Below are 56,425 nucleotides of genomic sequence, written 5' to 3'. Positions count from 1 at the left end.
CAAGGGCACCGCGACCTTCTCCGACATCGCCAACGGCATCGCCATCGACTACGGCTTCTGGCTGGGTGATGCGTTCGCATCCGGTGGTTCCGCCGGTTACGACCACAAGAAAATGGGCATCACCGCCAAGGGCGCGTGGGTCGGTGTGCAGCGTCATTTCCGTGAGCGCGGCATCAACGTGCAGGAAGACAGCATCACCGTGGTGGGCGTCGGCGATATGGCCGGTGACGTGTTCGGTAACGGCCTGTTGATGTCCGACAAGCTGCAACTGGTCGCAGCCTTCAACCACCTGCACATCTTCATCGATCCAAACCCGAACCCGGCGACCAGCTTCGTCGAGCGTCAGCGCATGTTCGAGCTGCCGCGTTCGGCCTGGACCGACTACGACACCAGCATCATGTCCGAAGGCGGCGGTATCTTCTCGCGCAGCGCGAAGAGCATTGCCATTTCGCCGCAGATGAAAGAACGCTTCGACATCTCGGCCGACAAGCTGACCCCGACCGAACTGCTGAACGCCTTGCTCAAGGCGCCGGTGGACCTGTTGTGGAACGGCGGTATCGGTACGTACGTCAAGGCCAGCACCGAAAGCCACGCCGATGTCGGCGACAAGGCCAACGACGCGCTGCGCGTCAACGGCAACGAACTGCGCTGCAAGGTGGTGGGCGAGGGCGGTAACCTCGGTATGACCCAGCTGGGTCGTGTGGAATTCGGCCTCAATGGCGGCGGTTCCAACACCGACTTCATCGACAACGCCGGTGGTGTGGACTGCTCCGACCACGAAGTGAACATCAAAATCCTGCTCAACGAAGTGGTGCAGGCCGGTGACATGACCGACAAGCAACGCAACCAGTTGCTGGCGAGCATGACCGACGAAGTCGGCAACCTGGTGTTGGGCAACAACTATAAGCAAACCCAGGCCCTGTCCCTGGCTGCACGCAAGGCTTACGAGCGAGCAGCTGAGTACAAACGCTTGATGAGCGACCTGGAAGGCCGTGGCAAGCTGGACCGCGCCATCGAGTACCTGCCGACCGAGGAGCAGCTCGCCGAGCGCGCCGCCAACGGCAAGGGCTTGACCCGTCCGGAACTGTCGGTACTGATCTCGTACAGCAAGATCGACCTCAAGGAAGCATTGCTCAAGTCCCTGGTGCCGGATGACGAGTACCTGACCCGTGACATGGAGACCGCGTTCCCACCGAGCCTGGTCGCCAAGTTCGGCGAGGCCATGCGTCGTCACCGCCTGAAGCGTGAGATCGTCAGCACCCAGATCGCCAACGACCTGGTTAACCACATGGGCATCACCTTCGTTCAACGACTCAAAGAGTCGACCGGCATGAGCCCGGCGAACGTGGCCGGCGCTTATGTGATCGTGCGCGACATCTTCCACCTCCCGCACTGGTTCCGCCAGATCGAAGCCCTGGACCACCAGGTCTCCGCTGACGTGCAATTGCAGTTGATGGATGAGCTGATGCGCCTGGGCCGTCGCGCTACGCGTTGGTTCCTACGCAGCCGTCGCAACGAGCAGGACGCTGGGCGTGACACCGCGCACTTCGGTCCGCACCTGGCCGCACTGGGCCTCAAGCTCGACGAACTGCTGGAAGGACCGACCCGCGAAGGCTGGCAGAAACGCTATCAGGCTTACACTGAAGCGGGCGTGCCGGAGTTGTTGGCGCGTATGGTTGCAGGCACTACTCACCTGTACACCCTGCTGCCAATCATCGAAGCCGCTGACGTAACCGGGCATGACGCCGCCGAAGTGGCCAAGGCCTACTTCGCCGTAGGCAGCGCTCTGGACTTGCCATGGTACCTGCAGCAGATCAGCGATCTGCCGGTGGCCAACAACTGGCAGGCTGCGGCTCGCGAAGCGTTCCGCGACGACGTGGATTGGCAGCAACGGGCGATTACCATTTCTGTCCTGCAAATGGCCGACGCGCCACAAGACATGGAAGCCCGCGTGGCCCTGTGGCTTGAGCAGCACAAGGACATGGCGGATCGTTGGGTGGCCATGATGGTGGAGATTCGTGCTGCGGTCGGTACGGACTACGCCATGTATGCGGTCGCCAACCGTGAGTTGCTGGACTTGGCCTTGAGTGGGCCGTCGGTGCTGCAACCGGCTTGATTTAGCGCCTGAAACAAAAGCCCCTGCATTGTGAGATGCAGGGGCTTTTTGTTGGAATGCCCTTTATCAAACACCCCAAAAACTGTGGGAGGGGGCTTGCCCCCGATAGCAGAGTGTCAGCCAGACTCTTCATGACTGGCCCACCGCTATCGGGGGCAAGCCCCCTCCCACAGTTTGATCTCGTTTTATCTGGAGATTAATGGTGTTTCAGCAACTTGGCTTCCAGGTGATCCAGGTGTTGGGTCATCAGCGCCACGGCGGCACTTGAATCCCGCTGCTCAACGGCATCCACAATCGCCACATGCTCCTGCCACGCGCAATACGTGCAGGCTTTTGCTTCGAATTGGGCAATGATCAACGACGTCAACGGCACCAGGCTGTTGAGGAACTGCGCCAACGGACCATTCCCCGCCATCACCGCCAGTTGCAGGTGAAACTCCCCCGACAAGCGAATCGCCGGCCCACGCTGGTCGTGTTCAATGCACTCGCGTTCGCGAGCAATCAACTCGCGCAGTTGGCGTATCTGCGTCGCCGTGGCCTGCGCACACGCCAGTTGCACCACGGTGATTTCGGTCATGCGCCGTGCTTCGAGGATCTGCCGTGTCTGCTGTGCGTCCGGTGCCGCTACTTGAGCGCGCTGGTTGGGACGCAGGATGATCACTTGCTGATGAGACAGCTTGGCCAATACGCGGCGAATCACACTGCGGCTCACGCCAAAGGTTTCACCCAGGCTTTCTTCTGTAAAGCGGCTGGCCGGGGCGATGCGTTGTTCGAGGATCGCGTCGAACAGCCGTGGGTAGATGTCATCCACCGTTGGCTTTTTACCGGCTACCAGGCGCAGGGCGGGGAGGAAGGGCTCGCGGTGCAGGGCGTGGGCGGTCATGGTCGTCTCCAAAAAGTCAGCTGCCCAGATGGTCGTCCGGGATGTTCAAGCGAATGCCCATGCGCAGGCCTTCCTGAAGGATGTGCTTGCGCATTTCTGCGCTGGCCAGGGCGCTGTTCTTGTTGCGGATGGCGCGCACCACCGCGTCGTTTTCCTGCAGGCGCTCGGCCAAGTGTTCAGGAGAGTTGCGCAGAACCTGGGCGCTTTGCTTGAGGGCGTTGCTGGTCTGTTGCACCACGTTCTGGAAAATCGGGTTGGACGTGAGCGCAAAGAGTTCTTCGTGAAAGCCGATGTAGGCGTTCATGCCTGCTTCGGCGTCACCAGCGTCGAGCGCCTCGCGCATGTCCATTAGGGTCAAGCGCAATTGGCCGACTTCCTTGCTGCTGATGGACTGGGCCACAAGGCCGACGATGAAGGGTTCGAGGGTGTAGCGCAGTTGCAGGAGGTCTTCGAGACTGGCGTCGGCCACGGCGTCGCTGGATTGGGGTTCACTGACGCTGGTTTCGAGCACGACCACGCCTTTGCCGGGCATGGAGCGCACCAGGCCGAGGGTTTCCAGCACGATCACCGCTTCGCGCAGGCTGGGGCGGCTGATGCCCATCTGTTCGGCCAGTTCGCGCTGGCCGGGCAACATTTCGCCCCGGCGCCACTGACCTCGCGCCAGGGCGGCGCGGAGTTTTTCTACGACTGAATTGACGACCGTTGAGGTGCTGATCACGTCGATACTTCCTTAATGTTGCTAATACAGTCATGTGGGAGGGGGCTCGCCCTCGATGGCGGTGGATCAGTTACAGATCTATCAACTGACCGTCCTCATCGGGGGCAAGCCCCCTCCCACATTAGCCAGTGTTGCCCATGAGACAGCGTTAGAATTCCTGGTGGGCCGGCAGCACCGGTTTCTTGGCCTGGAAGGCATACCCTTGCTGGCCGTCCAATACCTTGTTGGCGCGCTGGATATCGATGTCTTTTTCCCAGCGTGCGATGGCCACGGTGGCGACGCAGTTGCCGATCAGGTTAGTCAGTGCGCGGCCGATGCCCATGAACCAATCCACCGCCAATACCAGCACCAGGCCCACTACCGGAATCGCCGGGATTGCTGTCAGCGTTGCCGCCAGAATTACCAGCGCAGAGCCGGGAATCCCGTGGGCGCCTTTGGAGGTGATCAACGACACGAGCAGGATGGTCAGCAAGTCAGTCATCGACAGCGGTGTGCCGGTGGCGTTGGCGATAAACACGATGGCCAGGGTCAGGTAGATCGAGAAACCGTCGAGGTTGAACGAATACCCCGTTGGAATCACCAGGCCCACGGTGGAGCTACCAATGCCCAGGTGTTCGAGTTTGCGCATGACCTGCGGCAGCACGGCATCGGAGGAGGCGGTCCCCATCACGATCAGCAGTTCTTCGCGCAGGTACTTAAGCAGCGGCAGCATGCGCAGGCCCGACAGGCGCATTACCAGGCCCAGGATCAGTCCGACGAAGGCAAAGCAGGTCAGGTAGAACAGGCCAACCAGGCTGCCCAGGTGTTGCAGGGAGTCCAGGCCGTAAGTGCTGGTGGTGAAGGCAATCGCGCCGAACACACCGATTGGCGCCAGGCGCACGATCATGCCCATGATGCGGAAGATCACGTGGCTAAGTTCATTGATCAGCCGTGTGATGCCTGAGGCCGCTTCGCCCACCAGGTTCAGCGCGCTGCCAAACAGCACCGAGAACAGCAGCACTTGCAGCACGTTGTTGTCGGCAAAGGCGCCGATCACCGAGTTGGGGATCAGGTCCATCAGGAACTGGCTGGTGCCCTTGATGTGCTGGCCCTTGTCGGCCAGTTCATTGAGGCCGGCGGAGGAGAGCTGCTCCAGGTGGATATTGGCACCTTGGCCGATACCGGTGCTGAAGGCCATGACCAGGCCGATCACCAGGGCGATGGTGGTGAGGATTTCAAAGTAGATCACCGACTTGAGGCCGATTCGTCCGACTTTCTTCAAGTCGCCGGCGCCGGAAATGCCACTGACCACGACGCAGAACACAATCAGGCCAATCAGCATTTTGATCAGCTTGATAAAGCCGTCACCCAGGGGTTTGAGTTGCGAGGAGAATTCGGGAAGGGCCAGGCCGCAGATGATGCCAAGCATCAGGCCAATTACGACTTGCAGGAAAATCGAACGCGAGCACCATCTGAGCATGGGAGGGATCTCTATTCGGTGCCCTGGTGGTTCCAGGGCTTAATTGTTGTGGTCATACCGGTAAGTCCAGTGCGGGGCCAGTCTACGCCGGGTTTTTTCGAAATCACAAGTCATTATTGGTTGATTGACAAGTCCCGGTCTGACCAGTTGGTCGCTGAGGGCGATGCTTGAGCGGTTGGCGGGCTGGAAAAATTTTCGTCTATCATCCGCCGCTCGGCTTATGAGGTGATGGATGGACACTCTAGGATTGACCACTGACGCAGCGGGCCACATTCATTGCAGCTGGCGTACCTCGGCGCCGGAATATCCGCGTTACCACGACGATGAGTGGGGTGTGCCGGTGGCGGACGATGTCCAGCTGTACGAGAAAATTTGCCTGGAAGGCTTTCAGGCGGGGATGGCGTGGATCACCATTTTGCGCAAGCGCGAGCAGTTTCGTGCGGCGTTCGAGGGCTTCGATTTTCGTCGGGTGGCGCAGTACGGCGAGGCTGATATAGAGCGGCTGATGCAGGATCCGGGGATTGTGCGTAATCGGGCCAAAATCGTGTCCACCATCAACAACGCGCGCAGGGCCTGTGAGCTGGTGGATGAAACCGGATCGCTGGCGCGGTGGTTGTGGGCGTTCGAGCCGGGTGATGAAGAGCGCCCGGCGGTGGTGGACCTGGCTTACTGGACGGGCAACCCCACCTCACCGGCCTCGGTGCGACTGTCCAAGGCCCTTAAAAAACGTGGCTGGACCTTTGTAGGTCCGACCACGATGTATGCGCTGATGCAGGCGATGGGGATGGTCAATGATCACCTTGAGGGCTGTGCGTGCCGGTCAAGAATCGAAGAACTGCGCTGCCTATTCAAACGCCCCTAGTCCCTGACTCAACGCGGTCAAAACTGTGGGAGGGGGCTTGCTCCCGATAGCGGTAGTTCAGCCAAATGGGCGTCGACTACCCATTGCTATCGGGAGCAAGCCCCTCACACACATAGCGACCGCCCATACTTCTGATGGATGTCTTAGCTGATTATTTTGGAAGAGGGGTCAGCACCTCGGCCTTGTCATCCAACACCATCACCACCAGTAACTTCGCTGGCTGGGTCTGGCTGGCGTTGCTGGATTCAAAGTGCCGCGAACCCGCGGGCTCGTAGAACGATTCGCCGACCTTGTAGGTTATCGCTTTCTCATCATTGACCCGCGAAGTGATCGCGCCCTCCAGCACATAGGCCACCGCCGTCCCCGTATGGCTATGGGGAACGGTGGCCTGGCCGGGGGCGTAATCAACGGTGAGCATGATGGTTTTCTTGCCGGGCACGTTGGTCAGGGCGTGCTCCTGCAGCACCTTGATCGACTCTTGGTTGTACACCGGTTCGTGGGCAAAGGCGCTGAGTGAGGCGAGCATCAGGGTGGTGGCGAGCAGGCGATTCATGTTCGGGTTTCCGAGTAGTTCTAGACCTGTCCACCCTACGCCGCAGAACCTGGCCGACCAATGACCAATCCGCCGGAAAAGCCCCTAGCCAATCTGTTTGAGAATGTCGCGCACCTTGTCCAGCGCCGGGTCTATATCCAGGGTTTCGATGGCGCCGAATCCAATAATCAGCCCAGGGCGCACCGGTGCGTCGTGGAAGAACACATCAAGCGGGTATAAACCCACGTCGGCCTCACGCGCCAATGTCATCAGCAACGGAATGCTCACCGGCACCTTGCACAGCGCCGCCATATGAAACCCCGCCACGGTGGGCACGGCTTCGAACCACGGCGACAAATCCCCGGCCAGTCGTTGCAGGATGCGCTCACGACGCCCGGCATATACGGAGTGGCAGCGGCGGATGTGTTTGAGCAGGTAGCCTTCGCTGATGAACTTGGCCAGCGCCCATTGCGGCAAGGTGGAGCTGTGCTGGTCGGTCAATTGCTTGGCCTTGAGTACCGCGCCGTGGATCGCCGGCGGCAGCACCAGATAGCCCAGGCGCAGTTCGGGCAGCAGGGTTTTGGAGAAGGTGCCGACGTAAGTGACTACGCCGCGGGTGTCCATGCTTTGCAGGGAATCGGTGGGGCGGCCTTCGTAGCGGAATTCACTGTCGTAGTCGTCCTCGATGATGATCGCCCCCAAGTCGAAGGCGCGGACCAGCAAGGCTTCACGGCGCGCCAGGCTCATGGGCATGCCGAGGGGGAACTGGTGGGAGGGGGTCACATAGATCAAGCGGGTGCCGTCGGGGATCTGATCCACCTGAATGCCTTGGTCATCCACCGGCACACTGGCGACCCGGGCGCCCATCGCCTGGAACAACTGGCGTGCGGGGCTGTAGCCAGGGTCTTCCATGGCGACGATGCTGCCTGGTTCCAGCACCACGCGGGCCAGCAGGTCCAGCCCTTGTTGCGCGCCATTGGTGACCACGATGTCGTCATCGCGGCATTTGACGCCTCGGGAAAAGGCGATATGCCCGGCGATGGCACTGCGCAGTGCTGGCAAGCCTTCGGGTTGGCTGTAGAAGCCGCTGTTCTGGGCAATGCGGCGCAGGGCGTCCTGGGTGCAGCGTCGCCATTCGTCTTGTGGGAACTGATTGCGGCTGGTGGCGCCGCCGAGAAATTCGTAGCGCAGGAGGTTGTCGCGTGTGGGGTGGCGCATCGGCGAGGGCAGCGCCTGCCATTTAGCCAGGTTGTTGGCGCAGGCCAGGTCGGTGGCAGTTTGCAGGCGATCCGCTGGGGGCGCCCAAGCGTTAACGAAGGTGCCACGACCGATCTTTCCCACCAGCAAGCCTTCATAGGTCAACGTGGCGTAGGTATCGGACACGGTCTTGCGCGATACGCCCAACTGCTCGGCCAGCAGGCGGCTGGGCGGCAGTTGCGCGCCTGCCGCGAGACGCCCGGACGCAATGGCTTCGCGCAATTGCTGATAAAGCTGAGCCGCCAGGTCCTTGCGGCCTTTGATGACGATGTGCAGTTCCATGTTTCACTCTGAGACAAATCGATCTACGCCAAGGTTACGCGTAAATCGATCTGTAGAAACCCGGGCGAAGTCAGGAGAGGAAACCACCGTCTACATTCAGCGACACACCGGTGGTGTAGCTGGACGCGTCACTGGCCAGAAACAGCACCGCGCCGGCCATCTCGCTTGGGTCGGCCACACGCTTGAGCGGGATCTGCGCCAGGGCCATTTTCAGGATCGCATCGTTCTTCACCAGCGCCGAGGCGAACTTGGTGTCCGTCAGGCCCGGCAGCAGGGCGTTGCAACGGATGCCGAACTCAGCGCATTCCTTGGCGAACACTTTGGTCATGTTGATCACCGCGGCCTTGGTCACCGAGTAGATGCCTTGGAAGACACCCGGCGAGATGCCGTTGATCGAGGCCACGTTGATGATGCTGCCGCCGCCGTTTTCGCGCATCAGCTTGCCGGCTTCCACCGACATGAAGAAGTAGCCACGAATGTTCACGTCAACGGTCTTCTGGAACGCGCCCAGATCGGTGTCCAGCACGTTGCAGAACTGCGGGTTGGTGGCTGCGTTGTTGACCAGAATATCCAGGCGGCCGAACTGCTCGCGAATGCCGGCGAACACCTGGCTAATCTGCTCCATTTCACCAATATGGCAGGCAACCGCAGTGGCCTTGCCGCCGTCGGCGATGATTGCGTCGGCCACATGCTGGCAGCCTTCTAGCTTGCGGCTGGAGACGATCACATGGGCGCCTTGCTGAGCCAGCAACTTGGCGATGGCCTCACCGATGCCACGGCTGGCGCCGGAGACAAACGCAATTTTGCCGTCGAGGTCGAACAGATGAGTCTTGGACATGGGGGTTCCTTGTTTTTGTGCGATCAGAGGGCTGATTTAGCGATTACCTTCAGGCTCATTTGCTCCAGCAGTGAGTTCATGTGAATGAACTGAGCAAAGCGTTTGTCCTGGGTCTGGCCATGGAAGAAACGGTAGTAGATCTGCTGCACGATGCCGGCCAGGCGGAACAGGCCGTAGGTGTAGTAGAAGTCGAAATTATCAATCTGGATGCCCGACCGTTCGGCGTAGTAGTCGACGAACTCGCGGCGGGTGAGCATCCCGGGCGCATTGCTTGGCTGGCGGCGCATCAGTTGCACCGGCGCGGGGTCGGCGGCCTCTATCCAGTAGGCTAGGGTGTTGCCCAAGTCCATCAGCGGATCGCCGAGTGTGGTGAGCTCCCAGTCCAGTACGCCGATGATCTGCATCGGGTTGTGTGGGTCGAGGATCACGTTGTCGAAGCGGTAGTCGTTATGCACGATGCTTGATGTCGGGTGGTCGTCCGGCATCTTGTCGTTGAGCCAGGCCCGCACTGCCTCCCATTTGGGCGCATCGGGGGTCAGGGCCTTTTCGTAGCGGTCGCTCCAGCCGCGAATCTGGCGCGCCACATAGCCTTCGGGCTTGCCCAGGTCGGCCAGTCCGCAGGCGTTGTAGTCGACTTGGTGCAGCTCGACGAACTTGTCGATAAAGCTTTTGCACAGTGCTTCGGTCTTGGTTGCATCCAGCCCCAGCTCAGGCGGCAGGTCGGAGCGCAGGATGATGCCCTTGACGCGTTCCATCACGTAGAACTCAGCGCCGATCACCGATTCATCGGTGCAATGCACATAGGCTTTGGGGCAATACGGGAAGCCATCTTTTAGCTGATTGAGAATGCGGAATTCACGGCCCATGTCATGGGCTGACTTGGCCTTGTGACCGAAGGGCGGGCGGCGCAGGACGAATTCCTGCCCAGGGTATTCCAACAGGTAAGTCAGGTTGGACGCGCCGCCGGGGAACTGACTGATCGCAGGCGTGCCGCTCAGGCCCGGGATATGGGCCTTGAGATAGGGATCGATCAGGCCAGCATCAAGTTCTTCGCCTGGGCGAATCTGGGTCGATTGGTCGTTCAGCGCCATGCTTATCCCTTCTGCTTATTCTAAAGGCCTTGGACTATTTCCTAATCTAATGCGCACGACCGCCCAGCGACAAGGTCGGGGCGGCTTAATAGGTTAGCGTGTTGGATGATGATCAGCGTGCCTGATTGGTCATTTTACGGGCGCGGGTAACACGACCGGCGTGAGCACTGGTCGGCCGGCGAAGTACTCCACCAGATTGTCGGCCACCCGTTGCACGGTGTCGTGAGCGGCTTCCGGTGAAAGGCCGGCCACATGGGAGGTGAGTACGGTATTGCTCAGGTGCTTGAGGGCATCGGGCACTTTGGGTTCGTCGTCGAATACATCCAGCGCAGCCCCACCAATGCGGCGCTGTTCAAGGGCGGTGATCAGGTCGGCGGTAACCACCACGCTGCCACGGCCAATATTGACCAAGTAGCCATTCGGCCCCAGAGCATCCAGGGCGTGACGATCAATCAGGTGACGGGTGCTCGGGCCACCGGGCGTGGCCAGGATCATGAAGTCCGAAGTGCGCGCCAGCTCCACGGCGCTGGCGCAGTAGGTGTAGTCCACATCTTCACGGGGCTGACGGTTGTGATAGCTCACTTCCATACCGAATCCGAGGGCGGCGCGCTTGGCGATTTCCAGGCCCACGGCGCCCAAGCCAAGAATGCCCAGTTGCTTGCCGCCCAGGGAAGGGCGCATCACCTTGGGCCATTCACCGCGCCGCACGGCGACGTCGGTCTGCGGGATGCCGCGCACCAGGGACAGCAACAGCGCCATAGCGTGGTCCGCCACCGACGGCGCATTCACCCCGGCGCCGTTGGTCACGACAATCCCACGATTGCTGGCGGCCTGCAGGTCAACATGTTCGTAACCGGCGCCGATCACACAGATGATTTCCAGCAGCGGCAGCGCGGCGATTTCGTCTGCGTAGAGGCCCAGGGGGCCGCGGGTCAACACGGCGTTGATCTGGCCGCCATGGCGCTTGATGGCTTGGGCTCGTTCGGCTGGGGTTGGCGCCAGGATCACATGAAAGTCATTGCTCTCGATGATTTGCAGGTAGTCGTTGATGGTTTCAACCAGGACCAGAACAGTGGTGGTCATCGGACGGCTCTTCCTTGTGGGGCGGGATGGAAGAGAGAGTATGCGACATTTTATAGGGCGGTGATGCAAGGTCCGCAGGGGGCGGGTAGAGGGCAGTGAATCCATAGCATGGATCCACGCCCTGGTGAGTCGCGCAGTCTTAGCCGATGCGAGGCATTGGGATCATTGTGTTGTTGGGTTTGGGCGCGGCAGCGTATTCAATGCCGTTGAAAGGGAAGCTGGGAGGCTGCTGTGGCTTGGGCTTATCTTGTGCCGCGATTTGATCGGCAATATGCATCGCCACGCTGTCGACCAAGTGGCCGGCGTGGGACAGATTGAGGCTTGAAATCGTCATGGTTGAATCTCCAAGGTTCGTGATAAGGCTCCCTCTGAGTGGGCGAAACAGGCGTCACGTTCCTGACTGGAACAAATTGTCGTCAATTGGATTGATCTGCTTCGTACAACCATTCCTCAGCTAAGTCTTTGCTTATTCAAAAGAATCCCGGACAATCCGGCCCCTTCTATGGTCGGGGCGCTGCCTGTCAGGTTTTTCTGACTCGTCCCGGCCGTGTAAATGCGGAGATCCGACCGGATGAATGATCAGGCCAATAGCGTCGACGAACGCTATGCAACGACACCTGCAACCCTCACAAGCTGGAGCCGCCAGGACACCACCTGGATGCTTGGCCTGTTCGGCACCGCCATTGGCGCCGGTACCTTGTTCCTGCCAATCAACGCCGGCCTGGGCGGTTTCTGGCCGCTGGTGATCCTGGCAGTGCTGGCGTTTCCGATGACCTTCTTTGCCCACCGTGGGCTGACCCGTTTTGTGCTCTCCGGCCGTGAAGGTTCGGACATTACTGATGTGGTCGAAGAGCATTTCGGTATCAAAGCGGGTGCACTGATCACCTTGCTGTACTTCTTCGCGATTTTCCCGATCCTGCTGATCTACAGCGTGGCCCTGACCAACACGGTCAGCAGCTTTATGGAACACCAGTTGCACATCATGCCGCCGCCACGGGCGCTGCTGGCGTTTGTGCTGATCCTCGGCTTGCTGGCGGTGGTGCGTTGCGGCGAACAAGTGATCGTCAAGGCCATGAGCATGATGGTGTACCCGTTTATCGTCGCCTTGCTGTTCCTCGCGGTGTACCTGATCCCGCATTGGAACGGTGGCATCCTCAGCACCGCGAGTGTGGTCCCGGCGCCTTCGGCCTTGCTCAATACCCTGTGGCTGGCGATTCCGGTGATGGTGTTCTCGTTCAACCACTCGCCGATCATCTCGGCGTTCGCGGTTGACCAGAAGCGCCAGTACGGCGAACACGCCGATGAGCGCAGTTCGCAGATCCTGTCCCGCGCGCACCTGTTAATGGTGGTGATGGTGCTGTTCTTCGTGTTCAGCTGCGTGCTGACCCTGTCGCCGGCCCAGTTAGCTGAAGCGAAGGCGCAGAACCTGTCGATCCTGTCGTACCTGGCCAACCACTTCAACAACCCGACCATCGCGTTCGCTGCACCGTTGATCGCGTTCGTGGCGATTGCCAAGTCGTTCCTCGGTCATTACATCGGCGCGAGCGAAGGCCTCAAGGGTCTGGTGCTCAAAAGCGGTCGCCGTCCAGCTGCGAAGACGCTGGACCGTATGACTGCGGGCTTCATGCTGGTGGTGTGCTGGATCGTCGCCACGCTGAACCCCAGCATCCTCGGCATGATCGAGACCCTGGGCGGGCCAATCATTGCGTCGATCCTGTTCCTGATGCCGATGTACGCGATCCGCAAGGTGCCGGCCATGGCCAAGTACCGTGGGCACGCGTCCAACGTGTTTGTCACCGCAGTGGGCCTGGTGGCAATTACTGCATTGATTTACTCGCTGCTGTCCTGAACCCAGGGCTCACGCAAGCAAGCCGATTCGCGCATAGCGCGAATCGGCTTTTTTTTGTCCGCGCAATAGCTGATGCGGCTCAACCGCAGCCGAGCAATGAGGGCTAAGCTTACGCACGCTTTTTGCCAGGATGGGTTGGGCCGATTGAAGACTGAAACCGATGCACCTGTTGCCGTACCGTCGAACCGCATCCAAGACCTGCTGGCTGGCTTATCCATCGCGGGTTTGCTGCTGCCGGAAGCCGTCGCCTATTCCAGTATCGCCGCGCTGCCGCCCCAGGCCGGGGTGATCGCTTTATTTGCAGGCCTGTTGTGCTACGGCCTGTTCGGCACCAGCCACTTTGCGATTGTTTCGGCTACCTCGTCGTCGGCGGCCGTTTTGGCGGCGGCGACGGCGAGCCTGGCGGGAGATGACCCGGCATTGAGGCTTTCCCTGGCCTTCGGGCTGGTACTGCTCACCGGGGTGTTTTTCCTGTTGGCCGGCCTGTTGAAACTTGGCGGCGTCACTTCGTTTATCGCCAAGCCCGTGTTGCGTGGCTTCGCCTTCGGCCTGGCGCTGACCATCATCCTCAAGCAATTGGCCAGTGTGGTGGGCGTGCACCTGACCGATAACAACCTGATCCGTTTTCTGCCGCAGTTGCTGGAGCAGCTACCGCGCTGGAACTGGCCTGCGGCTCTGGTGGCGGGGCTGGCGTTGCTGGTGTTGTGGCTGTGCGCACGCTTCCCGCGTCTGCCGGGTGGTTTGGTGGTCGTGGTGCTCGGCATCGCTGCCGGGCAGTACTTGGACCTGCAGGCCTATGGCGTGGCGCAGATCGGCATGATCGACCTGCGCCTGGAGCTGGGGCATTTGCCGGTGCTGCCGTTTGCCGACTGGCTGCGCCTCGGGGAATTGGCGTTTGCGCTGGTGATGATCCTGTACGCGGAGTCCTACGGCTCTATCAGTTCGTTCGCGCTCAAGCATGGCGACCGCGTGTCCTCCAACCGTGACTTGCTTGCGCTGGGAGTGGCCAACCTGGTCTCCGGTCTGTTCCACGGCATGCCGGCCGGTGCCGGGTATTCGGCGACGTCGGCCAACGAGGCGGCCGGCGCCTATTCGCGCCTGGCGGGGATTGTCGCGGCGCTGGTGATATTGCTGATCGTGCTGACGGTGCTGCCCTATGTCGCGCTCACGCCGGAGCCGGTGTTGGCGGCCGTCGTCATCTATGCCCTGGGTCGAGGCTTGAGTTTGCAGCCGCTGGGGCGTTATTTCCTGTGGCGCCGCGATCGCGTGCTGGTGATTTGTGCGGTGGCGGCGGTGCTCGTGCTGGGCGTGCTGGATGGTTTGCTGCTCGCGGTCGCAATCAGTGTGATGTTGATGCTGCGCCAGATGTCGTCAGCCGACATTCAAGTGTTGGGCCGCCTGGGTGACAGCCATGATTTTGTCGACCGCCTGCACCATGCCGATGCCCTGGCCGTCCCGGGGGTATTGATCGTGCGGCCCAGCGAAGCGCTATTTTTTGCGAACGCCGAGCGCATCCTGGGCGCGGCCTTGCGCCTGATGCGTCATTCCCAGGCGCAGGCGGTAGTGTTGAGCCTGGAAGAATCGCCGGACCTCGACGGCACCAGCATCGAAGCGCTGGCGGCTTTTTTTGCGCAAGTACACGGGGAGGGCAAGCGCCTGGTACTTGCTCGCGTGCGGCATGACGCGCGCGAGGTGTTGCAGGGGCTGCCCGAAGCATTGGCGTCCCATGTGCTGCTCAGTGGCTTGAGCGTCGATGGCGCGGTGCAGTTGGCGCTGGAGGTGAGCAAAGCGTGACGCGTGGGGATTGCTCCAAATAGCGGTGGGTCAGTGGCAGATGCATCAACTGACACTCCCCCATCGGGGGCAAGCCCCCTCCCACATTTGGATCGGTGTCTTCAGCCAGCTCATCTTCAGGATCAGACGGTGGTGCGGTTGAAGGTATAAGGTCGTCCGTTGCGGTCAAAGCTGTGGGAGGGGACAAGCCCCCTCCCACATTTGGAGCGGTGTCTTCAGCCAGCCCACCTTGAGGATCAGGCGGTGGTGCGGTTGAAGGTATAAGGTCGCCCGTTGCGGTCAAAACTGTGGGAGGGGGCAAGCCCTCTCCCATATTTGGAACGGTGTCTTCAGCCAGCTCACCTTGAGGATCAGACGGTGGTGCGGTTGAAGGTATAAGGTTGCTCGTCGCGGCCAAAACTGTGGGAGGGGGCAAGCCCCCTCCCACATTTGGATCGGTGTCTTCAGCCAGCCCACCTTGAGGATCAGACGGTGGTGCGGTTGAAGGTATAAGGTCGTTCGTCGCGGTCAAAACTGTGGGAGGGGGCAAGCCCCCTGCCACATTTGGGTCGGTGTCTTCAGCCAGCCCACCTTGAGGATCAGGCGGTGGTGCGGTTGAAGGTATAAGGTCGCTCGTCGCGGTCAAAACTGTGGGAGGGGGCTTGCTCCCGATAGCGGTGGGTCAGTGACAGAGGGATCAATTGAATGTGTTTGTATTCCAGGCATAAAAAAACGCCGCGTATCTTGCGATACGCGGCGTTTTTGTTACATCAACACCTTAGGCTTGAATCACCGGGATGTTGGCGCTTGCTGCGATCTTGCGGAACTCAGCGATCTGGTCGAAGTTCAGGTAGCGGTAGACGTCGCTGGCCATGGTGTCCAGTTTCGCCGCGTAGCCCATGTACTCTTCGACGGTCGGCAGGCGACCCAGGGTGGAGGCTACTGCCGCCAGCTCAGCCGAGGCCAGGTAGACGTTGGCACCATCACCCAGACGGTTAGGGAAGTTACGGGTCGAGGTCGACACAACAGTCGAGTTCGGTTCTACACGTGCCTGGTTACCCATGCACAGCGAGCAGCCCGGCATTTCCATGCGCGCGCCAGCCTTGCCGTAGATGCCGTAGTAGCCTTCTTCGGTCAGTTGGTGAGCGTCCATCTTGGTCGGCGGCGAGAGCCACAGACGGGTAGGCAGCTGACCCTTGACCTGCTCCAGCAACTTACCGGCAGCGCGGAAGTGACCGATGTTGGTCATGCACGAACCGATGAACACTTCGTCGATCTTCTCGCCGGCAACACTCGACAGCAGACGAGCGTCGTCCGGGTCGTTTGGTGCGCAGAGGATCGGCTCGTTGATTTCGGCCAGGTCGATCTCGATGATTTCGGCGTATTCCGCGTCGGCATCGGCTTCCATCAGCTCTGGGTTGGCTACCCAGGCTTCCATCGCTTGAGCACGACGTTCCAGGGTACGTGCATCGCCGTAGCCTTCGCCGATCATCCAGCGCAGCAGGGTGATGTTGGAGTTCAGGTACTCGGTGACGGACTCTTTCGACAGCTTGATGGTGCAACCGGCAGCGGAACGTTCGGCCGAGGCGTCGGACAGCTCGAAAGCCTGTTCCAGCGTCAGGTCGTTCAGGCCTTCGATTTCCAGGATGCGGCCGGAGAAGGCGTTTTTCTTGCCTTTCTTCTCGACAGTCAACAAACCGGACTGGATCGCGTAGTAAGGAATGGCATGAACCAGGTCACGCAGGGTGATGCCAGGTTTCATTTTGCCTTTGAAGCGCACCAGGATCGATTCCGGCATGTCCAGTGGCATTACGCCAGTGGCTGCGGCGAACGCGACCAGACCGGAACCGGCCGGGAACGAGATGCCCATCGGGAAGCGGGTGTGGGAGTCGCCACCGGTGCCGACGGTATCCGGCAGCAGCATGCGGTTCAGCCAGCTGTGGATGATGCCGTCGCCTGGACGCAGCGATACACCGCCACGGGTCATGATGAAGTCAGGCAGGGTGTGGTGGGTGGTCACGTCGATCGGCTTTGGATAAGCCGCGGTGTGGCAGAAAGACTGCATTACCAGATCGGTCGAGAAGCCCAGGCACGCCAGGTCTTTCAGTTCGTCACGGGTCATAGGACCGGTGGTGTCCTGGGAACCCACGGTGGTCATCTTCGGTTCGCAGTACGTACCTGGACGAACGCCTTTGCCTTCCGGCAGGCCGCAGGCCTTGCCGACCATTTTCTGGGCCAGGGTGAAACCCTTGCCAGTGTCGACCGGTGCTTCAGGCAGCTTGAACAGGTCGGTAGGGCCCAGACCCAATTCGGCGCGAGCCTTGTCGGTCAGGCCACGGCCGATGATCAGCGGGATACGGCCGCCGGCACGAACTTCGTCCAACAGGACCGGGGTCTTCATTTCGAAGGTGGTCAGGACTTCATCGGTGCCGTGTTTGCAGACTTTGCCAGCATGAGGATACAGGTCGATCACGTCGCCCATGTTCATGTTGGTCACGTCGAATTCGATTGGCAGTGCGCCAGCATCTTCCATGGTGTTGTAGAAGATCGGAGCGATCTTGCTGCCGAAGCAGAAACCGCCGGCACGCTTGTTCGGTACGTAAGGTACGTCGTCGCCGAAGAACCACAGTACCGAGTTGGTAGCGGATTTACGCGAAGAGCCGGTACCGACCACGTCACCGACGTAGGCGATCGGGAAGCCTTGGCCGCGCATTTCTTCGATCTGCTTCATCGGGCCGGTCTTGCCTTGCTCGTCCGGCACGATGCCTTCGCGAGCCATTTTCAGCATGGCCAGGGCGTGCAGTGGGATGTCAGGGCGGGACCAGGCGTCCGGAGCAGGGGACAGGTCGTCGGTGTTGGTTTCGCCGGTGACCTTGAATACGCGCAGGCTGATCTTGTCGGCCAGGGTAGGGCGGTTGCGGAACCATTCGCCGTCAGCCCAGGACTGGATTACGGCTTTAGCGTGCTCGTTGCCGTTGCGGGCTTTTTCGGCGACGTCGTGGAACGCGTCGAACATCAGCAGGGTGTGCTTGAGTTGGGCCGCGGCGACAGGCGCCAGCTCGGCGTCGTCCAGCAGCTCGACCAACGTCACGATGTTGTAGCCGCCTTGCATGGTGCCGAGCAGTTCGACAGCGCGTTTCTTGTCGATCAGGGGGGAAGTGGCTTCGCCCTTGGCCAGGGCAGACAGGAAACCGGCCTTGACGTAGGCAGCTTCGTCAACACCAGGTGGAATGCGGTTGGTGATCAGGTCAACGAGGAATTCTTCTTCGCCGGCTGGAGGATTTTTCAGCAGCTCGACCAGGCCTGCGGTTTGTTCGGCGTTAAGCGGCTGGGGAACAATACCCAGGGCTGCACGCTCTTCGATATGTTTGCGGTAGGCTTCAAGCACAGTTATTACCCTCATCAGTGGTCCCACGGGACGCTCATCCAGAAATGAACGGCACGCATGCGCTCGGGGGCTTTTTGGGCCGCAAAGCCAGCGCTGCCGGCATTCCTCACAGAAGCTGCTTTCAAAGTTTTACGCCTGCAGAACGGAGCTGATGAGGGTTGGCGCGGTTGTTGACCTACCGGGGTCAAGTCCGCGCCAACACCGTTCTGAAGGAACGACTGTGCTCGTGACGCTTTGAAAACAGCTTCCAGCGGATTATTGGCGCCTTACAAGGCCGGATGATTCTACGGCAAAAAATTTCTAAAGGTAAGTTGCCATGGCAAGTTTGCTGGGTGATCAACCTTAGACAAAGGGCTAACATGGCGCACTGTTTCGCTGATTTGCGTGTCGTTGCCCATGTCCAACCAAACCATCAAGACCCCCTGCGTCGGCCTGTGCTCCACGGTTTACGGCGATCTGGTGTGCCGTGGCTGCAAGCGCTTCCACCACGAAGTAATCCTGTGGAATGGCTATAGCGAAGAAGAAAAACGTGCGGTATGGCTGCGCCTGGAGCAACTGCTGGTGCAGGTGATGGCCGGCAAACTGGAGATTTTCGACCCCAAGACCCTGCGCGGTCAGTTGGAGCAGCGCAAGATCCGCTTCGTGCCGCACCAATCCGAGTACTGCTGGGCATACCAGTTGATTGCGCGCGGGGCGCGGGTCATCAATAACCTGGAGGCGTACGGCATGGTGCTGTTGCCGGAGTTTCGTGATTGGGCGTTGCCGGAACTGCGCGATGCCATCGACCGTGAGTTCTTTATCCTGTCCGAGGCCCACTACCAGCGCTATATCGCCCCAGGGTTCCTCAGGGATGCGCTCTCTACCTGACGGCAAAAATCGGAATGTGGGAGGGGGCAAGCCGCCCCCCACATTGGACGTCGGTTATCTGGAGGATAGGCGTCAGGGTTTGGTGACCAGCTCTTCCAGGTGATCCATCAATGTCTGCGGCTTGAGCACCAACACATCACTTTCCACAGCATCCAGCACCACCTCCGCCGTGTTGCCGATCAGTGCACCGGAAATTCCGGTGCGCGCTACGGTACCGATGATGGTCACTGCTGCCTGCCACTTGTGCGCCGCGAATGGAATCAGCACATCCGCCGGGCCTTCCTCGATATGCAGGTGCGCGTCGTCCACGTCGAACTCAGCCTGGAACGCCTGGCACTGCTCGCGGTAGCGCGCTTCGATGGTTTCCTTGAGTTGGAACGTCGGGTCCGCCGCTGACAGCATCGGCGACGGATGGGCGCTGATCACATGCAGCTGCGCCTTGGCGAGGCTGGCGATGTCGAATCCATGATCAATGATCGAATTGTGCAGCGAACGGTGCTCGCTGTCGGTATTGCCCACATCAATTGCTGCCAGGATCACCCCGCCAGCCCATGGCGTGGACGTCTTGACCAGCAACACCGGTGTCGGGCAAAAGCGCAGCAGCTTCCAGTCCGCCGGTGTCAGCAGCGCCTTCTTCAGCGGGCTGTCGGGAAAATGTTGCTTGATCACCAAACCGCAGCCCTCAGCCTGCTGCACATCAATGATGGTTTCATGCAGGCTGGCATTCCACGCCTGTTCGGTGGTCACGCTGTAGCCATCCTCCTGCAATCCCGCCTTGAGCAGGCTCAATAGCGCCGAATGCTCATGGTTTTTATCGCAGACCAGCAAGTGCAGGTGCGCGCCGGTAACCTCGGCGATCAGCTTGGCGCGCTTGAGGGCCAGGCTTTCCGAATGCTCGGGCTCGATGACCACCAGGATACTGCGGATGGCTTGCATGGTCGGGATCTCCAAAAGAGTGGGCGTGGAATAACTATAGTTGCTGCCCGGCAGCCGTCATGTTGATGCACATCAAGGCCGGTGGCTGGTGGTCTGCGGCGTGGTCGGTATAATCGCCGGCCTTTTGTGATCCTTTTGCCCGTGAGCCCGATGAACCTGCCAGAAATCCACGAATTCCTCGGTTGCCGCACCCCCGACGCCTGGGTCCAGGCCGCGTTGGCCGATCAGGAAACGCTGCTGATCGACCACAAGAACTGCGAATTCAAGGCCGCGAGCACTGCCTTGAGCCTGATCGCCAAGTATCACGGCCATGTCGACCTGATTAACATGATGTCGCGCCTGGCCCGCGAAGAACTGGTGCACCACGAACAGGTCATGCGCCTGATGAAAAAGCGCAAGATTGAACTGCGCCAGTTGCATGCCAGCCGGTATGCCTCGGGCTTGCGCAAAGTCGTGCGCAACCATGAGCCAGTGAAATTGGTGGATACGTTGGTAGTCGGGGCGTTTATCGAGGCGCGCAGTTGCGAGCGTTTCGAAGCGTTGGTGCCGCATTTGGACGAAGAACTCAGCAAGTTCTACTTCGGCCTGCTGAAAAGCGAGGCGCGGCATTTCCAGGGTTACCTGAAGCTGGCCTACCAGTATGGCGATGCAAAGGATATCGCTCAGGTAATCGAGCGGGTGAGGGCGGCCGAGCAGGAATTGATTGAGTCACCTGACGTCGAGTTTCGCTTTCACAGTGGTGTGCCGGCCTGAGGCGACGGCCATGCCGATCAGCGCGGTGATCCCGGTCAGCAGCAGGATCACCGTTTGCGTGCCCAAGGGCGCTGCCAGCACGGCAATCACCAGGCCAGCCACGGGCTGTGGCAGGTTATTGAGTAGGGTGATCATGCCGACAGTCTTGCCAAAGTCCTCTACCGGGATGACCTGCTGGCGCACGCTGCGCATATAGACGCTGTACATCTTGTCGAAGCCTATAACCAGCAGGAAGCCAAGGCTGTAAGCCCACAGGTTGGGGCTGACCGCCATGATCAGCGCGCCCACAGTGATCAGTCCGTAAGACACGCCGCCGAGGCGTTTTAACGGCAAGGTCGTGCGCGACAGGTAAAACAGAATCACGATAGTCACCAGCGCACCTGCCGCTTGCAGCAGCGCGTAGGCATCCTTGTCGGCGTTGAAATCGCCAGTGACCATGGCGGCGGAAGTGGCCAGGGTGGCGCCAATGAGCAGGTTCACGCCCACCGTCAGCGCAATCAGGCGTTTCAACCCCGGCAGGTTGCGGATATGCGCGACGGCGATGCGCAGCGGTTGCAGCCAGATATCACGGTGCTGCTGATGGGGTTGCGGGTTGACTGAGGTGTTACGTTGCCACGCGCGCATCGCCAGGTCTGCCAACACGAACAGCCCTGCAACCCCCAGCACTACCCAATGCCAGGCCCACACCTCCAGCATCAGCGCGGCCAACAACGGCCCCAGTACCAGGCCGGATTGGTCGGCGATCTGGGAGTAGGACAACGTCTTGGCATAGCTGTATTGCGCAAAGATATGCGGCATCAGCACCTCCCGGGCCATGATGCCTTGGGTGGTCAGCACCCCGCATAGCGCGGACAGCAGCACCAGCCAGTAGATACCGTCGAACATCCCGTAAAGCGCCACAGCCACCACACAGGCCAGCGCCCGGTAGACCTGGCTGATATGCAGGATACGCACGGGCGAATACTTGTCGCACACGGCGCCGCACACCGGGAAGGCCAGGAAGCGTGGCAGCGACTCGATAAAAAAGGCCAGGCCTGCCCACGACGCACTTTGGGTGGTTTGAAATACGATCAGCGGCACGATAAACAACAGGATTTGATCCGCCAGACGCGACAGGAACAGCGAAACAAAGAACGCCAGGTAATCCTTACGCATACAACTCCCTGTGATTGGCGTTAAAGAATGCAGGCTATTTGTAAAAAACTCTTAAAAACATGAAGCTTCAGGGACGCCCGTTGGCTATCTGCTTCAGTTGCCCAGCTTGCCACCTATAATGCCGCCTCTTCAATCCGCGTGCGCGCACTGAGAACGTATGGAAAACCTGGGTCAGGGTAAGGTTCTGCTTGTTGAGGACGACGAGAAGCTGGCGGGGCTGATCGCGCATTTTTTATCACAACACGGCTTCGAGCCTCGCGTGGTACACCGAGGTGATGAAGCCTTGGCGGCGTTCCTGGCGTTCAAACCGAAAATGGTCGTACTCGACCTGATGCTGCCGGGCCAGAGCGGCCTACAGGTGTGCCGCGAGATTCGCAGTGTGTCCGACACTCCCATCGTGATCCTCACCGCCAAGGAGGATGACCTGGACCATATCCTCGGACTGGAATCCGGCGCCGACGACTACGTGATCAAACCGATCAAACCGCCGGTGCTGCTGGCGCGCCTGCGTGCGCTGCAACGCCGCCAATTGCCGGAGCCTACCGTACGCGGGGCGCTGGCGTTCGGTCGGTTGGCCATCGACCGCAGTTGCCGGGTCGTCAGCCTGGGGGACGACAAGATCGACCTCACCACCATGGAGTTCGAATTGCTGTGGTTGCTGGCCAGCAACGCCGGCACCATTCTTTCCCGCGATGACATTCTCAACCGCATGCGCGGCATCGCGTTCGACGGCCTTAACCGCAGCGTCGACGTCTACATCAGCAAACTGCGTGGCAAACTCAATGACAACCCACGTGAGCCGGTGTGTATCAAGACGATCTGGGGCAAGGGGTATCTGTTCAATCCGTTTGCTTGGGAGGTCTAGATGCTGCGCTTATACATGCGCCTGTACATCATCCTCGCGCTGGGGTTGGCGGGGGCGATTTGGCTGGTCAACTACACCTTTGATGAACTGCTGCCCGAAGCCAACGAAACCTATAATCGCGAAGCCATGCGTGGCCCGGCGTACGGTCTGGTGGAGCAGTTGCGCCCGTTGCCGGCCGATGCGCGTCCGGCGCGGCTGGCCCAATTGCAGCCACATTATGGTTTGCTGCTGAAACTGGTCCAGCGTGATGAATTGGCCCTGACCCCCCGTGAACAACAATTGCTGGCGGCCGGCCACTTGGTAGTGCGTGGCGATTTCATGGAGTTCATCGCCTCGGTCGACAGCGGTCCACAACTGCTCGAAATCAAACTGCCGGCAGAGCCGAAATGGCTATACCTGTGGGCCTACAGCCTGCTGGGTCTGTGCCTGGCGGTAGTGCTGTATTTCTGGGTGCGTCCGCATTGGCGTGACTTGGAGCACATCCGTCTGGCCGCACAACGTTTTGGTGACAACGACCTCGGCTCGCGCATCCTGCTGCCGCGCCGCTCCACCGTGCGCGAGCTGGCCGGGCACTTCAATCAGATGGCCGAGCGTATCGAGAGCCTGATCGCCAACCAGCGCGAACTCACCAATGCGGTGTCCCATGAGCTGCGTACGCCAATTGCACGATTGTCGTTTGAACTCGACCAACTCAAGCAGCAGGCCGACCCGCGTCAGCGCAGCGAATTGATCGCCGATATGTACGCCGACCTGGGCGAGCTGGAGGAAATGGTCTCCGAACTGCTGACCTACGCCAGCCTGGAACGCGGCGCGACCCAGGTCACTCGCGAGCGCATCGAAGCCCATAGCTGGCTCGACAGCGTGATCGGTAGCGTGGCCCTGGAGGCGGAGGCGGCGGGCATACACTTGTCGTTGCGCACCTGCGAAGTGGACGTGATCCAGATTGAGCCGCGTTTCATGGCGCGAGCGGTGATCAACCTGCTGCGCAATGCCATCCGTTACGCCGAGCACCGTGTGGACATTTCACTGATCAAATTCGGCAACGGTTATGAAGTGCGGGTATGTGACGACGGCCCGGGTGTACCCGAGGAGAGCCGGGCGAAGATCTTCCAGCCGTTTATGCGCCTGGATGCCAGCCGTGATCGCCGTACCGGCGGCTTCGGCCTGGGCCTGGCGCTGGTGCAGCGAGTGTCCCAATGGCATGGCGGGCAGGTGCATGTGCAGGATTCGGAGCGGGGTGGGGCGTCGTTTCGGATGACGTGGGCGAATGCTGAATAACGTTTATGAACACGATGAAGGTCAAATGTGGTGGAGGGCTTGCTGTGGCTGAGCAAGCCCTTCATCACAGGGTGGGCTCGTGTCCGGCTTTAATGGTCCAGCGCACTCAACACTGCATGGGCGACTTTCACACGCTCTGCATTCGGGTAGTTCTTGTTCGCCAGAATCACCACCCCTAGTCCCTTGCTCGGCACGTAGGCCACATAGGCGCCAAAACCATTGGTGGAGCCGGTCTTGTTCACCAGCGTGTTGGCGTGGGGCGCTTGGGCAGGGGTTAGCCAGTTCACCTTGTGCGGCTCCATGGCCATTGGTGTGGAGTTGCCGTCAGTCAACGCATCGAGCGTGATGGGATAAGGGTACATTTCCCAGCCCAGCCCTTGGGTCATGCCGTCGACGGTGTAGTAGCCGGTATGAGTGATGCTGACCGCGCGTTGCACGGCGCTTTCCAGCTTCGCCGGGTTCATGTTGGCTTGCACATAACGCAGCAAGTCCGAGGCGCTGGTCTTGATGCCGTAAGCCTCACTGTCCATGGCGCCGGGGCCGACGCGCACCGGTTTGCCATCCTTGCCGTAGCCTTGTGCGTAGAGGCTCATCTGACTCGGCGGCACCTTGACGAAGGTGTGCTTGAGCCCAAGTTTGGGCAGCAGGGTTTTTTCCATCGCCTGATCGAACGGTTGCTTGAGGCTCTGCGCCGTCAGGTAGCCGAACAGGCCCAGGCTCGGGTTGGAATACAAACGCTGGGTGCCTGGGGCGAAGTCGGGCTTCCACTGCTGGAAGTAGCTGATCATGTGCTGATTGTTGTCAGCCTCCGGTGGAAATTGCAGAGGCAGGCCGCCGGCGGTGTAGGTGCCGAGGTTAAGAATGCTGATGTGATCAAACTTGCCGCCACCCAAGGCTGGCAGGTAGTCGCTGGCCGGGGCCGAAAGCTTGAGTTTGCCGGTAGCCGCCGCATAACCGGCGAGGGTGGCGGTGAAGGTTTTGCTCACCGACCCGACTTCGAACAGGGTGTTCTCGCTGACGGGCTGCCCCGTCTCCTGGGAGGCGACGCCGTAGTTGAAATAGTGCGCTTTGCCGTCCTGAACCACGCCGACCACAAGACCGGCAATGGACTGTTGCTGCATCAGCGGCTTGACACTCGCGTCCACCACCGCCTGCAGATCGGTCGCGGCCAGGCAGTGGCCGGTAGCGAAAAGGGCGGCTACCACCGTGAGATTGCGCATGCCTGAGAACATAGATAGGGGCATGAGAGTGTTTCCATGAAAGTGATCGATTAAAAAAGGCCCTCGCGGGGGAGGCAAATATAGGCAGTTCGCCTGCTCTGGGCAAACGATGAAGTCTCTTGCCTGGATATAACGGGAGAAGGCCAACGTGATAAATTTTTTAGAAACATAATGAAACATTCTCCGAGGCGCATCGCTCTACCGCTACACCTGTACTGAGTTATTCCATGAAAACACCGCGCCCCTCCGCTCGTATGCCCCACCTGACCCAACTGCGAAACCTCAAGATGGCGCGCTCGGCCCACGCTTATGTGCGCGGCAGTACCGTTCAATTCTACGAGTGGCTGCACAGCTTGCCTGGACGCCGTTTGCCCCGCGGGCCAGCGATCTGGATCTGCGGCGACTGCCACGCTGGCAACCTTGGCCCCACCGGCGACACCAAGGGGCGCATCGATATGCATATCCGCGACCTGGACCAGGCAGTGATTGGCAACCCGGCCCACGACCTGGTGCGCCTGGCCTTGTCCCTGGCGACCGCCGCGCGAGGCTCGGACCTGCCGGGGGTAACCACCGCACGCATGCTTGAAGAAATGATGGTGGGCTACGAACAAGCCTTCAAAGACAAGCCCGATGAAACGCCGCCACGCCCGTCCCAGGTCAAGGCGGGGATGCGCAACGCCGTGGCGCGCACCTGGAAGCACTTGGCCCGTGAGCGCATCGAAAGCGCCCGGCCGACTATCCCGTTAGGCAAGCATTTCTGGCCGTTGTCGCGGGCCGAAAAAAGCGCGCTGAAAGTCGTCTGCGCGTCGGACGAGATCCACCAGTTGGTCACTTCGCTCAAAGGCCGGCCCAAGGATGCCAAGGTCGAACTTTTGGATTGCGCTTATTGGGTCAAGGGCTGCAGCTCCCTTGGCTTGTTGCGCTACGCGGCCTTGCTCGGTGTTGGTGATAAGGATGATCAGGCGTATTGCCTGATCGATATCAAGGAGGCGGTCGGCGCCGCTGCACCCCGGGCCGCACGGGCGAAGATGCCGAGGGACAACGCCCGCCGGGTTGTGGAAGCTGCGCGTCAGTTGTCGCCGGGCCTTGGCGAGCGGATGGTGGCGACACGGTTTCTGGATCACGGGTTTTTTATTCGCGAACTGCTGCCTCAGGACATGAAGTTGGAGTTGGATGAGTTGAGCGAGACTGACGCGATGCACGCTGCGGGTTATTTGGCTCGGGTGGTTGGCGTTGCTCATGCCCGGCAGATGGATCGGGCGACTCGTAAGGATTGGATGGCGGTTTTGCAGGAAAACCGGTCAAGGGAGTTGGATGCGCCTTCGTGGTTGTGGACCAGCGTGGTGCAGCTGGTGGGGAGTCATGAGCAGGGGTATTTGGATCATTGCCGGCGGTATGCTTTGGAGCATTGATGTCGAGGGGGTGATGGGTTTTGCGTAGGAGAGCTGGTACATGTCTGTTTCTGCGTCAACGGCGGCCAGGGTTACGCCATTTGACTGATGGTCCCCTATCCAAATGTGGGAGGGGTCTTGCTCCCGATGGCGGCCTGACAGTCGACTCATATGTTGGTTGGGGTACATATCCATCTCTGCGGTAACGACGGCTTAGGGTTCCGCGCTTACAGCGGGCCACTTTTGGAAAGGCCGGAATGCCGGCCCAGCCAAAAGTAACCAAAAGGCCTTCGCCCCAACACTCGGTGCTTCGCCTGGAATCTGCATGCCCTCACTCCGGCTTGGATCTATGGCCCAGTGCGGCTAACCCGGCGTCCTGCCGGGTTGCCCACGGGTTCAAGCCTGCGTTCGGCCAGCGCGTCTGACGGGGCGCTTTGGATCAAGATCAAAAGCAGCAGCAACAGCCAGAGCAGCGCCAGTCATGCCAGGTATTTGTTGAACCACCCCAGCGTTCTTTCCCATGCCAGGTTGGCGGCTGCTTCGTCATAGCGTGGCGTCGAGTCATTGTGGAAGCCGTGATTGGCGCCCTTGTAGATGAACGCTTCATAGGTTGTGCCGGCCGCTTTCAAGGCTGCCTCGTAGGGCGGCCAGCCTTCGTTGATGCGTGTATCCAGCTCGCCGAAGTGCAGCATGATCGGCGCCTTGATCCGCGGTACGTCCTTGGCTTCCGGTTGGCGGCCGTAGAAGGAGACGGCTGCGCCCAGTTCGGGGTAGGCCACCGCTGCTGCGTTGGTCACGCCACCGCCGTAGCAGAAGCCGGTGATGCCGACTTTTCCGGTGCTGCTGTCGTGGTGCATCAGCCATTCGATGGCGGCGAAGAAGTCGTTCATCAGTTTGGTCGGGTCGACGGTCTGTTGCAGCGCTACGCCTTTTTCGTCATTGCCGGGGTAGCCGCCGACCGAGGTCAGGCCGTCCGGGGCCAGGGCGATGAAGCCGGCTTTGGCCAGGCGTCGGGCGACGTCTTCGATATACGGGTTCAGGCCGCGGTTTTCGTGGACCACCACCACCGCCGGCAATTTGCCCGCAGCCTTGGCCGGGCGTACCAGGTAGCCGCGTACCGTGCCGTTGCCCTTGGGTGAGGGGTAGGTGACGTAGTCGGCGACGATGTCCGGGTCGGTGAATTTCACTTGCTCGGCCAGGGCGTAGTTAGGGCTCAGGGAGGCTAGCAGGGCGGAAGCGGTCAGGCCGCCAAAAGTGAACAGCGCAGCGCGGTCGAGAAACTCACGGCGGTTGATCTTGCCGTGGGCGTAGCCGTCGTAGAGTTCCAGCAGTTCGGGGGCAAAGTCTTTCGCGGTGAGACGAGTCATCGGTGCAATCCTCGATTAGCGGTGACAGTCAATGTAGACCAGCTTCAGCCCTCGCGGCCATGGGCGGCAGCGGCCAGTTGCCCGGTGTCGACGCGCACGAACACCGAGTCGCCGATTGCCGTGAGCACGTCGCCGGCGTATACCTCGCAGACCACGCGGGTTTTTCGCGCCACGTCGCCTTCGACCCTGGCGCGCAAGGTGAGGGTGACACCCATGGGCGTGGGCTTGATGAATTTGATGCCGAGGTTGCCGGTCACGCAGTCGATGCGTGGCAGGCTGCCGGGTTCGCGTTCCTCGGTGCGGTAGTGGTAGGCCATGGCGGTCCAGTTGGAATGGCAGTCCACCAGCATGGCGATCAGGCCGCCGTAGACCAGGTCCGGCCAGCCAGTGAAGTGAGCTTCTGGCGCGTGTTGGGCGATCAAATGGATGCCGTCTGCGTCCCAGCGGCTCTTGATGTGCAGCCCGTGAGGGTTGCTGCCCCCGCAGCCGTAGCAGATTCCTTCCGGTGCGGTGATGTCTTGTAGCGCTTGCATGCAACGTCCTTATTGTTGTGGGCGACTATTCTGTTTAGCAGGACAAACGCGTGATGGGAATACATCCAGACTTTGCGGAGTGGTGCATGAAACGTGGATTTTTGCCGGTTGCGCTTGTCCTGGGCTTTATCGCCAGCGCCCAGGCGGTGGAGTACAAGGACGTCAATCACACTGCCAGCCAGATTAGTTTCACCTACGAACAACTGGGGCAGCGGATGTATGGGACGTTCAAGGAATTCGAGGGCACCTTGGCCTTTGATACGCAGGCGCCGGAGGCGGGACACGCGCTGCTCAAGATCCAGCTCACCAGCATCAGCGCCGGCAGTGACGATGCCAATGACACCCTGCAACGCGCGTCCTGGTTTGACACCGCGACCTATCCGGTCGGGGTGTATGAATCCACTGGGGTCAAGGCGCTGGGGGATAACCGCTTCAGGATCAGCGGCAACCTGACCATTAAGGGCACCACACGCCCGGTTGATGTAAAGGTGGTGCTCAAGGAGCTGGATGGCATTGGCGTGTTCGACGGCGAATTCATCCTCAATCGCGGCGATTTCAAGATCGGTGAGGGTGAATGGGCCGGCAACAGCGTGGTTTCCAACGACATCCATATCAAATTCAAGATGGTCGCACCGCAGCGTTAGCGGGCGAACTTCTTCGCACCGGCCACGCAGGCGATCACCGCCACCGTCACCAGCACCATGCCGAGACCGACCTGTTCATGCAGCAGGCCCGCCGCCAGCGCCAGGCCGAAGAACGGTTGCAGCAACTGCAACTGGCCGACGGCCGCGATGCCACCTTGAGCCAGGCCGCGATACCAGAACACAAAGCCGATCAACATGCTGAACAGCGCCACATACCCCAGGCTCAGCCAGGCTGTCAGGCTGATGCCGGCAAAGCTTGGCGGAGCAAGGAGAAGGCCTAACGGCAGCACCACCGGCAGCGACACCACCAGCGCCCAGCAGATCACCTGCCAGCCGCCCAGGCTGCGCGACAGTTTCGCGCCCTCGGCATAGCCCAAGCCGCACACCAACACCGCCAGGAGCATCAGCAAATCGCCGGCCGGTGCGGCGCTCACGCCCTGGGCGAAGGCATAACCCGTCACCAAGGCACTGCCCAGAATCGAAAACACCCAGAACACCGGTCGCGGCCGCTCGCCGCCCCGCAGTACGCCAAACACCGCCGTGGCCAGGGGGAGCAGGCCGATAAACACGATGGAATGGGCGGAGGTTACGTATTGCAGGGCCAGGGCGGTGAGCAGGGGGAAGCCGATTACCACGCCGAGGGAGACGATCAGCAGGGGCACCCATTGAGTGCGCGCGGGGCGTTTTTCCTTGAACAGCCACAGCAGAAGCAGCCCCAATGCGGCAGCGATGGCGGCGCGAATCATCGTCAGAAACACCGGATCGAATTCCATGACCGCCAAGCGCGTAGCGGGCAGTGAGCCGCTGAAAATCACCACGCCGATAAAGCCATTGATCCAACCCTGAGTGCTGTTGTCCAGGGCGTTGAGGGGAGACGTACGTTCCATGGGGGCTGTCCCGAAAAAGAGGAGTTGCGTGGTGCCCATCCTAGGATCGAGAATCAAGACAATCAAAAAATTGTCATGGATACATCGCCAATGCCCCGCGCCCGTTACAAGTCACTGGTCGACACCTTTGCCGAAGACATTCGCAGCGGAAGACTGCCCCCTGGTATGCGATTGCCTACCCATCGCCAATTGGCCGCGGATCATGGCTTGGCGCTGGTCACCGCCAGTCGGGTGTATGCCGAGCTGGAGGCCATGGGTCTGGTCAGCGGAGAAACCGGGCGCGGCACCTTCGTGCGCGAGATTGCGTTGCCGCCAGGGCAGGGCAGTGGGCAGATGACCATCGCGGCGGGCATGCTCGACCTCAACTTCAATTACCCTTCGTTGCCGGGTCAGGCGGACTTGCTGCGCACTGCGTTGCGCCAATTGGCGCTGTCCGGTGACCTCGAAGCGCTGCTGCGTTATCAGCCCCACGCCGGCCGCCTGCATGAGCGCGCCACCATTGCCCGCCACCTGCTGAGCCGAGGGCTGACGGTGCAGGCCGAGCAGGTGTTGGTGGTCAGCGGCGCCCAACATGGGTTGGCGGTGGCGATGATGGCGTTGCTCAAGCCGGGGGAGGTGATCGCGGTGGACGCGTTGACCTATTCGGGGTTCAAGGTGTTGGCAGAGACCCTGCATCTGGAAGTCGTCGCGATTCCCGTCACCGCCAGCGGCCCGGACCTGGAATATCTGCATAGCGTGTGTCGCAAGCGTCCGGTTCGCGCGGTTTACAGCATGCCGACCCTGCACAATCCGCTGGGCTGGGTGATGGGCATGGCGCAGCGCGAGCAACTGGTCGCCATCGCCCGCCAGCACAACCTGATGATCATTGAAGACGCGGCCTACGCGTTTTTAGTTGAGGACGCGCCACCGCCCCTGGCGAGCCTGGCACCGGAACGTACGGTGTATGTGGGTGGGTTGTCGAAGAGTGTCGCCACAGGGCTGCGCGTGGGATTTGTCGCGGCGCCTGTCGCGTGGATGAAGGCGTTGGAGCGCACCATCATGGCGACCACCTGGAACGTGCCCGGGGTGATGAGCGCGATTGCCGTGGCCTGGATCGAGGACGGCACCGTCGCCCACTTGGAAGCACAAAAGCGCCAGGATGCCCGGGCTCGGCAAGCCTTGGCTGCGCAGGTGTTGAAGGGGGTGGCCTACACCAGCCACCCGTCATCGTATTTTTTGTGGCTGCCCCTGGCGGAAGATGCCCGCGCCGATCAAGTCGCCATGGCCTTGCAGCGCGAGGGCGTTTCCGTGTCCACCGCTGAGCCCTTTGCCGTTTCGGCCCAGGTGCCCCATGCGCTACGCCTGGCGTTGGGGTCGGTGGACATGCCGTCGCTGCGCGAGGCGTTGCTCAAGGTGCGCAACGTGGTGGCGTGGTGAGCCACCGCTAGCCATCAGAATTTAAAGGCCTGGCGACCGATCAGCAGCCAGTGGCCTTTCTGCTTTTGCCAGACCTGGAAGTTTTCGATGTCGGTAGGCACTTCGACGCCACTGTTCACCGCCTGTGCGTGAAAGTGGTTGCGCACCAGTGCCGTGTCGCCTTGCAGAGTGATGGTTTGTTTTTGCATTTCCAGAGTCTTGAAGCCGCTGCGACCGGTCTCGATATCGGCGATGAATTCCTGTTTGTTTTGAATTTTGCCGCTGGAGTGGCCGTAGGTGAGTTGCTCGGCGGTGAGGGCCTGGAGCTGCTTGATGTCTTTGTGCAGCATGGCTTGGGTCAGGTGATCGACCGCTTGGGCTACGTCGTTGTCGGCGGGGGCTGCGGCCACGTAGCCGCTGAACAGGCACAGAAAACCGATCAGCACTTTGACGTTTTGCATGGGTGTTTCCTTATTGTTGTTGGGGTGTGCACGACAGCTATAGTCGTCGTACAACCATGCAATATTTGCCGGCCCTAAGGAAAGTAAAATTTTGAAATACCCTGACAAGATTGGTATTTGTAGGTTTTAGCTCCTTATACGATGTCCCAACACGCGGGGTGCTCGTACGCGGCAGGTTTTGGCACTTCCTGGGTGGCTGGCACATCGCTATGCTAACGCCGACCCAACACCTGCCCGAGTGACAAAATGGATTTTGACTGGCACAGCGACCCCATCACCCGCGCCACCCCGGTGACCGCACACTACAAAAACACCCAGAACGTGCGGCGCTTCATGCGTGAGCACTGCGGGCCGACCTTCAAGTTCGATCGTCCCTTCATGGCCTGGATTCGCAACGATATCCCCAAGACCCTGGGCGACGTGGTGGATGAATGGCAGCGCCTGAACCATGACAACCGCCCATGATCACCCAGGGACTGGTTGTACTGATCAACTACGGCATTCACCTGGCGTCCGGCCTGTGGTTTGCCCTCACCCCCAAATCGCTGCCAGGTGCCGCTGTGTGCTGCCGGCATTTGTCGTGAAGACAAAGCCGGTACTGAAACGATGAGGATCAAAATGTGGGAGGGGGCTTGCTCCCGATGGCGGTGGTTCAGTTGGAACAGCTTTGCCTGATACACCGCCATCGGGAGCAAGCCCCCTCCCACAGGGTAAATCGTTAGTTTGTGATCAGTGGCGGGGTGCGCGGGGGGATCAATCGCTTGCTGCCGGTCGCTTCATACGCCGCCGCCAACCGCAGCAATGCCGAGTCATCATAAGCGCGCCCGGCAAATGTCAGCCCTACCGGCATGCCGATGTCCGCCATCACGCCCATCGGCACGGTGACGGTTGGCACGCCCAGGTGGCGGATGGCGAGGTTGCCGTTGGCCACCCAGATACCATTGCTCCAGGCGATATCGGCGCTGGCTTCGTTTACATCGGCATCCGCCGGGCCCACGTCGGCGACGGTGGGGAACAGCACAGCGTCGAGGCCGAGTGTTTCCATCCAGTCTTCCAGGTCGATTCGCCGGGTTTGCTCTAGGCCGCGCAGGCCATCGGGCACGGTGCTGATTTCATTCCAGGGCGTGATGCCGCGCTGGGCCATGCGCACGTATTCGTCCATGCCGGCGGCGAGGTCGTCTTCACGGTTGGGCAGGGTGCCGGGGTCGTGGGGGAAGATTTTCGGGCCGTCCACATCCGCCAGGCGGTTGAGGGTTGGGTCGTTGTTGGCGCGCAGGAAATCATCGAAAGCCCAGGCGGACAGTTCCCATAACTCGTCGTGCAGGAATTCCTTGGACACCAAACCTCGGGTGAACACCGTCGGCGCGCCGGGGCGATCGCCTTCGCAGTTGGACACCAGGGGGAAATCCACTTCGATGACTTCGGCGCCAGCCGCTTCCAGCGCCTTGCGGGCGTCTTTCCACAGGTCGATCACGCTGGCGCGGGTGTTGATCTGTTGCCCGGTCGGGCCGCCGATGCCGGGTTTTTCGCTGGTGCCCGCGTCGGGGTCGGCATTGATGTACATGCGCGGTACACCCAGGCGTTTGCCCGCGAGGGATTCAGCCGTCGCAGCCAGCTCAGCGTAAGACGCCGGGCGCACCGAGGCGACGCTGGGGATCGGCACCCAGGGTTGCAGGCGCCATAGGTCGCCACGGGTGTCGGGGTCTTCGGCGACCACCACATCGAGGACTTCCAGCAGGTCGGCCATGGTGCGGGCGTATGGCACCACCACGTCCATGGTTGGCGTCAGCGGCCAGTTGCCACGCACCGAAATCACCCCACGGGAGGGGGTGTAAGCGCACAGGCCATTGTTGGACGCCGGACCGCGTCCGCTGGACCAGGTTTCTTCTGCAAGGCCGAATGCCGCGAAACTGGCGGCGGTTGCAGTACCCGCGCCGTTGGACGAGCCGGAGGCGAACGGTGCGGTGAGGTAGTCAGCGTTATAGGGGCTTTCGGCGCGGCCATATACGCCACGCTGCATGCCGCCATTGGCCATCGGCGGCATATTGGTCTTGCCCAGGCAAATGGCGCCACCGGCGCGCAGGCGTTCGATGGTGAACGCGTCGCGCTGGGCGGTCAGTTTGGCAAATGCCGGGCTGCCGGAGGCCGCAGTCAGGCCTTTGACCAGGTAACTGTCCTTGGCGGTGTAGGGAATGCCATCCAATGGCCCAAGCGTTTCGCCCTTGGCCCGGCGTGCATCGGACGCCTCGGCCTCTTTGAGCGCGTGTGGGTTGCGCACCACCACAGCGTTAAGCGCTGTGGCGGTCTGCGGGCCGTCGTACGCGTCGATCCGTGCGAGGTAAGCCTGGACCAATTCAACGGCAGTGGTCTGGCCGGATTCAAGCGCCGCGCGCAATTGGGCAATGGAGACTTCGGTAACTTGCATGACGTTTTCTTCGCCGCCTTCAGATGGAGGTATGGCCGCAGTCTACGTACAGATATTTCACAAAACCAGCGCCGAATAGTCCGCGAAGGCGGCGCGCATCACCTGCCAGGTCGCCTCGTCAGCCGGAATCAGATGCTCGATGCGCAGCGAGGTGAGGGTGATGTCCTGGGGCATGCCGAACGTGGTGAAGGTCGACAAAAAGTTCAGCTCGCCTTCGAGTGAGCGGATGCGCGTGAGCACCAGCGGCGGCATTTCGGTGGTTAATTGAGTGTGAGTCGGCGCTGGCAAACTCGCCAGTAGCGCAGCCAATGCTGGATTGCCCAGCGCCTCGCGGGTTGCCCGTTGCCAGGCCAGGGTGCGGATCTCTTCGGCGTTGATCAGGTGATCGCCCAGGCCACCGGTTTGCAGCAGGGTGGTCAGCAGGTTCAAGCCATCGGCTGCATCTGCTTTGATGCCCACCCGTTCAAACAGCAGCCCGGTACTGACATTCGCCGCCAGCACTTGCCACTCGCTGCCCAGCAGAATCGCAGGCGCGGGGTTGTTGGCGTGCAGCACATGGTTGACCGCTTCGCGAACCGCGGCCATGGCCGGTGAGGCAAGCGGGGTCGCGGTGTAGCGCGGGGCGTAACCGGCGGCGAGGAACACGCGGTTGGATTGCTCCAGCGGTGTCTCCAGTGCGGTCAACAGGTTGTGCAGTGTCCCCGGACTAGGTCTGGCGCGACCGGTTTCGAGGCAACTGAGATGACGCTGAGAAATCCCGGTGATCAGGGCGAGGTCCAGTTGGCTCAACTTGGCCTGTCGGCGCAGTTGGCGCAGGTGTTCACCGGCGCTAGCAGGGTTTTCCATGACGTGTTCATGACCTCCGAGGTCATTGCGAGGGGCCAAACCTTATCACTAAGGTGGGCCTCGATCACTTCAAGGAAGACACCATGCACAGACCTTATATTGCCCTGGCCGGCTTGCTCGGTTTTTCGCTGTACACCCTGGTTACGATGCTGACTGCCGAGCAATCGCTGCTGGCCTTTGGGCGCGAGCTGATGTCTCGACCGGACACCGCGCAAGTGGTGATCGACCTTTACCTGATGGCGGTATTGGCGTGTGTATGGATGTATCGGGATGCGCGCGGGCGAGGGCGGTCAGTGCGTTCGGTGGTGCCGTACTTTTTATTGACGGCGGTGTTTGTGTCAGTGGGGCCGCTGCTCTATATCGTGGTGCAGGGAGTCAGGGATGAATGACCTCCTGAGAGTCTATGCCCTGTGTGTACTGGTGCTATGCCTGAAGATGTTTGCGGTTTCCTGCTACCAAGGGTATTTCCGCATTCGAGGCCTGGCATTCACCAACGCTGAAGATGCGGCTTTCTTTAAGCGCGCCAGGCATTCGATAGAGCTGCCACCGGTTGGCCGAGCGAGCAGAGCGTGGGCCAATGATCTGGAAAACATCCCCATGTTTTTTGTGCTGGGAGGGCTGTGTGTTGCGCTGGAGGCGCCCGCTGTGGCGAGTGCGTGGTTGTTTGGCGGTTTTACCCTGGCCCGTCTGGCGCATACGGTGACGTATCTGGCGGGTTGGCAACCTTGGCGAACGCTGGCGTATGGGGTCGGGGTGCTCTGTTTGCTCGGGCTTGGCGCGATGACTTGTTGCAGGCTTGTCTGAAATTCAGCGGCATCCCGCTTACTTCTGTAGTGAGCGAGCTTGCCTCGCGCGGGGCAAGCCCGCTCACCACAAAAGCGCCTTACTAACTCAAACCCATCGCCTGCCTTTGGTTGTCTTGATACGCCATGACCTTTAACTGGCCTTGAAGTCGTATGGGGTCGGGGTGATCTGCTTGCTCGGGCTTGGCGCTATGACCTGTTTAAGGCTTGTCTGAAATTCAGCGGCATCCCGCTTACTTTTGTAGTGAGCGAGCTTGCCTCGCGCGGGGCAAGCCCGCTCACCACAAAAAGCGCCTCACTGACTCAAACCCATCGCCTGCCTTCGGTTGTCTTGATACGCCGTAACCTGTAACTGGCCTTGAAGTCGTATGGGGTCGGGGTGATCTGCTTGCTCGGGCTTGGCGCGATGACCTGTTTAAGGCTTGTATAAAGTTCAGCGGCATCCCGCTCACTTCTGTAGTGAGCGAGCTTGCCTCGCGCGGGGCAAGCCCGGTCACCACAAAAGCGCCTCACTGACTCAAACCCATCGCCTGCCTTTGGTTGTCTTGATACGCCGTGACCTGTAACTGGCCTTGAAGTCGTATGGGGTCGGGGTGATCTGCTTGCTCGGGCTTGGCGCGATGACTTGTTGCAGGCTTGTCTGAAATTCAGTGGCATCCCGCTTACTTCCGTGGTGAGCGAGCTTGCCTCGCGCGGGGCAAGCCCGCTCACCACAAAAAGCGCCTTACGGACTCAAACCCATCGCTTGCCTTTGGTTGTCTTGATACGCCGTCACCTGTAACTGGCCTTGAAGTCTGCGGTGCCACCGGCGTACTGCTCACACCGAAGCGTTGGAGTCGGTCAGGACGGGGCGGGGTGTGGGGGTTAGTTACGATCTCTAACCGTAGGGCGCGGCGCCCCTGCGATCCACCAACCGGATACTGTCGCGCCCACCCCGCTTGGACTCATACAGCGTCGTATCCCCTTGCTCAATCAACGCCGCCAGGCTCTCCGGCGGCTGATCGAACAGGTTGGCGCCAATGCTCAGGGTCACCGGTTGCGGGGTGCTGAAGCTCTGCGAGGCCAGTTGCTGAAACTGGTCGCGCAGGCTGCTGCCCAGTTCGACGATCTGCTCAGCCGACGTGGGATTGAGCAGGATCACAAACTCATCGCCGCCCAGCCGTGCTGCCAGTGCGCCTCGGGGCACGACGGCGCGGATCATTTCGCTCAATGCGATCAACAGGCGGTCGCCGGCGGTGTGGCCGTGGAGGTCGTTGACGCCTTTGAAGTTGTCGATGTCGATCAGCAGTAGGGCGCCGGGTTGGGTCGAAGATACCTGGGCCAGCAGGCGAGGGGCGCGCAGGTCGAGGGCGCGACGGTTGTAGAGGGCGGTGAGCGGATCGCGGGCGGCGAGGCGGGCGATCTGTTGTTCGCGGCGGTAACGTTCGGAACCCGTCATGGACAAGGCAATCAGCATGATTGCCATGGCGCCTTCCACCAGGGAGATCTGGATGATCTCGCCCTTGAAGGCGGCGAGGTCGATCAGGGTGCCGGGAATGACCACTGACAGCGTTTTGGCCACGTAAAAGGTCCCGTGGAGCAGCAGCACGAAACGCAACTGCACCGCGCCGACGCTCAGGGACCGGCCATGGGGCCGCAGCAGGAAACTGGCGCGCAGGGTGGGCAGGGCGACCAACAGCGATTGCACCGCCAGCATGGCTTTGGACCATGATTGGTCCGTTGGCAGCGCGAGCATGGCGAACCAGATCACGGGCATCAGGGCCCAGGCGCGTGACACGCGTACTTGGGTAAACCGCGCCACGCCGAGCAGAAACAGGAAGTGTGCGGTCACCAGCAAACCGTTGGCGAACCAGATACCGATGACTAAAAAGCCATTAATGCGCAGCAGGGCCAGGAGAGAACCGATGGTGATGGTGGCGAAACCGCTGCTCCACAACAGCAGCGAGGGTTCCCGCACGCTGCGCCATTCGACCAGCAGGTAAAGGGCGGCAGCGGCTGCCAGGGCAACGGTGAGTGCCAAAATCGTGGGAGGGTCGAGCGTCATTTCTTGCTGGGTCTGCCTGGTGTGCGTTTAAACCGGGATTGTAAGCGCACACGCAGGTTTTTCAGAGCATTCTGTGTAGTGGCACACAGCCAGCCGATGATCGGCGGGTCAAACGCCTTTGGTCGACGGCAGCAGAATCGTCAGGATGCCCACCAGCGGCAGGAACGAGCACAGTTTGTAGACGTACTCGATGCCGTGGTTATCCGCGAGCAAACCGAGCAACGCCGCGCCAATCCCGCTGAAACCGAACATCAGGCCAAAGAACACACCTGCGATCATCCCGACATTGCCCGGCACCAGTTCTTGGGCAAACACCACAATGGCCGAGAACGCCGAAGCCAGGATAAAGCCAATCACCACACTGAGTACGGCGGTCCAGAACAGATCGACGTAGGGCAGGGCCAGGGTGAAGGGCGCGGCGCCGAGGATGGAGAACCAGATGACTTTCTTGCGGCCGATTTTGTCGCCGATCGGGCCGCCTGCGAAGGTGCCCACGGCCACCGCACCGAGGAACAGGAACAGGTACATCTGGGAACTCGATACCGACAGGTGGAATTTTTCAATCAGGTAAAACGTGAAGTAGCTGGTCAGGCTGGTCATGTAGAAATACTTGGAGAACACCAGCACTGCCAGTACCACCAGGGCAAACGTCACGCGGCCTTTGGACAAGCCGTGGGTGGCTTTGCCGCCTTGCTTGAGCTTGAACAGCGCGAGGTGGTTGCGGTACCAGCGGCTCAAGCCATACAGCACCAGGATCGCGAACACCGCGAACAGACCGAACCAGGCGATATTGCCCTGGCCGTAGGGAATGATGATCGCCGCTGCCAGCAACGGGCCGAAGGCGCTGCCGGTGTTGCCACCGACCTGGAAGGTCGATTGCGCAAGGCCGTAGCGTCCGCCGGAAGCCAGGCGCGCCACGCGGGAGGTTTCCGGGTGGAAGGTCGACGAGCCTACGCCCACCAGACCCGCCGCCAGCAGGATCGCCGGGAAGCTACCGACAAACGCCAGCATCAGGATGCCGATCAATGTGCACACCATGCCGGCCGGCAGCAGCCAAGGCTTGGGATGACGATCAGTGTGGTAGCCGATCCACGGTTGCAGCAGCGAGGCGGTCAGTTGGAAGGTCAGGGTGATCAGCCCCACCTGGGCAAACGTCAGTCCGTAATTGGCCTTGAGCATGGGGTAGATCGACGGCAGCACGGCCTGGATCAGGTCATTGATCAGGTGCGCCAAAGCGCAGGCACCGAGGATACGCATAACTAATGGGCTTGCTTGGGGCGCACTGGTAGCAGTGGCGGGTGACGCGGTGAGTGTCGACATGCAGGCATTCCATACAAGGCAGCGAACAGGGGCCGCCAATACGTGGCTGGCGGCCCATTTCAAATTGTGTCGGGCTTTATGCTAGATTCAGTAAAAATGTCTGTCTCACGAAATTCGGGCAGTAACTGTCGCAAAAAGGGCTAAATGATCAAGTCACTGGATAAATTCCTGCAGGAGATCGACGAAGGCGAGTGGGCCGTGATCAGTTCGGCCACCGACTATCCTGAAAACTGGGTGATCCCCGACCACAGCCACGAGAAGCATCAACTGCTCTACGCGACCGAAGGGGTCATGGTAGTGCATTCGGCGCAGAACCAATGGACAGTGCCGCCCAATCGCGGCTTCTGGATGCCCTGCGGGCACGTGCATTCCCTGCGCTGCGTAGGGCCGCTGAAAATGCGCAGCGTGTTTGTGCGCCCCGACAGCTTCCCCAATCTGCCCACCGAAACCAAGGCTGTGAGCATCTCGCCGCTGCTGAGCGAGCTGATCAAGGCCTCGGTCAGCCTCAAGCCGCCTTATGCCGAAGACTCGCGGGATGCGCGGATCATGCACCTGATCCTCGACGAACTGGCCATCCTGCCCGCGTTGCCGTTATCCCTGCCACAGCCTGCCGACCCGCGTATCCAGCGGATCTGCCTGGCGCTGCAACAGAATCCGGGCGATGCCTCGACAGTGGCGCACTGGAGCGAGCGCCTGGGCCTGGATCAGAAAACCATCCAGCGCCTGTTTCGCAAGGAAACCGCCATGACCTTCGGCCAATGGCGCCAACAGGCGCGGTTGCTACTGGCCCTGGAGCGCATGGCGATGGGGGAAAAGATCATCGACGTAGCGTTGGAGCTGGGCTACGAAAGCCCCAGCGCCTTCACCAGCATGTTCAAGAAACAGTTCGGCAAGACGCCGAGCCTTTTTTTCAAACCGGGCCCAGCAGCCGGTTGAACGCGTCGATATCCAGCGGGCGGCTGAGGAAGTAGCCCTGGCCTTCATCACAAGCCACGGCCTTGAGCATCGCCAGGTGCTCGGCGGTTTCGATGCCTTCGGCGGTCACCGTGAGTGCCAGGGCACGTCCCAGGCCGACGATGGCATGGATGATGGCTTGGTCGTCCTCGCTGTCTTCCAGTCGGGTCAGAAAGCTGCGGTCTATTTTCAAGCCATCGAACGGGAACGCGCGCAGGTAGCTCAGTGATGAATACCCGGTGCCAAAGTCGTCCATGGCGATGCGGATGCCCAGTTGTTTGAGGGCGCGCATCACGTCCAGCGCACCGACGGCGTCTTCGAGCATGACGCTTTCGGTGATTTCCAGTTCCACCCGCGCCGGTTCGATACCCGAGGCCTGCAACGCGTGACGCACGCGCTCCATCAGGTTGCCGCGCTTGAACTCGGTCGGCGACAGGTTGACCGACACAAACAACGCATCCGGCCACTGGGCGGCACAGGCACAGGCGGTTTCCAGCACCCAGTCACTCAGCGACAGGATCAGCCCGGACTCTTCGGCAATCGGGATAAAGGTGTCCGGCGCGATCAGGCCGCGCTCCGGGTGTTGCCAGCGCACCAGCGCTTCGGCGCCGACCATCTGCCCGTCGGCTATGCGGTAACGCGGCTGAAAGTGCAGGCGCAATTCCCCATGTTTGATCCCATAGCGCAGGTCGCTTTCCAGGCGTCGACGCTCGATGATTCGTGCATTCATCTCGCCGGAGTAGAAGCGCCAGGTATTGCGCCCGGCGGACTTGGCCTCGTACAGCGCGATGTCCGCGTAGCGCAGCATTTCGGTGACGTTGCCGGCGTCATTGGGCGCCAGCGCAATACCGATGCTGGCGCTGATAAACACTTCCTGCTCATCGATCCGGATCGCGCGCTCAAGGGAGACGATCAAGCGTTTGCAAAAGTTTTCGACGTCGTCCTGGGTGCCGGCATCGCTGAGGATCAGCACAAATTCATCGCCGCCAACCCGCGCCACCAGGTCACCGTGACGCACGCAGTCGGTCAGGCGGCTCGACACTTCATTGAGCACCCGGTCGCCGGCGGCATGCCCGAGCAAGTCATTGACCGGTTTGAATCGGTCTAGGTCCAGGCTGAGCATGACCAAGGGTTGCTCAAGGAGGGGCAGCGTCTTGAGCTTGGCGTCCAGGAAGGCTTGTAGACGCGTGCGATTGGGCAACCCGGTCAGGGCGTCATGCTGGGACAAAAATTCAATGCGTCTGCGTGCCTCGACTTCTTCAGTCACGTCCGTGGCGGTGCCGCGAAACCCGCCGCAGGGCATTTTCCGCGCCGATAGCCGGGTGGTGCGCTCTTGCCCTTGGGCATCCACATATAGGCATTGCACGCTGAGGTCCGGGCGTCGGCCGGGCGTGCACAGCCACTGTGACAACAAACCGTCTTCGGTGCCCAGCAGGTCATTCATGGCCGCGCCGATCCAGGCGTCGCGGGTCAGCCCGGTTACGCTTTCGAAACGCTCCGAGAGGTAGGTAAAGCGCCAATCGCCGTTGATCTCCCAGACCCAGTCGGAACTGGCTTCTACCACATCGCGAAAGCGCGCTTCGCTGGTGGCCAAGGCGTTCTGGCTGGTTTGCAGCGAGCTATGACTGGCATCCAGCGCCAGGGCGGCGGCTGTGCTGCGGCGCAAGATCATCCACGTCATCAGGCACACCAGCAGCGCGGCCAGGCCCAGCAAGGGCAGGCCGACGCCAATGAGGCGTCGGCCGGGCTGTTCCGGCTGCCAGTACAGGCTACCGGCGCTGCCGTTGTCGCCGAGGGGTAAAAACACGCCCTTGGCGATGTCTTCAGGGGTGGCGATGTGCAGGTTGCCCACGCCGAAGTCATCGCCGATCCGGCCCAATTTGGCGCTGTCGAGGATGTCGACAAAGACCAGCACCGAGGCTGGCCTACCGTCTGCAACCACCGTGGGGTCGGTGCCCGGCGTAATGGCTGCGGCGGCCACCAGGGCGGGGCTGCCGCGTACGTTGATGAACGTGCTCACCGGGGTTTCGTTGTCTACGCCGGCGCGAGCCTGTTCGAGCAGTTGGGTGAGGGGCTGATCGAGCCATTCGCTGAGCTCAAAGGTTTGCAGTTCGCCTTCGACCACGGTGTACACCGTGCGATTGGCATCGTTGACCACAAACAGGCCCTGAAAACCGAAGTCTTGGAACAGTGTGGGCCCGATATTGCCGCGCTCGAAGGCCCAATCCTTGTCCACCTGTACATGCAGGTGCTTGTAGGCATCGCTCCAGAACGCGTAGTCCTTGACCGTCACCCGCATGGCTTTTTCCATGGACTGTATGGCTTTGCGGGTATGGAACGCGCTTTCGGCCTGCTCGGTGCGGTCCAGGTCATGGGCGATGTAAAGCAGTGAGTAAGCCGCTGCCGCAAAGACAACGGCCAGCAAGGCCATGAAATTCAACAGTGACGTGCGTGCCAGTGACAGGCTGGTGCGGGTGGACAGCGAGCGGACGATTGGAGCGAGAGAGTTGGGCATTATTTAGCGCAGGGCCTCGCTGCAAGTCAGGGGTATGACAAGTTATCGGCGGCCCTTGGAAAAGATTGAGTGCGTCAGGCTGTGCTCAAGTGTTGTGCGCGAACACTGACGCAGCGTGTTGCCCACGCAAGCAACGCCGCCCCGCACAGCAGCGCCGCACTCAACTCAAACGTCGCCCGATAGCCACTGAAGTCAAACACCACACCGCCCACCGTGGCGCCTGAAGCAATCGCCAACTGGATGATCGCGACCATCAGGCCGCCCCCTGCTTCGGCATCCTTGGGCAGGGTGTTGGCCAGCCACGTCCACCAACCCACGGGGGCGGCGGTCGCGACCAGGCCCCAGAGCCCCAGCAACAGGGTTGTCATCGCCGTCGAGCTGCCGAAGGCGACCAAGGCCAGGGCGATCAACGCCATCAGCAGTGGGATGGCAATCAGCGTGGGATACAGGCTGCGCTTCAAAAAACGCTCGATCAGGAACGTGCCCGCCAGACCGGCCATGCCCAGTACCAGCAGCATCAGCGACAACAGGGACACGCTGACCTGGGTGACGGTTTCCAGGAACGGTCGCAGGTAGGTGAACAGCATGAATTGACCCATGAAAAACACACTGACCGCCAGCATGCCCATGATCACAGGCGGCTGTTTCATCAGGCGCAGCACGTTGGTGGTCTTTGCCTCGCCCTGCGACTTGATCGACGGCAGGCTGATCAGCAGCCACACCACGGCGATCACCGCCACCGGCACCACGCAGAAAAACGCGCCACGCCAGCCGATCATTCCGCCCAGAAAGCTGCCCAGTGGTGCAGCAATCACCGTGGCCAGGGCGTTGCCACCGTTGACCATGGCCAGGGCACGCGGCACTTGATCGTCCGGTACCAGGCGCATGGCGGTGGCGGCCGACAGTGACCAGAACCCGCCGATGGCAACGCCGATCAGCGCTCGCCCCAACATGAAGACCATGTAGTTCGGCGCAAAGGCCACGACCGTTCCGGACACGATCATCAGCAATGTCAGTGCCACCAGCAGGCGCTTGCGATCCACCCGCGCTGCCACGGCGGCAATCACCAGGCTGGTGAGCAAGGCAAACAGCCCTGACACCGAAATGCCCTGGCCGGCCTGGCCTTGAGTGATGTTGAGGTCGGCCGCCAGTGGCGTCAGCAGGCTGACCGGCATGAACTCCGAGGCGACTAATGTAAAGGCCGCCAGGGACATAGCGAGCACCGCGCCCCAGCGCGGTGCATTCGGGTTATTGGGCATCACTTGAGGTTGTTCTTGAAGAAGGTGGTGAGGTGGGCAAACGGAATCAGATTGACCCGGTCGTACAGGTCCACATGCCCCGCGTTCGGGATGATGAGCAATTCCTTCGGTTCGGCCGCACGCTGGTAGGCGTCTTCGCTGAACTCGCGGGAGTGCGCGTTGGCCCCGCTGATCAGCAGCAGCGGACGCGGAGAGATCGTCTCGATGTCGTTGAACGGGTAGAAGTTCATGAACTTCACGTTGCTGGTCAGCGTCGGCATGGTGGTGGTCTGCGGCGACGCACCGGCAGGCGTGACCTGGCCACGTGGCGTGCGGTAGAAGTCAAAGAACTCGTCCCCCACCGGGTTGCCCGTCAGCTTGAGCGGCGTGCCGCTGGTGTAGAGGGTCTCGCCGCCCTGGAATTCCACATAGCGCTGGTTGGCCGCTTGCAGCAGGATATGCCGGCGTTGTTCCAGGGTGACGCCGTGCTTGAGGCCGTTGCGGTTGGCCGCGCCCATGTCGTACATGCTGACGGTGGCGATGGCCTTGAGGCGGGGGTCGATCTTCGCCGCCGCGATGACGAAGCTGCCGCTGCCACAGATACCGATCACGCCAATGCGTTCACGGTCGACCATCTGCCGGGTGCCGAGGAAGTCCACGGCGGCGCTGAAGTCCTCGGTGTAGAGGTCGGGCAGCACCGCGTTGCGCGGTGTACCGGCGCTGTCGCCCCAGAACGACAGGTCCAGAGAGAGTGTGACGAAGCCCTGTTCGGCCATTTTGGTGGCGTACAGGTTCGCGCTCTGTTCTTTGACGGCACCCATCGGGTGACCGACGATAATCGCGGGGCTTTTAGCACCCGAGCTCAGGTTTTTCGGCACGAACAGGTTGCCGGCAACCTGCAGGCCGTATTGGTTGTTGAAGGTGACCTTTTCGACCGTCACCTTGTCGCTTGTGTAGAAGTTGTCAGCACTGTTGGACATATCGGCTCCCAGAGCAGTTAAAGACGTCACCAGCAAACCAAGGGCAAGCAAGAGGCGTTTCATGGGCGGATCCTTGAAAGGGTTGGTCCGCACATTTTCCCGGTGTGGCGGTGGCGTCTGTAGTGCGTTCCGCTGGATTACTTGCCTGATGCTCTGAGTCTGGTGGTTTACGGGGGACGCCATGGACTGCGCGGGGTAGAGTTCGCGGATCAACAAAAAGGGCAGGTTATGAAGAACAATCTGGACGCGCTGGTCCACGCCATTGCATCGCGCATCGCTGCGCCTGGGGACTGCCCCATGCCGATCCCGGGCCTGGGGTTCTATCGGCGTGAGCAGCCGTGCACGCCGGTGGTGTGCATGGTCGAACCGAGCATTGTGCTGGTGGCCCAGGGGCAGAAGCAGCTGTGGGTGGGCGGCGAGGGGTATCCGTATGACACGTCACGCTTCCTGGTGACATCGCTGGACATTCCTGCCAATTCCGAAGTGCTGCAGGCGAGCCCCACGCGGCCGTGCCTGGGGCTGACCTTTAAGCTGGACCTGCGCATATTGGCCGAGCTGATCGCCCAGAGTGAGCTGCCGCCCAAGCGCGAGCGTTCAGTGCTCAAAGGGGTCGGCATCGGGGTTGTCACCGACGGCATGCTGGCGTCGTTTGCGCGGCTGGTGGCGTTGCTCGATGAGCCCGAGGCGATCCCGGTACTCGCACCACTGATCCAGCGCGAGATCCACTACCGCTTATTGCAAAGCGACCAGGCTGGACGACTGCGGCAGATTTGTTCAGTGGACGGGCAGGGCTACCGTATCGCCAAGGCGATTGACTGGCTCAAACTCAATTACGACGCAGTGCTGCGCGTGGAAGACTTGGCGGCGCGGGTGCAGATGAGCGCGGCCACGTTCCATCATCACTTTCGCCAACTCACGGCGATGAGTCCGTTGCAGTATCAGAAGTGGCTGCGTTTGAACGAGGCGCGCCGGTTGATGCTTAACGAGCATCAGGATGTCTCCAGCGCGGCGTTCAAAGTGGGCTATGAAAGCCCGTCGCAGTTCAGCCGCGAATACAGCCGGCTGTTTGGCGTGCCGCCCAAGCGCGACATCGCCGGGTTACGCGGCAAGCCGAAATTTAACGATCATTCTGTGTCAAGTTAGCGAAAAAGATGCAGCCAATCAGTCGGGCAAACAGGCTCAGGGTTTCCGGCAGGTTGGGGTCATCAAACAGCATCGCTTGTGAATCCAAGGCACACAGCGCGCCGAACAGGCGGCCATCAGGCAGGAAAATCGGCGCGCCGGCGTAGCTTTCGATAGCGAACTGCTTGACTACCGGGCGTGAAGCGAAGCGGCCATTTGCGCTGACCTGCGGGATGAACAAGGTCTGTGGATTAATGCAGAACTCGCTGCACAGGGTGGTTTCCAGGTTAAGCACGTCATCCACATTGATCCCCATTTCCATAGGGTCGTGGACCGAGCAGACCACCCATTCCAGGTCGGTGAACTTGGCGATGCCGGCAAAGCGCATCCCGGTCAGGCGGGTGACCAACTGCAGAATGCTGGTGGTGGCTTCTATTTCGGCGATGGCGGCGCGTTCGTCTGCGCTCAGTAGCGAATGTGCTGCGGTGAAGCTGGGAAGCATGCTGAGCTCTCCAAAGGCGTGGTGGCCGGGGCCACCACGCACGGTCAAGTCTTAATTAATTCGCGGGTGCTGTTGCACCAGATTCTGGCGCTTAGCTTCCAATTCCGCAATTTCGGCGTCGATGTCTTCGATCTTCTGCTCGATATTGTCGTGGTGTTCCTGCAGCAACTCCTTGGCTTCTTCCATGTCCGAAGCTGCCGGCGCCGCGCCACGCAGAGGCTTGTTGGCAGTTTCCTTCATCGTCAGGCCGGTGATCAAACCGACCACGGCAAACACCATCAGGTAGTAGGCGGGCATGAACAGGTCATTGGTGCTTTCCACCAGCCACGCCACGGCCGTCGGTGTTACACCGGCGATCAGTACCGAGACGTTGAACGCACTTGCCAGCGCGCTATAGCGCAGGTGAGTGGGGAACATCGCTGGCAAGGTCGAAGCCATCACGCCGATGAAGAAGTTCAGGATTACAGCGAGGATCAAGAGGCCGGCGAAGATCAGGCCGATCTTGCCGCTGGTGATCAGCATAAATGCCGGGATCGACAGAAACAGCAAGCCAACACTGCCCGCGATGATGAAAGGCTTGCGGCCGATCTTGTCACTGATAAAGCCAATGAACGGTTGCACGAACAGCATGCCGACCATGATCGCGATGATGATCAGCACGCCGCTGTTTTCTTTGTAATGCAGGTTGTGGGACAGGTAGCTCGGCATGTAGGTGAGCAGCATGTAGTACGTCACGTTGGTGGCCGCGACGATACCGATGCAGGTCAGCAGGCTGCGCCAATGCTTGGTGGCGACTTCCTTGAAGGAGACCTTGGGACCGTGGGTCAGGCCTTCGCGGTCGCCTTGTTCGAGCTTGTCCATGTGTTGCTGGAACGCGGGGGTTTCTTCCAGCGCATGGCGCAGATACAGGCCGATGATGCCCAGAGGCAGAGCCAGGAAGAACGGCAGGCGCCAGCCCCACGATTCGAATTCAGCTTCGCCAAGCACGCTGGAGATCAATACCACTACGCCGGCACCGAGCACAAAACCGGCTATCGAGCCGAAGTCCAGCCAACTGCCGAGGAAGCCGCGCTTGCGGTCCGGGGCGTATTCGGCGACGAAGATCGACGCGCCGGTGTATTCACCACCCACCGAAAAACCCTGGGCCATCTTGCACAGCAGCAGCAGGATCGGCGCCCAGATGCCAATGGACGCATAGCCGGGAATCAGGCCGATGGCGAAGGTGCTCAGGGACATGATCACAATGGTGGCGGCGAGGACTTTCTGCCGTCCGTATTTATCGCCCAGCGCGCCGAAGAACAGGCCACCCAGCGGACGAATCAGGAAAGGCACGGAGAACGTACCCAGCGCGGCGATCATTTGTACGCTGGGGGAGGCGTCCGGGAAGAACACTTTACCGAGCACATAGGCGACAAACCCGTAGACACCGAAGTCGAACCATTCCATGGCATTGCCAAGGGCGGCGGCGGTAATTGCTTTGCGCACCTTGGCATCGTCGACGATGGTGATGTCCTTCAACCCGATGGGTTTGACGCTTTTTCTACGTAATTTCATGCGAACCACTCTAAAACAGAACAGGGGTGGTGCTATCACTGCGATAGCACCGCTCTGTCACTTCAGATACAAGCGGACACGAAAAAATTCACCCGTTGCTGTACTTTTTCTCGACTGGCAGCAGATCTACCTGTGAAAAGCGCTATTTCACGACCCCGCTACCCCTGTAGTGAGCGGGCTTGCCCTCGCTGGGCTGCGAAGCAGCCCCAAAACCACACAACCCGGTTTGTCTGGAAAACCGGGTTGGCGTTGATGGGGCTGCTGCGCAGCCCAGCGCGGGACAAGCCCGCTCACCACAAAAGCCCGCTCACCACAAAAAAGAGCGACACCCTTGAGAGAGAACCACCCCAATGCCCACCTCACGCCTGATCTACCGCCCACCAACACTCGAGGATCTGCCGCGATTGTTCTCGATCTTCGGTGACCCACAGACCAACCGGTTCAATCCTTCCGGTCCCTTGGCAAGCCTTGCCGATGCGCGGCGGTTGCTCGACCACTGGCTCGCACAATGGGCGCGCGACGGTTATGGCTGGTGGGCGATTGCCCGGCGTGAATCCCCAGAGCACCTTATCGGCTTTGGCGGTATCGCACCGCTCAACTACCTCACTGAGCGGCGTATCAACCTCGGCTACCGTTTTGCCGTGGAGGCCTGGGGGCAGGGCTATGCCACTGAGCTTGCCCGCGATGCGCTGGTGCTGGCGTTTGAAACCCTGAACCTACCCGAAGTGTTCGGGCTGGTTCGGCCCGATCACGCCGCCTCGATCCGCGTGTTGGAAAAGGTGGGCCTGCAGCACATTGGCGTCCTCGACGATGTGCCCGGTCAGGCACCGAGTCTGGTGTTACGCATTTGTCATCCTACAACTACCTCTCTCTGAAACTTCTCGTAACTACGTAGTCCCTAGACAGGCGGCAATCTTTCAGATTGACACCGCTCATGGGTCTCGATATAAAAGTCGCAGTTGTACGACGACATATGACGTTACATATGTCCTACCTAACAAAAATAAAAAGTGATGCCATGAATCTGAACGAGCCCATCAGCGCCCAGCGCGTTGGCCAGGCGATAGGCAACTATCGCTGGACCATCTGTGCGATGTTGTTTTTCGCCACCACCGTCAACTACCTCGACCGCCAGGTGCTCAGCCTGTTGGCACCGCAGTTGTCCACGCAATTCGGCTGGAGCAATACCGATTACGCCAACATCGCGGCGGTGTTCCAGTTCGTGTATGCGATTTCCATGCTGTTCGCTGGGCGCTTTGTCGACAAGATCGGCACCAAGGCCGCTTACGTGCTCGCCATCGCCATTTGGTCCACCGGCGCCGTCATGCATGCGTTCTCGGTGCAGATGGGCGAGGGCATTGCCGCTGTCAGCAGTGCGATTGGGCTGGCGGTGATTCCGGTATCGATTGCCGGGTTCATGCTCTCCCGAGCGGTGCTGGCGATTGGCGAGGCGGGTAATTTTCCGATCGCGATCAAAGCCACTGCCGAATACTTCCCCAAGAAAGAGCGCTCCTTCGCGACCGGCATCTTCAACTCCGGCGCCAACGTCGGCGCGATCCTGGCGCCGATCTGCGTGCCGCTGATTGCTGGCATGTGGGGGTGGGAAGCCGCGTTCATGGTGATCGGCATGCTCGGTTTCCTGTGGGTAGCGGTGTGGGCAGCGGTGTATGAAAAACCCGAGCAGCAAAAACGCCTGTCGGCCGAAGAACTGGCCTATATCCGCAGTGACCAGACCGTACAGCCGTTCACCAAAGCCCCGGCTGGCGCGCCCGAAAAGAAAGTCTCGTGGTTCAAGTTGCTGACCTACCGCCAGACCTGGGCCTTTGCCTTTGGCAAGTTCATGACTGACGGCGTGTGGTGGTTCTTCCTGTTCTGGCTGCCGACTTACCTGTCCGCGCAATACGGCATGAAAGGCGCCGATATCGTGATGCCGCTGGCGGTGCTGTACAGCATGACCATGGTCGGCAGCATCGGCGGCGGCTGGTTCCCCAGCTACTTTATGGCGCGCGGCGATGCCCCGTACGACGGCCGCATGAAAGCCATGCTGGTGATCGCGCTGTTCCCGTTGGTCGTGTTGTTGGCGCAGCCCCTGGGCTATATCAGCTTCTGGGTGCCGGTATTGCTGATCGGCGTGGGCGCGTCTGCGCACCAGGCATGGTCGTGCAACATCTTCACTACCGTGTCCGACATGTTCCCGCAGAAAACCGTGGCCTCGGTGGTCGGTATCGGTGGCATGGCCGGTGGGATCGGCGGCGTGGTGATGACCAAGATCGGCGGGTGGGTGTTTGACTATTACAAGTCAATCAACGACATCCACACCGGCTACATGATCATGTTTGCTATCTGCGCCCTGGCCTACCTGGTGGCGTGGAGCGTGATGAAGACCCTGGTACCGCGTCACAAGGAAATCACCGACCTGTGAAAACCACAGGTCGCGAGGTGAAGTTGCACCTCACACCCGTTCAGCACCCCCGCAGGTGCTGGCGGGGTCTGCCCTGGTCAGGATGATCCGCACCGCCATCACCACACCGGTTAGCACAGCGGCCAAGCCTGCGGTTTCCATAGGCGTTGGCCAGCGCCCGTGAAACCCAAGGCCGAGCAGGGTGGCGAAGAGTGATTCAAGGGCGATCAATTGGCCGCTCAGTACCATAGGCAAGCGCTGTGTTGCGGCGTTCCAGGCCCACGCGCCGACCACGGTCGACATCAGCGCGATGATCAGGCTCCAGGCATACAGCGGCCCAGCGCGGGAGAGCCCAAGGCCCAACGTCGGAAGCTTGAGCAGGCCGAAGCTCTGTATCAGCGGCAGCAAGCCCAGTGTGGCGGTGCCTGCACCGAGCAGCATCAACGCGCTCCAGAGTCCAATGCTCGACGCGGGAAGGTGCATCAATTGCTTTTGATTGATCACGCTGAAGCCTATCCACAAGCCAACCGCGCTCAACGAAAACAGCAGCCCCAACCACCAGGAAGCAAGGCTCAATGAAGGCTGGTGCAGGCTGCTCAGATTGGCCAACAACAGCCCCACGGTCAGGCACGTCAACGGCATCGCCAGCCTGCGCCACTGCACGGTTTTGTCCCTGGCGTTGCCGAGCAGAGCCAGCAACACGGGGACCATCCCCACCAGCGTCGGCGTCAGCACCGGGCCGCCGAACATGACTCCCGCAGCGATGCACGCGCCGTATCCCAGGCAGCCCAAGGCGCCGAGGGCTGCGGCGAGGCAGAGCTGGCCAGGCCGCAACAAACGCAGGTGCGCCCGCCACAGAATCACGCCCAATACACCCAGTGCGCCCGCGATCAAAAAACGCACCACCATCAGGTCGTAGAGGGTGTATTCGCCACTGACGTACGGCGTGATGAAGTTCAGCGCCCAGCCCAGGGTCGAGATGACCGCCAGGGTTACGCCAACAAATATCGAGCTCTGCGGTAAGGTCATCAGGGTTATCCAACAGGCGAGAGATCCATGGTGCCTAGCCGCGAGGCTGTGCTACAAACGAGTTCTCGGCCCTGAATGCATAACTTCAGATTATGAATACGCTCGGTAAAACCTTGCCGCCTCTTGCCAGCTTGTTGCCCTTTGAAGCAGCAGCGCGCCTTTGCAGCTTCTCCAGGGCGGCGGATGAATTGCACATCACCCAGGCGGCTGTCAGCCGACAGATTCGCGGGCTTGAAGACAACCTCGGGGTAAAGCTGTTTTACCGGCGCAACCGCGCGGTATCCCTTACGCAAGAAGGGCGTGACCTGGCGCGGGTGGTTAGCGACGCATTGCACAGCATCGGTGACAGCGCAGCCCTCTTGCGCGCCGCGCAACGCAGCGACCGGGTGGTGCTGCTCTGCCAACTGTGCGAAGCGTTTTATTGGTTGATGCCGCGTCTGTCGAGTTTCCACCAGCAATACCCGCATCTCGATATCCAGGTCGTGACCTCAACCCGGCCTTTGACGGAGTTCAGTGCGCACTTCGACGTTGCTCTGCAAAGTTCGCGGCGACCCAGTGGCGCACATCCCTTGATGTTCACCGCTGCTGACGAAGTGTTCCCGGTGTGCAGCCCTGCCTACTTCGATGCACGACAACCGCTGTCGCTCACCGAATTACAGTCGGCCACTTTTCTGCACCACAGCTCCCAGCCTCCGCACTTGATGGAGTGGGACAGTTGGTTGCAGGTGTTCGGGCAGGCAGTGGCCGCCAATGCGCGCAGTGCCACATTCGACAGTTATCCATTGATGTTGCAGGCAGCGGTGGAAGGGCATGGAGTTGCCATGGGCTGGCGCCGTACGGCAAGCAGGCTGATCGAGAGTGGGGCGCTGGTCAGGCCCTGTGTGGAGAGCGTGCATTTACCCGAGGCGATTTCGATTTATCGTCATCAAGGCGCGGGCGACCGCCCAGAGATCGCGGCGTTGTTGGGCTGGTTGCAGGAGCAATTAAAGGGCGACAGCTGACGGCTGATCAGCTGTCGCACACTCAATGCGCTGTTATTGGTTACGCGTCACGCGCCACACCGTGTTGGCCAAGTCATCCGCAATGATCAGCGCACCTTTGGGGTCCACCGTCACGCCCACCGGGCGGCCACGGGTCTTGCCGTCGTCGCCACGGAAGCCGGTGGCGAAGTCAATCGGCTCACCCGCCGGTTTGCCATTGCTGAACGGCACAAAGATCACCTTATAGCCCACCGGATTCTCACGGTTCCAACTGCCGTGCTCGCCGACGAACACGCCGTCGGCGAATTTTTCGCCCATGGCCGGGATGGAAAAGTCCACACCGAGTGCCGCCACGTGAGAGCCCAAGCTGTAATCCGGCTTGATCGCAGCAGCGACTTTGGCCGGGTTCTGTGGTTGTGCGCGCGGGTCGACGTTCTGGCCCCAGTAGCTGTAGGGCCAACCGTAGAAGGCACCTTCACGCACCGAGGTCAGGTAGTCCGGCACGAGGTCGGGGCCGAGTTCATCGCGTTCATTGACCACTGTCCACAGTTGCCCGGAGTCGGGTTGGATGGTCAGCGCCGTGGGATTGCGCAGCCCGGTCGCGTAGGGCTTGTGCGCGCCGGTGGCGGCGTCGATCTGCCAGACCATGGCGCGATCGATCTCCACTTCCATGCCGCGTTCGGTGACGTTGCTGTTGGAGCCGATGCCCACATACAGCTGGCGCCCGTCAGCACTCACGGCCAGTGACTTGGTCCAGTGGTGGTTGATCTGTGCCGGCAGGTCGGTGACTTTGACCGGCGCACCGCTGGCCTTGGTCTGGCCGTCGGTGTAGTCGAAACGCACCAGCGCATCTTGATTGGCGACGTAGAGCTTGCCGTCCGCAAATGCCAGGCCATAGGGCGCGTTGAGGTTGTCGGCGAACACGGTTTTCAGCTCGTAGGTGCCGTCACCGTCGGCATCGCGCAGCAGGGTCAGGCGGTTGCCGCTCTTGACCTTGGTGTTGCCCTCGGCCTTGATCAGGCTGGCGATCACATCCTTGGGCTTGAGCTTGGCCGCACTGCCGCCACGGCCTTCGGCGACGAGGATGTCACCGTTGGGCAGCACCAGGGTCTGGCGCGGGATGGCCAGGTCGGTGGCGATGGCCGTGACGCTGTAGCCTTCGGGCACTTTGGGTTTCTGATCGCCCCATGGCGCGGGCTCGGCGATCTTCATGCTCGGCAGCAGGCTGCTTTGTTGTTCCGGCAATTTGGGATCAGGGCCGCGGGCCTGGGTTTTATCGCCTTCGCCACCGCAGGCGCTTAACAGCAGGGCGGCACTCAACAGGGTCAATGTGCTGGAGGTTTTCATTTCACACCTCCCGAACGCAGGCCGGTCCAGGTCGCTGCGAGCGTCAGCAGCATCACGATCGCCGACAACACCAGGCCGGTCGGCATGGAGGCGTAGGCGTCCTTGGCGTGTTGGAACGCGTTGACCAGGCCGAGTATCCAGGTGGCCAACAACAGCAGGACATACCGAGTAGGTTGCCCGGCCTTCCGCTCGGCGCGCAGCAGGTTGACCAGTGCAAACAGCAGCGCAAAACCACCGAATACCAACGCACCGGCGATCAGCCAGGAGGCGAAGTTCGCCCACTGGATCTGGTAGGTCTGGGTGTAGGCGATGTCACTGAGCAACGCGCCAAGAAACAGCGGCACGGTGCCGGCGAGCAAGGTCGCATGCAGCGGACCTGGCGTGGGGCGATAGGTGGAGAGGGTAGTCATGGGGGGGCGGCTCCTTTTTATCCAACGCCCCTGGGCGGGGCAGCGCATAGGAAATGAGCGCGGCGCTTGTCAGAAAGTTCAGGGTGATTGGTGTCTAAATATTATGAGCCCGCTGCCAGAGCCCATGCATAAGGCCGTATCATCGTGTACTTTCCTTTCGCCAGGCGCCTCTATGACACACCCTCGCATTGGCTTCGCATGCCAGTACAAGCACCCCGAACGCCTATTGTCGCCCAGCGCCCTCAAGCTGATCGAAGGCCCGTTCAACCCCCGCACGACCACCTTGCGCTGGATGGACGGGGTTACGCCGCAGGTCGCCCGCGAAAAATTGGTCGAAGTGGTCACCCATAATCTGGCAGCGCAATTGCGCCTGTTGGCCTATGTCGCCCAACTGCCGCCAACCTTGCGCATGCTGCGCTTGAGCAGCGACCTGCTGCCGTTCTACAGCCATCCGAAAGTCGCCGACGTCTATAAAGATCCCGCCATCGAGCGCCAATTGATTGAAGGTTTCGCCGCCATCGGCGAGCTGGCGCGTGCCTCGGATATTCGGCTGTCGTTCCACCCTGGCCAATACTGCGTGCTCGGTTCGGAAAACCCCGGCGTGGTTGAAAACAGCCTCGCCGAATTCGAATACCACGCCGACATGATCCGCATGATGGGCTACGGGCGGCAGTTCCAGGACCTCAAGTGCAACGTGCACATCGCCGGACGCCTGGGGGTTGAGGGCACTCGCGCGGTGTGGTCGCGCTTGTCTGAGGTGGCGCGCAACTGCATCACCTTCGAGAACGATGAAAAGACCTACGGGCTCGACCACTGCCTGCAAGTCGCCGATCTGGCGCCGGTGGTGCTCGATATTCACCACTGCTGGATCAACGAAAACGAGTACATCGATCCCAGCAGCGAACGCGTCACTCGCGTGATCGACAGCTGGCGCGGCGTGCGGCCGACCATGCATTACTCCCAGCCCCAGGAAGTCCTCCAGGAACTGGGCTTCGACGCCGAGCACAAGTTGGAAATGGACGCGCTGTTGCAGGTGGTCTCCAAGCGTGACCTGTATGCCCACAGCGCGCAGATGTGGAACCGCTGGACCAACAACTACGCGCTGCAGTTTCTGGAGCGCTTCGACATCATGTTGGAATCCAAGGACAAAAACGTGGCAGCGCTGGCGTTTTATGAGCACTGGAAGAGACAGTCGTGATGATGTCGAACAGCTCGGGTATTGACCCGGATGGCTATATCCTAAGCGTCCCCCACAACCCTATGCAGCCTGAGTTCCAGGCATTGCTTGAGGATGTCTGCGCTTCGCTGTCGCCGGATGATTTGGGGCTGGACAGTCTCTATCTGTACGGCAGTGTCGCAAGGGGAGACGCCACGCCCGGTGTCTCTGACCTGGACCTCACGCTGGTGCTGCGCGAACCGCCCACCGCGCCGCTGCTGGCGCGTCTGGAAGCGATTCGCCGGGCGTTGGAGCAACGGCACCCGCAAGTCATTAAGGTCGATTTTGACATCGGCAGTCGTGGGCAAGTGTTAGCGGCTGACAACAGCAACAGTTGGGGCTTCTGGCTCAAGCACCATTGCCGCTGCCTGTGGGGCAATGATCTTTCCCTGCATTTCGAGCGGTTTCGGCCGTCCCGCGACATTGCCGTGGCGTTGAATGCCGACTTTGAACACGTGCTGGCCGGCTACCTCACGCGTATTGCGCAAGCCGCTACCCAGCAGGACCGATTGCGCTTGCAGCGTGAGGCGTCGCGCAAGGTTGTGCGTGCCACGCATGTGTTGCGCTCGGAAGATGCGACAACGTGGCCACAGACACTCGAAGAGCATGTTGCACTGTTCGTCAGACGTTATCCGACGATGATCACGCAGGTGGCGTTCTTTCTGTTTGAAGCGCGAAATCCTGAAGCCGAAGTCGACAACTTCACGATCCGGCTGCAGACATTTCTGGGTTGGATGGCCTCGCAACAGCAATAAAGGTGTTGGCCGTGAGGCCGCCACTGCAGCATGGCCATCTCCACACTTCCTAAAGACCAACACATAACCCTGTGGTGAGCGGGCTTGCCCCGCGCTGGGCT

The 56,425-nt window shown here is 60.7% G+C and carries 51 protein-coding genes (1 of these 51 cut by a window edge); 22 read left to right on the top strand and 29 right to left on the bottom strand.

The window, feature by feature from the left end:
• On the top strand, positions 1-2,116 hold the 3' end of the coding sequence (locus ACEN2T_RS21855) for an NAD-glutamate dehydrogenase (RefSeq protein ID WP_032887202.1). Its footprint begins 2,753 nt before the window's first position; 2,116 of the gene's 4,869 nt are visible here — the last part of the coding sequence; its start codon lies beyond the left edge, outside the window; the stop codon is at positions 2,114-2,116.
• Between the two features lie 196 nt (positions 2,117-2,312).
• Here the strand turns inward: ACEN2T_RS21855 and ACEN2T_RS21850 are convergent, their stop codons facing one another.
• From ACEN2T_RS21850 to ACEN2T_RS21840, 3 genes are all read right to left on the bottom strand, one after another.
• Positions 2,313-2,999, bottom strand: coding sequence for a GntR family transcriptional regulator (locus tag ACEN2T_RS21850; RefSeq protein ID WP_442117521.1), 687 nt, complete (start codon positions 2,997-2,999; stop codon positions 2,313-2,315).
• A 16-nt stretch (positions 3,000-3,015) separates the two neighbouring features.
• Entirely contained in the window at positions 3,016-3,717 is a 702-nt protein-coding gene (locus tag ACEN2T_RS21845) for a FadR/GntR family transcriptional regulator (protein WP_095184588.1), read from the bottom strand.
• Positions 3,718-3,865: 148 nt separating this feature from the next.
• Entirely contained in the window at positions 3,866-5,191 is a 1,326-nt protein-coding gene (locus tag ACEN2T_RS21840; protein ID WP_177326439.1) for a C4-dicarboxylate transporter DctA, read from the bottom strand.
• A gap of 217 nt (positions 5,192-5,408) precedes the next feature.
• On the opposite strand from ACEN2T_RS21840, the gene ACEN2T_RS21835 reads away from it, so the two are divergent.
• On the top strand, positions 5,409-6,038 hold the full coding sequence (locus ACEN2T_RS21835; protein ID WP_442117520.1) for a DNA-3-methyladenine glycosylase I: 630 nt from the start codon (positions 5,409-5,411) through the stop codon (positions 6,036-6,038).
• Between the two features lie 151 nt (positions 6,039-6,189).
• On the opposite strand, the gene ACEN2T_RS21830 is transcribed toward ACEN2T_RS21835, so the two are convergent.
• The 6 genes from ACEN2T_RS21830 to ACEN2T_RS21805 all read right to left on the bottom strand — a co-directional run bounded on the left by ACEN2T_RS21830 (position 6,190) and on the right by ACEN2T_RS21805 (position 11,455).
• A complete protein-coding gene (locus ACEN2T_RS21830; protein WP_032887193.1) occupies positions 6,190-6,591 on the bottom strand; it encodes a cupin domain-containing protein in 402 nt (133 codons plus the stop codon).
• Between the two features lie 84 nt (positions 6,592-6,675).
• Entirely contained in the window at positions 6,676-8,109 is a 1,434-nt protein-coding gene (gene pdxR, locus ACEN2T_RS21825; protein ID WP_442117519.1) for a MocR-like pyridoxine biosynthesis transcription factor PdxR, read from the bottom strand.
• A 70-nt stretch (positions 8,110-8,179) separates the two neighbouring features.
• A complete protein-coding gene (locus ACEN2T_RS21820; RefSeq protein WP_032887191.1) occupies positions 8,180-8,947 on the bottom strand; it encodes an SDR family oxidoreductase in 768 nt (255 codons plus the stop codon).
• 23 nt (positions 8,948-8,970) lie between these two features.
• Positions 8,971-10,038 (bottom strand): phosphotransferase family protein, encoded by a 1,068-nt coding sequence (locus ACEN2T_RS21815; protein ID WP_442117518.1) that lies wholly within the window; start codon positions 10,036-10,038, stop codon positions 8,971-8,973.
• Between the two features lie 129 nt (positions 10,039-10,167).
• The gene (locus ACEN2T_RS21810; RefSeq protein ID WP_442117517.1) at positions 10,168-11,121 is read right to left on the bottom strand and encodes a 2-hydroxyacid dehydrogenase; all 954 of its coding nucleotides are present in this window, start codon (positions 11,119-11,121) and stop codon (positions 10,168-10,170) included.
• 139 nt (positions 11,122-11,260) lie between these two features.
• Positions 11,261-11,455 carry a hypothetical protein gene (locus tag ACEN2T_RS21805; RefSeq protein ID WP_442117516.1) on the bottom strand — a complete coding sequence of 65 codons (195 nt, stop codon included), beginning with the start codon at positions 11,453-11,455 and terminating at the stop codon, positions 11,261-11,263.
• A 237-nt stretch (positions 11,456-11,692) separates the two neighbouring features.
• Between ACEN2T_RS21805 and ACEN2T_RS21800 the strand changes: the two genes are divergently transcribed.
• Positions 11,693-12,970 carry a serine/threonine transporter gene (locus ACEN2T_RS21800; protein WP_032887187.1) on the top strand — a complete coding sequence of 426 codons (1,278 nt, stop codon included), beginning with the start codon at positions 11,693-11,695 and terminating at the stop codon, positions 12,968-12,970.
• 144 nt (positions 12,971-13,114) lie between these two features.
• Positions 13,115-14,764 (top strand): SulP family inorganic anion transporter, encoded by a 1,650-nt coding sequence (locus ACEN2T_RS21795; RefSeq protein WP_442117515.1) that lies wholly within the window; start codon positions 13,115-13,117, stop codon positions 14,762-14,764.
• Between the two features lie 757 nt (positions 14,765-15,521).
• Here ACEN2T_RS21795 and acnB read toward each other — a convergent pair.
• Positions 15,522-18,131, bottom strand: coding sequence for a bifunctional aconitate hydratase 2/2-methylisocitrate dehydratase (gene acnB / locus ACEN2T_RS21790; RefSeq protein ID WP_032887185.1), 2,610 nt, complete (start codon positions 18,129-18,131; stop codon positions 15,522-15,524).
• A gap of 396 nt (positions 18,132-18,527) precedes the next feature.
• Here acnB and ACEN2T_RS21785 point away from each other — a divergent pair, with 396 nt between their 5' ends.
• Complete coding sequence (locus ACEN2T_RS21785) at positions 18,528-18,998, top strand: DUF1289 domain-containing protein (RefSeq protein WP_032887184.1); 471 nt, start codon at positions 18,528-18,530, stop codon at positions 18,996-18,998.
• 72 nt (positions 18,999-19,070) lie between these two features.
• On the opposite strand, the gene ACEN2T_RS21780 is transcribed toward ACEN2T_RS21785, so the two are convergent.
• On the bottom strand, positions 19,071-19,934 hold the full coding sequence (locus ACEN2T_RS21780) for a universal stress protein (protein ID WP_032887183.1): 864 nt from the start codon (positions 19,932-19,934) through the stop codon (positions 19,071-19,073).
• A 150-nt stretch (positions 19,935-20,084) separates the two neighbouring features.
• Here ACEN2T_RS21780 and ACEN2T_RS21775 point away from each other — a divergent pair, with 150 nt between their 5' ends.
• Positions 20,085-20,687 carry a tRNA-(ms[2]io[6]A)-hydroxylase gene (locus ACEN2T_RS21775; RefSeq protein ID WP_032887182.1) on the top strand — a complete coding sequence of 201 codons (603 nt, stop codon included), beginning with the start codon at positions 20,085-20,087 and terminating at the stop codon, positions 20,685-20,687.
• Here the strand turns inward: ACEN2T_RS21775 and ACEN2T_RS21770 are convergent.
• A complete protein-coding gene (locus ACEN2T_RS21770) occupies positions 20,643-21,842 on the bottom strand; it encodes an MFS transporter (protein WP_442117514.1) in 1,200 nt (399 codons plus the stop codon). The two genes, ACEN2T_RS21775 and ACEN2T_RS21770, sit on opposite strands and share 45 nt — an antisense overlap.
• Before the next feature lie 157 nt (positions 21,843-21,999).
• On the opposite strand from ACEN2T_RS21770, the gene ACEN2T_RS21765 reads away from it, so the two are divergent.
• On the top strand, positions 22,000-22,707 hold the full coding sequence (locus ACEN2T_RS21765) for a winged helix-turn-helix domain-containing protein (protein ID WP_095184596.1): 708 nt from the start codon (positions 22,000-22,002) through the stop codon (positions 22,705-22,707).
• Positions 22,708-23,985 carry an ATP-binding protein gene (locus tag ACEN2T_RS21760; protein WP_032887179.1) on the top strand — a complete coding sequence of 426 codons (1,278 nt, stop codon included), beginning with the start codon at positions 22,708-22,710 and terminating at the stop codon, positions 23,983-23,985.
• An 89-nt stretch (positions 23,986-24,074) separates the two neighbouring features.
• Here ACEN2T_RS21760 and ampC read toward each other — a convergent pair whose 3' ends face one another.
• Positions 24,075-25,229 (bottom strand): class C beta-lactamase, encoded by a 1,155-nt coding sequence (gene ampC, locus ACEN2T_RS21755; protein ID WP_442117513.1) that lies wholly within the window; start codon positions 25,227-25,229, stop codon positions 24,075-24,077.
• Positions 25,230-25,432: 203 nt separating this feature from the next.
• Here ampC and ACEN2T_RS21750 point away from each other — a divergent pair, with 203 nt between their 5' ends.
• Positions 25,433-26,617: a DUF2252 family protein gene (locus tag ACEN2T_RS21750; protein WP_032887177.1), complete on the top strand. Its 1,185-nt coding sequence runs from the start codon at positions 25,433-25,435 to the stop codon at positions 26,615-26,617.
• Between the two features lie 458 nt (positions 26,618-27,075).
• On the opposite strand, the gene yghX is transcribed toward ACEN2T_RS21750, so the two are convergent.
• Together yghX and ACEN2T_RS21740 are read right to left on the bottom strand one after the other, a co-directional pair.
• On the bottom strand, positions 27,076-27,963 hold the full coding sequence (gene yghX, locus ACEN2T_RS21745; protein WP_032887176.1) for a YghX family hydrolase: 888 nt from the start codon (positions 27,961-27,963) through the stop codon (positions 27,076-27,078).
• 44 nt (positions 27,964-28,007) lie between these two features.
• A complete protein-coding gene (locus ACEN2T_RS21740; protein WP_442117512.1) occupies positions 28,008-28,496 on the bottom strand; it encodes a PaaI family thioesterase in 489 nt (162 codons plus the stop codon).
• An 86-nt stretch (positions 28,497-28,582) separates the two neighbouring features.
• Here ACEN2T_RS21740 and ACEN2T_RS21735 point away from each other — a divergent pair, with 86 nt between their 5' ends.
• Entirely contained in the window at positions 28,583-29,140 is a 558-nt protein-coding gene (locus ACEN2T_RS21735) for a YceI family protein (RefSeq protein WP_032887173.1), read from the top strand.
• Here the strand turns inward: ACEN2T_RS21735 and ACEN2T_RS21730 are convergent.
• Complete coding sequence (locus ACEN2T_RS21730; RefSeq protein ID WP_442117511.1) at positions 29,137-30,027, bottom strand: DMT family transporter; 891 nt, start codon at positions 30,025-30,027, stop codon at positions 29,137-29,139. The two genes, ACEN2T_RS21735 and ACEN2T_RS21730, sit on opposite strands and share 4 nt — an antisense overlap.
• A 90-nt stretch (positions 30,028-30,117) precedes the next feature.
• Here ACEN2T_RS21730 and ACEN2T_RS21725 point away from each other — a divergent pair, with 90 nt between their 5' ends.
• On the top strand, positions 30,118-31,443 hold the full coding sequence (locus ACEN2T_RS21725) for an aminotransferase-like domain-containing protein (protein ID WP_442117510.1): 1,326 nt from the start codon (positions 30,118-30,120) through the stop codon (positions 31,441-31,443).
• A gap of 14 nt (positions 31,444-31,457) precedes the next feature.
• Here ACEN2T_RS21725 and ACEN2T_RS21720 read toward each other — a convergent pair whose 3' ends face one another.
• Positions 31,458-31,883, bottom strand: a complete 426-nt coding sequence (locus ACEN2T_RS21720; protein WP_032887170.1) for a nuclear transport factor 2 family protein — start codon at positions 31,881-31,883, stop codon at positions 31,458-31,460.
• Between the two features lie 246 nt (positions 31,884-32,129).
• Here ACEN2T_RS21720 and ACEN2T_RS21715 point away from each other — a divergent pair, with 246 nt between their 5' ends.
• Both ACEN2T_RS21715 and ACEN2T_RS21710 read left to right on the top strand, forming a co-directional pair.
• On the top strand, positions 32,130-32,348 hold the full coding sequence (locus ACEN2T_RS21715) for a DUF6434 domain-containing protein (protein WP_032887169.1): 219 nt from the start codon (positions 32,130-32,132) through the stop codon (positions 32,346-32,348).
• Entirely contained in the window at positions 32,345-32,467 is a 123-nt protein-coding gene (locus ACEN2T_RS21710; protein WP_442117509.1) for a hypothetical protein, read from the top strand. The genes ACEN2T_RS21715 and ACEN2T_RS21710 overlap by 4 nt, the downstream gene beginning before the upstream one ends.
• 134 nt (positions 32,468-32,601) lie before the next feature.
• Here the strand turns inward: ACEN2T_RS21710 and ACEN2T_RS21705 are convergent, their stop codons facing one another.
• Both ACEN2T_RS21705 and ACEN2T_RS21700 read right to left on the bottom strand, forming a co-directional pair.
• Positions 32,602-34,308: an amidase gene (locus ACEN2T_RS21705; protein ID WP_122680893.1), complete on the bottom strand. Its 1,707-nt coding sequence runs from the start codon at positions 34,306-34,308 to the stop codon at positions 32,602-32,604.
• A 57-nt stretch (positions 34,309-34,365) separates the two neighbouring features.
• Positions 34,366-35,154, bottom strand: a complete 789-nt coding sequence (locus tag ACEN2T_RS21700) for a helix-turn-helix domain-containing protein (RefSeq protein ID WP_442117508.1) — start codon at positions 35,152-35,154, stop codon at positions 34,366-34,368.
• An 83-nt stretch (positions 35,155-35,237) separates the two neighbouring features.
• On the opposite strand from ACEN2T_RS21700, the gene ACEN2T_RS21695 reads away from it, so the two are divergent.
• Positions 35,238-35,543 (top strand): DUF2834 domain-containing protein, encoded by a 306-nt coding sequence (locus tag ACEN2T_RS21695; RefSeq protein WP_095184604.1) that lies wholly within the window; start codon positions 35,238-35,240, stop codon positions 35,541-35,543.
• Complete coding sequence (locus tag ACEN2T_RS21690; RefSeq protein WP_442117507.1) at positions 35,536-35,958, top strand: MAPEG family protein; 423 nt, start codon at positions 35,536-35,538, stop codon at positions 35,956-35,958. Before ACEN2T_RS21695 ends, ACEN2T_RS21690 begins: the two co-directional genes overlap by 8 nt.
• 876 nt (positions 35,959-36,834) lie before the next feature.
• Here the strand turns inward: ACEN2T_RS21690 and ACEN2T_RS21685 are convergent.
• Positions 36,835-38,001 (bottom strand): GGDEF domain-containing protein, encoded by a 1,167-nt coding sequence (locus tag ACEN2T_RS21685; RefSeq protein ID WP_442117506.1) that lies wholly within the window; start codon positions 37,999-38,001, stop codon positions 36,835-36,837.
• A gap of 108 nt (positions 38,002-38,109) precedes the next feature.
• Positions 38,110-39,321, bottom strand: a complete 1,212-nt coding sequence (locus tag ACEN2T_RS21680) for an MFS transporter (protein WP_095184607.1) — start codon at positions 39,319-39,321, stop codon at positions 38,110-38,112.
• 144 nt (positions 39,322-39,465) lie between these two features.
• On the opposite strand from ACEN2T_RS21680, the gene ACEN2T_RS21675 reads away from it, so the two are divergent.
• Positions 39,466-40,257 carry an AraC family transcriptional regulator gene (locus tag ACEN2T_RS21675; protein ID WP_032885323.1) on the top strand — a complete coding sequence of 264 codons (792 nt, stop codon included), beginning with the start codon at positions 39,466-39,468 and terminating at the stop codon, positions 40,255-40,257.
• Here the strand turns inward: ACEN2T_RS21675 and ACEN2T_RS21670 are convergent.
• The 3 genes from ACEN2T_RS21670 to ACEN2T_RS21660 form a co-directional block, all read right to left on the bottom strand.
• Positions 40,232-42,790, bottom strand: a complete 2,559-nt coding sequence (locus tag ACEN2T_RS21670; RefSeq protein WP_122680898.1) for a bifunctional diguanylate cyclase/phosphodiesterase — start codon at positions 42,788-42,790, stop codon at positions 40,232-40,234. The two genes, ACEN2T_RS21675 and ACEN2T_RS21670, sit on opposite strands and share 26 nt — an antisense overlap.
• 74 nt (positions 42,791-42,864) lie before the next feature.
• Positions 42,865-44,049: an MFS transporter gene (locus ACEN2T_RS21665; protein WP_181643423.1), complete on the bottom strand. Its 1,185-nt coding sequence runs from the start codon at positions 44,047-44,049 to the stop codon at positions 42,865-42,867.
• On the bottom strand, positions 44,049-45,071 hold the full coding sequence (locus ACEN2T_RS21660) for an alpha/beta hydrolase (RefSeq protein ID WP_095184610.1): 1,023 nt from the start codon (positions 45,069-45,071) through the stop codon (positions 44,049-44,051). The genes ACEN2T_RS21665 and ACEN2T_RS21660 overlap by 1 nt, the downstream gene beginning before the upstream one ends.
• A gap of 165 nt (positions 45,072-45,236) precedes the next feature.
• Between ACEN2T_RS21660 and ACEN2T_RS21655 the strand changes: the two genes are divergently transcribed.
• Positions 45,237-46,151: an AraC family transcriptional regulator gene (locus tag ACEN2T_RS21655; RefSeq protein WP_095184611.1), complete on the top strand. Its 915-nt coding sequence runs from the start codon at positions 45,237-45,239 to the stop codon at positions 46,149-46,151.
• Here the strand turns inward: ACEN2T_RS21655 and ACEN2T_RS21650 are convergent.
• Both ACEN2T_RS21650 and proP read right to left on the bottom strand, forming a co-directional pair.
• A complete protein-coding gene (locus ACEN2T_RS21650; RefSeq protein ID WP_095184612.1) occupies positions 46,126-46,632 on the bottom strand; it encodes a GAF domain-containing protein in 507 nt (168 codons plus the stop codon). The two genes, ACEN2T_RS21655 and ACEN2T_RS21650, sit on opposite strands and share 26 nt — an antisense overlap.
• 51 nt (positions 46,633-46,683) lie before the next feature.
• Positions 46,684-48,186: a glycine betaine/L-proline transporter ProP gene (proP, locus tag ACEN2T_RS21645; protein ID WP_032885317.1), complete on the bottom strand. Its 1,503-nt coding sequence runs from the start codon at positions 48,184-48,186 to the stop codon at positions 46,684-46,686.
• Positions 48,187-48,536: 350 nt separating this feature from the next.
• Here proP and ACEN2T_RS21640 point away from each other — a divergent pair, with 350 nt between their 5' ends.
• Entirely contained in the window at positions 48,537-49,061 is a 525-nt protein-coding gene (locus ACEN2T_RS21640) for a GNAT family N-acetyltransferase (RefSeq protein WP_122765241.1), read from the top strand.
• A gap of 143 nt (positions 49,062-49,204) precedes the next feature.
• On the top strand, positions 49,205-50,608 hold the full coding sequence (locus ACEN2T_RS21635; RefSeq protein ID WP_442117505.1) for an MFS transporter: 1,404 nt from the start codon (positions 49,205-49,207) through the stop codon (positions 50,606-50,608).
• 30 nt (positions 50,609-50,638) lie between these two features.
• Here the strand turns inward: ACEN2T_RS21635 and ACEN2T_RS21630 are convergent, their stop codons facing one another.
• A complete protein-coding gene (locus tag ACEN2T_RS21630; RefSeq protein ID WP_442117504.1) occupies positions 50,639-51,616 on the bottom strand; it encodes a DMT family transporter in 978 nt (325 codons plus the stop codon).
• A gap of 92 nt (positions 51,617-51,708) precedes the next feature.
• Between ACEN2T_RS21630 and ACEN2T_RS21625 the strand changes: the two genes are divergently transcribed.
• Entirely contained in the window at positions 51,709-52,617 is a 909-nt protein-coding gene (locus ACEN2T_RS21625) for a LysR substrate-binding domain-containing protein (protein ID WP_401379978.1), read from the top strand.
• A 33-nt stretch (positions 52,618-52,650) separates the two neighbouring features.
• Here ACEN2T_RS21625 and ACEN2T_RS21620 read toward each other — a convergent pair whose 3' ends face one another.
• Together ACEN2T_RS21620 and ACEN2T_RS21615 are read right to left on the bottom strand one after the other, a co-directional pair.
• Positions 52,651-53,943: a PQQ-dependent sugar dehydrogenase gene (locus tag ACEN2T_RS21620; RefSeq protein ID WP_179178901.1), complete on the bottom strand. Its 1,293-nt coding sequence runs from the start codon at positions 53,941-53,943 to the stop codon at positions 52,651-52,653.
• Positions 53,940-54,353 (bottom strand): DUF2231 domain-containing protein, encoded by a 414-nt coding sequence (locus tag ACEN2T_RS21615; protein ID WP_032885312.1) that lies wholly within the window; start codon positions 54,351-54,353, stop codon positions 53,940-53,942. The genes ACEN2T_RS21620 and ACEN2T_RS21615 overlap by 4 nt, the downstream gene beginning before the upstream one ends.
• A 172-nt stretch (positions 54,354-54,525) precedes the next feature.
• Here ACEN2T_RS21615 and ACEN2T_RS21610 point away from each other — a divergent pair, with 172 nt between their 5' ends.
• Positions 54,526-55,551, top strand: coding sequence for a UV damage endonuclease UvsE (locus ACEN2T_RS21610; protein WP_032885311.1), 1,026 nt, complete (start codon positions 54,526-54,528; stop codon positions 55,549-55,551).
• Between the two features lie 2 nt (positions 55,552-55,553).
• Entirely contained in the window at positions 55,554-56,324 is a 771-nt protein-coding gene (locus ACEN2T_RS21605) for a nucleotidyltransferase domain-containing protein (protein WP_442117547.1), read from the top strand.
• Positions 56,325-56,425: the final 101 nt, after the last annotated feature.

The sequence above is a fragment of the Pseudomonas sp. W22_MBD1_FP4 genome (assembly GCF_052113765.1).
Taxonomy (GTDB): domain Bacteria; phylum Pseudomonadota; class Gammaproteobacteria; order Pseudomonadales; family Pseudomonadaceae; genus Aquipseudomonas; species Aquipseudomonas sivasensis.
Note: the sequence above shows the minus strand (reverse complement) of the source record. Positions and strands in the feature narration are given on the sequence as shown.

Excerpts from the sequence above, each read along its gene's own strand:
- ACEN2T_RS21850 (WP_442117521.1), bottom strand. The coding sequence starts at position 2,999 with ATGACCGCCCACGCCCTGCACCGCGAGCCCTTCCTCCCCGCCCTGCGC.
- ACEN2T_RS21835 (WP_442117520.1), top strand. The coding sequence starts at position 5,409 with ATGGACACTCTAGGATTGACCACTGACGCAGCGGGCCACATTCATTGC.
- ACEN2T_RS21830 (WP_032887193.1), bottom strand. The coding sequence starts at position 6,591 with ATGAATCGCCTGCTCGCCACCACCCTGATGCTCGCCTCACTCAGCGCC.
- pdxR (WP_442117519.1), bottom strand. The coding sequence starts at position 8,109 with ATGGAACTGCACATCGTCATCAAAGGCCGCAAGGACCTGGCGGCTCAG.
- ACEN2T_RS21820 (WP_032887191.1), bottom strand. The coding sequence starts at position 8,947 with ATGTCCAAGACTCATCTGTTCGACCTCGACGGCAAAATTGCGTTTGTC.
- ACEN2T_RS21815 (WP_442117518.1), bottom strand. The coding sequence starts at position 10,038 with ATGGCGCTGAACGACCAATCGACCCAGATTCGCCCAGGCGAAGAACTT.
- ACEN2T_RS21810 (WP_442117517.1), bottom strand. The coding sequence starts at position 11,121 with ATGACCACCACTGTTCTGGTCCTGGTTGAAACCATCAACGACTACCTG.
- ACEN2T_RS21805 (WP_442117516.1), bottom strand. The coding sequence starts at position 11,455 with ATGACGATTTCAAGCCTCAATCTGTCCCACGCCGGCCACTTGGTCGAC.
- ACEN2T_RS21800 (WP_032887187.1), top strand. The coding sequence starts at position 11,693 with ATGAATGATCAGGCCAATAGCGTCGACGAACGCTATGCAACGACACCT.
- ACEN2T_RS21785 (WP_032887184.1), top strand. The coding sequence starts at position 18,528 with ATGTCCAACCAAACCATCAAGACCCCCTGCGTCGGCCTGTGCTCCACG.
- ACEN2T_RS21780 (WP_032887183.1), bottom strand. The coding sequence starts at position 19,934 with ATGCAAGCCATCCGCAGTATCCTGGTGGTCATCGAGCCCGAGCATTCG.
- ACEN2T_RS21775 (WP_032887182.1), top strand. The coding sequence starts at position 20,085 with ATGAACCTGCCAGAAATCCACGAATTCCTCGGTTGCCGCACCCCCGAC.
- ACEN2T_RS21770 (WP_442117514.1), bottom strand. The coding sequence starts at position 21,842 with ATGCGTAAGGATTACCTGGCGTTCTTTGTTTCGCTGTTCCTGTCGCGT.
- ACEN2T_RS21765 (WP_095184596.1), top strand. The coding sequence starts at position 22,000 with ATGGAAAACCTGGGTCAGGGTAAGGTTCTGCTTGTTGAGGACGACGAG.
- ACEN2T_RS21760 (WP_032887179.1), top strand. The coding sequence starts at position 22,708 with ATGCTGCGCTTATACATGCGCCTGTACATCATCCTCGCGCTGGGGTTG.
- ampC (WP_442117513.1), bottom strand. The coding sequence starts at position 25,229 with ATGCCCCTATCTATGTTCTCAGGCATGCGCAATCTCACGGTGGTAGCC.
- ACEN2T_RS21750 (WP_032887177.1), top strand. The coding sequence starts at position 25,433 with ATGAAAACACCGCGCCCCTCCGCTCGTATGCCCCACCTGACCCAACTG.
- yghX (WP_032887176.1), bottom strand. The coding sequence starts at position 27,963 with ATGACTCGTCTCACCGCGAAAGACTTTGCCCCCGAACTGCTGGAACTC.
- ACEN2T_RS21740 (WP_442117512.1), bottom strand. The coding sequence starts at position 28,496 with ATGCAAGCGCTACAAGACATCACCGCACCGGAAGGAATCTGCTACGGC.
- ACEN2T_RS21735 (WP_032887173.1), top strand. The coding sequence starts at position 28,583 with ATGAAACGTGGATTTTTGCCGGTTGCGCTTGTCCTGGGCTTTATCGCC.
- ACEN2T_RS21730 (WP_442117511.1), bottom strand. The coding sequence starts at position 30,027 with ATGGAACGTACGTCTCCCCTCAACGCCCTGGACAACAGCACTCAGGGT.
- ACEN2T_RS21725 (WP_442117510.1), top strand. The coding sequence starts at position 30,118 with ATGCCCCGCGCCCGTTACAAGTCACTGGTCGACACCTTTGCCGAAGAC.
- ACEN2T_RS21720 (WP_032887170.1), bottom strand. The coding sequence starts at position 31,883 with ATGCAAAACGTCAAAGTGCTGATCGGTTTTCTGTGCCTGTTCAGCGGC.
- ACEN2T_RS21715 (WP_032887169.1), top strand. The coding sequence starts at position 32,130 with ATGGATTTTGACTGGCACAGCGACCCCATCACCCGCGCCACCCCGGTG.
- ACEN2T_RS21710 (WP_442117509.1), top strand. The coding sequence starts at position 32,345 with ATGATCACCCAGGGACTGGTTGTACTGATCAACTACGGCATTCACCTG.
- ACEN2T_RS21705 (WP_122680893.1), bottom strand. The coding sequence starts at position 34,308 with ATGCAAGTTACCGAAGTCTCCATTGCCCAATTGCGCGCGGCGCTTGAA.
- ACEN2T_RS21700 (WP_442117508.1), bottom strand. The coding sequence starts at position 35,154 with ATGGAAAACCCTGCTAGCGCCGGTGAACACCTGCGCCAACTGCGCCGA.
- ACEN2T_RS21695 (WP_095184604.1), top strand. The coding sequence starts at position 35,238 with ATGCACAGACCTTATATTGCCCTGGCCGGCTTGCTCGGTTTTTCGCTG.
- ACEN2T_RS21690 (WP_442117507.1), top strand. The coding sequence starts at position 35,536 with ATGAATGACCTCCTGAGAGTCTATGCCCTGTGTGTACTGGTGCTATGC.
- ACEN2T_RS21685 (WP_442117506.1), bottom strand. The coding sequence starts at position 38,001 with ATGACGCTCGACCCTCCCACGATTTTGGCACTCACCGTTGCCCTGGCA.
- ACEN2T_RS21680 (WP_095184607.1), bottom strand. The coding sequence starts at position 39,321 with ATGTCGACACTCACCGCGTCACCCGCCACTGCTACCAGTGCGCCCCAA.
- ACEN2T_RS21675 (WP_032885323.1), top strand. The coding sequence starts at position 39,466 with ATGATCAAGTCACTGGATAAATTCCTGCAGGAGATCGACGAAGGCGAG.
- ACEN2T_RS21670 (WP_122680898.1), bottom strand. The coding sequence starts at position 42,790 with ATGCCCAACTCTCTCGCTCCAATCGTCCGCTCGCTGTCCACCCGCACC.
- ACEN2T_RS21665 (WP_181643423.1), bottom strand. The coding sequence starts at position 44,049 with ATGCCCAATAACCCGAATGCACCGCGCTGGGGCGCGGTGCTCGCTATG.
- ACEN2T_RS21660 (WP_095184610.1), bottom strand. The coding sequence starts at position 45,071 with ATGAAACGCCTCTTGCTTGCCCTTGGTTTGCTGGTGACGTCTTTAACT.
- ACEN2T_RS21655 (WP_095184611.1), top strand. The coding sequence starts at position 45,237 with ATGAAGAACAATCTGGACGCGCTGGTCCACGCCATTGCATCGCGCATC.
- ACEN2T_RS21650 (WP_095184612.1), bottom strand. The coding sequence starts at position 46,632 with ATGCTTCCCAGCTTCACCGCAGCACATTCGCTACTGAGCGCAGACGAA.
- proP (WP_032885317.1), bottom strand. The coding sequence starts at position 48,186 with ATGAAATTACGTAGAAAAAGCGTCAAACCCATCGGGTTGAAGGACATC.
- ACEN2T_RS21640 (WP_122765241.1), top strand. The coding sequence starts at position 48,537 with ATGCCCACCTCACGCCTGATCTACCGCCCACCAACACTCGAGGATCTG.
- ACEN2T_RS21635 (WP_442117505.1), top strand. The coding sequence starts at position 49,205 with ATGAATCTGAACGAGCCCATCAGCGCCCAGCGCGTTGGCCAGGCGATA.
- ACEN2T_RS21630 (WP_442117504.1), bottom strand. The coding sequence starts at position 51,616 with ATGACCTTACCGCAGAGCTCGATATTTGTTGGCGTAACCCTGGCGGTC.
- ACEN2T_RS21625 (WP_401379978.1), top strand. The coding sequence starts at position 51,709 with ATGAATACGCTCGGTAAAACCTTGCCGCCTCTTGCCAGCTTGTTGCCC.
- ACEN2T_RS21620 (WP_179178901.1), bottom strand. The coding sequence starts at position 53,943 with ATGAAAACCTCCAGCACATTGACCCTGTTGAGTGCCGCCCTGCTGTTA.
- ACEN2T_RS21615 (WP_032885312.1), bottom strand. The coding sequence starts at position 54,353 with ATGACTACCCTCTCCACCTATCGCCCCACGCCAGGTCCGCTGCATGCG.
- ACEN2T_RS21610 (WP_032885311.1), top strand. The coding sequence starts at position 54,526 with ATGACACACCCTCGCATTGGCTTCGCATGCCAGTACAAGCACCCCGAA.
- ACEN2T_RS21605 (WP_442117547.1), top strand. The coding sequence starts at position 55,554 with ATGTCGAACAGCTCGGGTATTGACCCGGATGGCTATATCCTAAGCGTC.